This is a genomic window from Pseudomethylobacillus aquaticus, from assembly GCF_003730115.1.
In the GTDB taxonomy this organism is placed as follows: Bacteria; Pseudomonadota; Gammaproteobacteria; order Burkholderiales; family Methylophilaceae; genus Pseudomethylobacillus; species Pseudomethylobacillus aquaticus.
Map to the genome: position 1 here is coordinate 57,672 of NZ_RJVP01000005.1, position 56,467 is coordinate 114,138.

The window sequence follows — 56,467 nt, forward strand, 5'->3', positions numbered from 1 at the left end:
CGCCATGAGATGGCGGGTGAGCGTACCGGAGTGCGTTACCGTCTCGGCGACCGTCTGCGCGTGAAAGTCAGCCGGGTTGATCTGGAAACCAGTAAAATAGACTTCGTTCTGGTCGATAAAGCCACGGCGGTTGAACCATCTGGCGCTGAATCGCCGTCACCAGCCCAGCGTACCCTGTCCGTGAAGTCAGCGTCAGTGAAGTCAGCGCATGAGGCGACGGCCCGGGCTGATCGCGCTGGAGCAGCCAAGCCGCCTGCTGGCCGCGCGCCAGCCCCACGCAGAAGTCGCGGGCCAGGAAAATCCGTGGTCAAGCCAGGCAGCAAGCAAGCCGCTGGTCAGCCCCGGGTTGCCAGTAAACCTAAAAAATCCAGCACTGCCAAGGTCAAGAAAAGCAAATGAGTGAATCCCGTATCCTGTTCGGCTTCCATGCCGTTTTAAGCCGTCTCAGGCAACACGCCGCCAGCATCCAGGAGATCCTGATCGATCGGGATCGCGTCGATGCCCGCATGAAAGACCTGCTCAACATGGCCGAGAGTGCCGGTGTGCGTCTGATGCAGGTGGAACGTAGCCGCCTCGACGGCATGGCCGGTCCCAATGGCCGCCATCAGGGCGTGATCGCCCGCGTGGTGGATACCCCCATCCCCTATATGGACATCCATGACATCCTGGAATCCGGTCTCGATGAGCCGCCGTTCTTCCTGGTGCTGGATGGCGTGGAAGATCCGCACAACCTGGGCGCCTGCCTGCGCGTGGCCGATGCCATGGGCGTGCATGCCGTGATCGCCCCCAAGGATAGAGCAGTGGGTCTGAATGCCACCGTGCGCAAAGTGGCCTGTGGCGCTGCCGAGACCGTGCCCTTCATTGCGGTGACCAATCTGGCGCGTACCTTGCGCGAGCTGCAAGAGGCGGGCGTGTTCGTGATCGGCACGGCCGCCGATGCGCCGTCCGACCTGTTCAGCACCAAGCTGACGGGTCCGCTGGCGCTGGTGCTAGGGGCGGAAGGCACTGGCTTGCGCCGGCTGACCGCCGAGAATTGTGATGCGCTGGTGGGCATTCCCATGTTCGGCTCGGTCGAGAGTCTGAATGTCTCGGTGGCCAGTGGTATTTGTCTCTACGAGGCACGTCGCCAGCGTAATCTGGGCTGATCCCGCAGCGTCTGACGCTGTATTGAGGTTTATTTCGGGCCGCTTAAATGTTATTTTATCGGTCTTTTCAATGTGTTAACTTTTGGAGTCATCATGGCTGTAGAACGTACCCTTTCCATCATCAAACCTGACGCAGTTGCCAAGAACGTGATTGGCCAGATTTATACCCGCTTCGAGTCCAACGGCCTGAAGATCGTGGCTGCAAAAATGGCCCAACTGAGCCAGGCTGAAGCAGAAGGCTTCTACGCCGTGCACAAAGAGCGTCCTTTCTTCAAGGCGCTGGTTGAGTTCATGATCTCCGGCCCGGTGATGATCCAGGCGCTGGAAGGCGAGAACGCAGTGCTGAAGAACCGTGAACTGATGGGCGCGACCAATCCCAAGGATGCAGCACCAGGCACCATCCGTGCTGACTTCGCAGAAAGCATCGACGCCAATGCGGTACACGGTTCCGATTCTGCTGAAAACGCAGCCATCGAAATCGCTTACTTCTTCGGCAAGTAATACAAGGCTGTCGCGTTTTGATCAATCTGCTCGATTTCAGTCAGCCGCAGCTCGCCGCCTTCTTTCAGGAGCGCGGTGAGAAGCCGTTTCGCGCCAAGCAACTGATGCGCTGGATGCATCATTTTGGCGTGCAGGATTTCGAGCAGATGACGGATATCGCCAAGGCCCTGCGCCAGAAGCTGGCACTGGAGGCGGACATCACCCCGCCCGAGGTGCAGTTGGAGCAGGTGTCTGATGACGGCACCCGCAAATGGCTGATCGCCACGGGTACCGGCAATGCGGTCGAGACCGTGTTTATCCCGGAATCGGACCGTGGCACGCTGTGCGTGTCCTCGCAAGTAGGCTGTGCCCTGGAGTGTACCTTCTGCTCCACTGGCCGCCAGGGATTCAACCGTAATCTGCGTGTCTCCGAGATCATCGGCCAGTTGTGGGTGGCCAATGCCTCGCTGCGTCAGGACTATGGTTACGACATGCTGCCGCCTGGCGAACGCATCATCAGCAATGTGGTGATGATGGGCATGGGCGAGCCGCTCGCCAATTACGACAACGTGGTCACCGCCATGCAGATCATGCTGGACGACTCGGCGTATGGCTTGAGTCGCCGCCGTGTGACCTTGTCCACCAGCGGCATGGTGCCCGCCATGGACAGGCTCAAGGAAGACTGTCCGGTGGCGCTGGCTGTTTCGCTGCATGCGCCTAACGATGCGCTGCGCGATGTGATCGTGCCCATCAACAAGAAATACCCGCTCAAGGCACTGATGGCGGCCTGCCAGCGTTATCTGGTCAAAGCGCCACGCGATTTTGTGACCTTTGAATATGTGATGCTGGACGGTGTCAATGACAGTGCCGAGCATGCGCGCGAACTGATCGCGCTGGTGCGCGATGTGCCCTGCAAATTCAACCTGATTCCATTCAACCCCTTCCCGGATAGCGGCTACAATACGTCCAGACCGGACAATATTCGCCGCTTCCGCGATCTGCTGATGCAAGCTGGCCATATCGTCACCACGCGCAAGACGCGCGGCGATGACATCGATGCCGCCTGTGGCCAGTTGGCGGGCATGGTGCAGGACAAGACCAAGCGCACGGCATTGCGCGCTGCGCAGTCCATGGATGCGTTGCCTGCCGGGACGATACCGATCGCGCAGCTTGACTGATCTCAAGTAAGGTTCGGCTCGATATACTCGATATACAAGGCTAGATACAGAGTGTGCAGGCCGATTGTCCCGGCCTGTAAAACAGCCAGGAACAGACAGAACTCTTAAAGCACCCAGGATTAAGATGCAGACAGACCAATCCGTGATTCCCCCAGAAGGCGCTGTGTCCGGCGCATCCAGCACCCCGCGACTTGGCGAGACCTTGATTGCAGCGCGTGAGGCCATGCAGCTCAAGGTTGAAGACGTGTCGGCCCGCTTGCGACTGAGCGTGCAGCAGGTGCGTGCTCTGGAATCTGAGGAGTTCTCGGCCTTGCCTGACCCCATGATCACGCGTGGTTTCATCCGTAACTATGCACGCTTGTTGCAGATCGATGCCGAGCCGCTGATCGAGATCCACCGTCAACTTGCCCCGGCCGCGACGCTGCGACCCCTGACGCTGCTGTCCGAGAACATCCCCATGCAAAGCCCGCGCCGTCGCTCCTGGCTGGTGTACGCCGTGGTGATCGTGGTGTTGCTGGCTATCGCCGGTGTCTGGCATAGCTTGAACAGGCCGCTGGCTGTGGATTTGACGCCAGAGGCACCCGCTCCAGAGTCCGTGCCATTACCACCCGCTCCTGCATCGGAATTGCCACCTGGTGGCGAGCTATCCGCTGTGGTTCCAGAAGTAACGAATGCCGCCCCCGCAGCGGAGCCATCTAGTGTCGAGGCCGCTCCAGCGACTGAGCCGTCCACCGTGACTGAAGCCACGCCAGCCGAGCCTGCAGTCGTCACCCCGGCACCTGCCACCACCACGTCCACGTCCACCACGGCGACCGGCGCAACTGCCAGAGTCGAATTCAGCTTTTCCGAAAATAGCTGGGTCGGCGTGCGTGATGCCGACGGCAAGGAAATATTCAACAAAAGCAAGGCGGCAGGTAAAACCGATTTTGTGGAAGGCAAGCCACCGTTCAGCATTGTTATCGGTAATGCTTCCGGTACCAGCCTGACGTTCAATGGCAAGCCGGTGGATCTGGCGCCCCATACCAGCTTGAATGTTGCCCGATTGACGCTGGGGGCGCCGTGAGTCAAGTATCCCGTCTCGCGCGCCGCCCTTGTCGGCGCGTCATGATCGGCCATGTGGCAGTGGGGGGCGATGCCTCGGTGGTGGTGCAATCCATGACCAATACCGATACCGCCGATGCCGACGCCACCGTGCGACAGGTGTTCGAGTTGTGGCAGGCGGGCTCGGAAGTAGTGCGCATCACCGTCAACTCGCCCGAGGCTGCTGCTCAGGTCGGCAACATCCGCCGTCAGCTCGATGCACTGGGTTGCAACGTGCCGCTGGTCGGCGATTTTCATTACAACGGCCACAAGCTGCTGAATCAGTACCCAGACTGTGCCCAGGCGCTCGCCAAATACCGCATCAATCCAGGCAATGTAGGCAAGGGCAGCAAGCGCGATGAACAGTTCGCCGCCATGATAGAGACCGCCGTGCGCTACGATAAGCCGGTGCGCATCGGCGTCAACTGGGGCAGTCTGGACCAGGCCAAGATGGCGCGCATGATGGACGAGAACGCGCAGCTGGCGGAGCCGCTATCTGCCGACGCGCTGATGCGTGAAGCGCTGATCCAGTCTGCGCTGGAAAGCGCACAACAGGCCGAGCAGCTGGGCTTGTCGGCTGACAAGATCATCATCTCCTGCAAGGTCAGCGATGTGCAGGACTTGATCAAGGTCTACCGTGAGCTTGGTCAGCGCTGCGATTACGCGCTGCACCTTGGCCTCACCGAGGCCGGCATGGGTTCCAAGGGCATCGTCGCCTCCACAGCGGCGCTGTCGGTACTGCTGCAGGAAGGCATAGGCGACACCATCCGCGTGTCGCTGACGCCGGAACCGAACGAATCGCGCACCAAGGAAGTCATCGTGGCGCAGGAGATCCTGCAGACCATGGGCATACGCTCGTTCACGCCACTGGTGACGGCTTGCCCCGGTTGCGGGCGCACCACCTCCACTTATTTCCAGGAATTGGCGCAACAGATCCAGCGTTATCTGCGTGAGCAGATGCCAGTGTGGCGCAAGCAATATCCAGGCGTGGAGTCCATGAGCGTGGCGGTGATGGGTTGCGTGGTGAATGGGCCGGGCGAATCCAAGCTGGCCAATATCGGCATCAGTTTGCCTGGCACCGGTGAAGTGCCGGTCGCGCCCGTGTTCGTGGACGGTGAAAAGACTGTCACTCTCAAGGGCGACAATATCGCCGCCGAATTCCAGCACATCGTCGAAGACTATGTGCAGCAACACTATGCCGAAGGCGGTAAGTTGCGTGCCTTGTTGCCAGTCGATCTGATGGCGGCAGGCCAGACTTCAGCACCCCCGCGTGTGATCCCGCTCAAGGCGATCTAACTCTTTTTCCAGAATCTATGGCTGAAAACAATAAAAACACGCAGTTCCAGAGCATCAAAGGGTTTTACGACATCCTGCCCGAGCACACCCCGCTCTGGCTCAAGCTGGAAGATACAGCCCGTCAGGTGCTGGGCCAATATGGCTATCGCAATATCCGCATGCCGGCGGTGGAATCCACCGATCTGTTCGTGCGCAGCGTGGGTGAGCATACCGACATCGTCGAAAAAGAGATGTATTCCTGGGTGGACGAGCTGAATGGCGATCGTCTCACGCTGCGCCCGGAAGGCACGGCTGGTTGCGTACGCGCCGTGGTCGAGCACAGCCTCACCTACAATGGCCCGCAGCGTCTGTGGTACATGGGCCCCATGTTCCGTCACGAGAATGTACAAAAAGGCAGGCAGCGCCAGTTCCACCAGATCGGTGCCGAAGCGTTCGGCTATACCGGCCCCGATGTCGAAGCCGAGCAGATCATCATGCTGGCACGCTTGTGGCGTGCGCTGGGCTTGACCGATGTGGAGCTGCAGATCAACACCATAGGCGATGCCAGCGAGCGCGCCGAATACCGCAAGACCCTGATCGCCTATTTTGAGCAGCATGCCGGGTTGCTGGACGAGGATGCCAGGCGGCGCCTGCACAGCAACCCCTTGCGCATCCTGGACAGCAAGAATCCGCGCATGCAGGCCATGATAGAAGCGGCACCCAAACTCATGGATCAACTGGGTGCGGAAACCCGCGTGCATTACGACGGTCTATGCCGCATGTTGCAGGAGGCAGGCGTTGCCTTCGTGCACAATCCACGTCTGGTGCGTGGTCTGGATTATTACAACCGCACCGTGTTCGAGTGGGTGACCACGCGCCTGGGGAGTCAGGGCACCATCGCAGGTGGTGGGCGTTATGACACGCTGGTCGAACGCCTTGGCGGCCAGCCGACACCGGCATGTGGTTTTGCCATGGGCATGGAACGTATTTTTCTGCTGATGCAGGAATATGGCGTGACAGCCTCCGACGCGCCGGATGTGTACCTGATCAACGTGGGTGCGGAAGCCGAGCGGCTGGCATTGAACGTGGCCGAGCAATTGCGTGAAGCTGGCTTGTCAGTGGCCATGCATGCCGGTGGCGGCAGTTTTAAATCGCAAATGAAAAAAGCGGATCGTAGCGGCGCACGTTATGCGGTAATCATCGCTGAAGATGAGGTCAGGGTCGGGCAAGTCAGTCTCAAGCCCTTGCGTGAAGCCGGGCAACAACGTAGCTGTAGTGTTAACGAATGCATAGCGCAATTAAACATAGCGCAATTAAACATGGCGCAATTAAACAAGGAGCAACTCAAGACATGACCCCGCTGCTACAAGTGGATGGATTGACGGTGGTGCCGCGTGCGGCGCCCGGGCGCTGTTTGGTCAGCGATGTTTCCTTCACTTTGCAGCCAGGCAAGACCACCTGCGTGGTGGGCGAATCCGGCAGTGGCAAAAGCCTGACTGCCCTGGCGGTGATGGGCTTGCTCTCCAGGCAATTGCAGCGCACGCGGGGCAGTATCCGTTTTCAGGGTCAGGGACTGACCACGCTGGATGCAGAAGCCATGCGCCGCATCCGTGGCCGCAGCATAGGCATGATCTTTCAGGAGCCGATGACCTCACTGAACCCGGTGTTGACCATAGGCCATCAGATCGGCGAGCCGCTCAGCGTACACCTGGGCCTGCGTGGCCGCGCATTGCAGGCACGCATCGCCGGCCTGCTGCAACAGGTCGGCATTCCGCCTGAACGTGCTAACAGCTACCCGGATGAGTTGTCCGGCGGCCAGCGTCAGCGCGTGATGATCGCCATGAGCATCGCCTGTGAACCGGCCATGTTGATCGCCGACGAACCTACCACAGCCCTTGATGTGACCGTGCAGGCGCAGATCCTGCGGCTGCTGGATGAATTGAAGACCCGCATGAACATGGGCATGCTGTTCATCACCCATGATTTCGGTGTGGTGGCCGATATCGCGGACGATGTGGTGGTCATGTTCCGCGGCGAGGTGGTGGAATACGGCAGCGTGGATCAGGTACTCAACCGGCCGCAGCACCCTTATACCAAAGCCTTGCTGGCCTGCGTGCCGGATGCCGATGGCAAGAAACCCCTGCTACCTATCGATTATGCCTGGCTGGAGCAACAGCCAGCCACCACAGCGGCCAATCTCCAACACAGCATGAGCGAGCCTGCATGATGACCAGCCCCATACTCACGGCACGTAAGCTGGTCAAAACCTACACCCAGCGCAGCGGGAAATTCGGCCTTGGCAGTCACAGCTTCCGTGCCCTTGATGAAGTCAGTATCAGCTTGTCAGCCGGTAGCACACTGGCGGTTGTGGGCGAATCCGGTAGCGGCAAGTCGACGCTGGCACGTTGTCTGTTACAATTGCTGCCCTTGGACAGCGGCGAAGTGCTGTTCGAAGGCCGTAATCTGGCGACATTGTCCTCTGCGGCGCTGCGACAGGAGCGTCGCAATCTGCAGATGGTGTTCCAGGATCCGTTCGCTTCCTTGAATCCACGCATGAAGATCGGCGAGATCGTCGCCGAAGGGCTGTTGATTCACGGCATGGGCAATGCCGATGAGCGCCGCGAGCGTGTGCTGCAGATGTTGAAGCGCGTCGGCCTGCAGGAAGCCGACATGCAGAAATATCCGCACCAGTTCTCGGGTGGGCAACGCCAGCGTATCGGCATCGCCCGCGCGCTGGTGCTGCAACCCAAGGTGGTGGTATGCGACGAGCCGGTGTCGGCACTGGATGTGTCCATACAGGCCCAGATCCTTCTGTTATTGAAGGACCTCCAGCAGGAAATGGCGCTGAGCTATGTGTTCATCAGCCACGATCTGCGCGTGGTTCGGCATATCGCGGATGAAGTGGTGGTGATGCACCAAGGCAAGGTGGTGGAGCAGGGTGCGGTGGAAGCGATTTATGCGGCTCCGCAACAGGCTTACACCCAAAATTTATTGAACTCAATCCCTGGCCGCCGTGCGGTGGCCGCGTAATTCTGGATAACTATGGCCTACGATTTAGAAGAGCAGGAACAGCTGGACGCATTCAAGACCTGGTGGAAAGCGAACGGCAGCAAAGTGATCAGCGCAGTCATCGCAGTCGCGGTGGCCTTCATCGCCTACGAAGGCTGGAACATCTATCAGCGTCAACAAACAGCCAAGGCTTCCGAGCTGTATGCCGCGTTGACCAAGCTGGAGGCCAGCGACACCAAGAACATCCAGGCACAGGCGGCGCAGTTGATCGATGGCTATGCCTCCACGCCATACGCAGGGCGTGCAGCGTTGCTGGCTGCCAAGACCAACTATCTGGCAAAAGACGTGAAGACGGCCAAGTCCCAGTTGCAATGGGCGAGCGAGAATGGCACCGAAGATGCGGTACGTGCCTTGGGCCTGCTGCAGCTGGCTGGCTTGCAACTGGAAGAAAAAGCATACGATGAAGCATTGAAGACGCTGGCTGAAGAGCATGCGGCAGGTTTTGATGGTTTGTTCGCTGACTTGCGCGGTGACGTGCTGGTAGCGCAAGGTAACAAAGAAGAGGCCAAGAAAGCGTATCAGCAGGCGCTGAATGAGCTGGACCCGCAGAACCGTTACCATCGCTTCACTTTGCAGAAGCTGGAAGCACTGGGCAGCTAAGGCAAGCGATGCAAGCCAGTGGCATGTGCTGCTGGTGATGCGGACCTCATGCGCCATCGGTCACCATCGCGGCTTGATCGAAAATGCCGAGTAACTCAAAAGCGTTGCCTCAACATCGCCGAGTGATAGGGGAATCAATTGTTGTTCAACCGTCTGAAATCCAAGCATCTACTGAAGCCATCCACTTGCTTGTTAGCGGGCCTGGTTGTTTTTTCGCTGACGGCCTGCAGTTCACTGTCTGGCCTCAAGGATAATCTGTCTGAAAGCATGTTCGGTCGCAAGCTGGCCGAGCCGCCAGTGCCACTGACCGAGTTCAAACCCAGGATGACTGCCAAGGTGCGCTGGAGTTACAAGCTGGGCGACACCATGGAATACGATTTCTCGCCAGTGGTGACTGGTGACGCCGTGTATGCCGCCAGTGCCGCTGGTGATGTGGTGCGGCTGGAGGCCGCAAGCGGTAAACAAGTATGGCGTGTGAGCGCAGGCGAACCACTAAGCGGCGGCATAGGCATCGCTCCGAATCTGGTGCTGGTCGGTACCGCTGGCGGCTATCTGATGGCCTATGACCAATCGGGCAAGTTATTATGGAAATCCAAGCTTAGCAGTCAGGTGCTCAGTGCGCCACGCGAAGCAGAAGGCATCATTGTGGTACGCACGGGCGACAGCCGCATCTACGGTATCAACGTCGCGGATGGTACGCGCAAATGGGTATACGAGCGCGCCACGCCTACCTTGAGTCTGCGTAGCAGTGCGGGCGTGACCATAGATCAGGGCGCTGTGTTTGCCGGGTTCGCGGGTGGCAAGCTGATCGCATTGCGTCTGGAAGATGGTTCCGTGGTGTGGGAGGTGTCAGTGGCCTTGCCCAAGGGCGCCACCGAGATCGAGCGTATCGCCGACATCACCAGCCTGCCTGTGGTGGAAGCCGGTCTGGTGTATGCCGCTGCCTATCAGGGCAAGATCGCAGGCGTGGACCGTGCGGCGGGCCGTGTGGTGTGGAGTCGTGACATCTCCAGTTATACCGGTATCGATGCCGAAGACAGTCGCGTCTATCTGTCACATGCAACGGGCTCGGTCTATTCGCTGGATTACTTTAGCGGCAAGACCTTCTGGCGCCAGGGCAGTTTGCAGAACCGTCAGCTTAGTGCACCTTTGTTCATGGACAAGGCGATTGCGGTCGGCGATATCGAGGGTTATGTGCATTTCCTCGATTATGAAGATGGTAGTTTCGTGGCCAGAGTACGCGCTGGCGACAAGCCTGTCATGCCGCAAATGTCACGCCTGGGTGATCAGTCCGTGTTGCTGCAAACACGAGGTGGCGGCCTTTACGCTGTCGACCTTCAATAAGCATTCTTTAATAACCTTACTTCATCTATAGGCCGAACTGGCATGTTGCCCACCATCGTACTGGTAGGCCGACCCAATGTCGGCAAGTCTACTTTATTCAATCGCATGACCCGCACCCGCGACGCGCTGGTGGCGGATCTGCCCGGCCTCACGCGTGACCGCCACTATGGTCGCGGCTTGGGCGCAAGCCGGCCTTATCTGGTGGTGGACACCGGCGGTTTCGAACCCACTGCAGAAAGCGGCATCCTCAAGGAAATGGCGCGCCAGACGCTACTTGCCATCGATGAAGCCGATGTAATCATCTTCCTGGTGGATGGCCGTGATGGCATGACGCCACAGGACGGCGTGATCGCTGAGCGTCTGCGCAAGAGCCAGCGCCCGGTGTTGCTGGCGGTCAACAAGACCGAAGGCATGCAGCGCGCCATCGTGTCTGCCGAATTCCATGAGCTGGCGCTGGGTGACCCGCTATCGATCTCGTCTGCGCACGGTGAAGGCGTGCGTGATCTGGTCGAGCTGGCACTGGAATCTGCCCCGCCTGAAGAGGTTGAAGTGGCCGAGGTGCAGGATGACCGGCCACCCAAAGTGGCTATCGTCGGCCGCCCCAATGTGGGTAAATCCACGCTGGTCAATGCCTTGCTGGGCGAAGAGCGCGTGATCGCGTTCGACCAGCCCGGTACCACGCGTGACTCCATCGAGATCGCCCTGGAACGTGGTGGCAAGCATTACACCCTGATCGACACGGCTGGCGTGCGCAAGCGCGGCAAGGTGTTTGAAGCCATCGAGAAATTCTCGGTGGTGAAGACCATGCAGGCGATCGAAGAAGCCAATGTGGCGATCCTGGTGGTGGATGCGCAGGAAGGCATCACCGAGCAGGACGCACACGTCGCGGCGTATATCCTGGATGCCGGCCGTGCGCTGGTGGTGGCCATCAATAAATGGGATGGCCTCAAGGATGACGAGCGCGAATGGATCAAGCGCGAGATCGACCGCAAGCTGCAGTTCCTGGATTTTGCCAAGTTCCACTACATCTCGGCCCTGCGTAACAAGGGTCTGACCGAGCTGTTCCAGTCCGTGGACATGGCCTACAAGGCGGCGATGGCCAAGCTGCCCACTCCGCAGCTGACCCGCGTGCTCATCGATGCGATCGCCCAACATCAGCCTGCCGTCAGTCGCGGCATCCGTCCCAAGCTGCGTTATGCGCATCAGGGCGGTAGTAACCCGCCTATCGTCGTGGTGCATGGCAATCATGTGGACGGCATCAAGGACAGTTATGTACGCTTCCTGGAAGGCGTGTTCCGCAAGGTGTTCAAGCTGACCGGCACGCCTTTGCGTGTGCAGTTCAAGCAGGGTGAAAATCCGTTTGCGGAAGATCCGGATGCCCGCAAGCGCGGGGAAGGTATCGTGAGCATGCGCAGACGCAAGACCGAGCAGCGGGCAGAGCTCAATGCACGTGCACGTGAAGCGCGTGGCGAGGCTGTCAAGCGTCCGGCAGCAGTGCCGCGCAAGCGCGCTAGCAAGAAGTAAAAGCGCAGCACCAGAAAGTAGCCGCTAGCGCGGACCTCATGCAGGGTATCCTGTGGCGCTTGAGATACAGTGCGACACACTCTGCAGCAAGCGCGTGCGGCTCAAGCCATACAAGGTTGATGTTTTGTGCTTAAGCTTTGTGCTTATGAGCTGGCAGTGATGGGGGCGAGTAACATTGAACAGAAGATACAGCGCACAAGAGGGCTAGCGCTGTAAGTGGACGCTGGCCAGAATGCGCTCGGGCCAGCGCTTGTTCGATCGTACAGCTTTCAATCGGGCAGCTTGAGCGCAGCGCTTAATTGTAGATACTTTCCCAGAATTTCCACCACACGCGCTGGTCGGTTGGTGCGGCATTGGTCAGCATACGGCTGTCCGGGTAATTGGTTTTTAGCACACGCAGCGCGTCTTCCTTGAGGTCCTGTATCCCCAGCAGATCGTAGGCGCTGATCATGATGGTCAGCGCTTCTTCGGTCGAGTTGGAATTAGGATAGGTTTCCAGCGTATATTTGGCGCGGTTCAATGCGGCGACATAGGCTTTGCGCTTCATGTAGTAGCGCGCCACGTGCAGCTCGTGCGCTGCCAGCGTGTTGACCAGATAAGCCATGCGCAGGGTGGCATCCTTGGCATAGCGGCTTTCCGGGTAGCGCGTCACGACTTCCTTTAATGCGAAGAACGAATCGCGCAGGGATTTTGGATCGCGATCACTGATGGATTGCTTGGTCAGTCGCTCGACCACGCCACGCTCGTTGAATGTGGCCAGGCCGCGCATGTAGTAGGCATAGTCCACGTTGGGGTGGTTGGGGTGCAGCTTGATGAAGCGGTCTGCCGCTGCGATGGTCGCAGGAGGTTCATTCTTCTTGTGGTAAGCGTAGATCACTTCCAGCTGTGACTGGGTGGCGAAACGACCGTGCGGATAACGCGATTCCAGAATGCGGAAATAGCTGATGGCTTTTTCGTAATCGCTGGCGCTCATCGCCGCTTGTGCTTCGCTGTAGATACGCTGTACGTTCCAGCCCTTGGTGACATCCAGAGGTGCCGGGTCGCCGAAAATGGCGCAGCCGGTCAGCCAGAGCAGCGCGAATAAGGCTACACTATGTTTCATTACAAAGGCTCCACAAACGGACGCTCGACGATTCGAGCCGTCCTCTTGCACAGATTATAACTGATGACTTCTGCCACACCTATCACACTGACCGTTCCACCTGAGTGCGGCGGTTTACGCCTGGATCAGGCGCTGCAGCGCATGTTACCTGAACATTCACGCTCGCGTTTGCAAGCCTGGATCAAGGACGGCCAGATCACCATGGCACAGCAGCCTGTCACCTCCAAACTCAAGGTCTGGGGCGGCGAAAAGCTGGAGATCATGCTGCAGCCTGTGCCCCAGCAGCAGGCCTTTGTCGCGGAGGATATCCCGCTCGATATCGTCCATGAAGATGACCATATCCTGGTGATCAACAAACCGGCGGGTCTGGTAGTGCATCCTGCTGCAGGCAACTGGCAGGGCACCTTGCTGAACGGCTTGCTGCATCATGCGCCAGCGCTCGGTCAGTTGCCGCGTGCCGGCATCGTGCACCGCCTGGATAAAGATACCAGCGGCCTGCTGGTGGTGGCCAAAACGCTGGCGGCACAGACCAGTCTGGTGCGCCAGCTACAGGCGCGCACGGTCAAGCGGGAATACCGTGCCATCGTCTGGGGCCAGGTATGGCGTAACGGCAAGGTGGATCAGCCCATAGGCCGTCATCCACATGCGCGTACCAAGATGGCAGTGAATCGTCAGGGCAAACCAGCCGTCACCCAGTATGAGGTGCTGGAGCGCTTTGCGGTGCATACCTATATGCGCTGCCTGCTGCAGACTGGCCGTACCCATCAGATCCGGGTGCACATGCAGCATTTGCAGGCGCCGCTGGTGGGGGACGGGGTGTACGGCATCCGTGGCATCCTGCCGTTGCGCGCCATGACACCTGAATTGCGCACGGCGGTGAGCGGATTCGAGCGGCAGGCCTTGCATGCCATCCGCCTGGGCTTGATACACCCGCATACAGGTGAAGCCATGGAATGGCAAATCGACCTGGCACAAGACATGAAAGACCTGCTGGAAGCGATGCGCCAGGCACCGGAAGTGGCTGAGGAAGCCTATGTCTATGACCCGGAGCTGGATGGCTGGGGTGAAGACGATGAGGAGCTGGACGACGAGGATATACTCGAGGATGACCTTGAGCTGGCGGACGATACTGAATTGGAAGATGACGATGATGAACCGCCAGCCCCAGTGCATCCTGCCTGACTGGCCTGCGCCAGCCAATGTCAAGGCATTGCAGACCACGCGCCAGGGTGGCGTAAGCCTGGGGCCGTATGCGAGTTTGAATCTGGGTGAGTTCGTGTCAGATGACCCGCTGGCACTCGCCTGCAACCGTCAGCGTCTGGCACAGTGGCTGCCCAGTGAGCCGGTGTGGATCAAGCAGGTGCATGGGGTGGATGTCATCGATGCCGCTGCCGCACCTTGCGCACCGGTGGCGGATGCGGTGGTCAGCACACAGCGGCACGCCGTGTGTGCCATCACCACGGCAGATTGCCTGCCTGTGCTGTTATGCGACCGGGCCGGCACGGTGGTGGCAGCCGTGCATGCGGGCTGGAAAGGGCTGGCCGACGGGGCCGTCGAGGCGGCAGTCGCCCGTATGGCGGTGCCGACCGACACGCTGATGGCCTGGTTAGGTCCCGCCATCGGCCCACAAGCCTTTGAAGTGGGCAGTGAGGTGCGCGACATCTTCATCGCGCATCAAGCAGAAGCCGCCACCGCCTTTGTCGTTGCACCAGGGTCCGCGCCTGACACCGACACGCCAAAGTGGCTGGGTGATCTGTATCAACTGGCGCGATTGCGTCTGGAGCGACTCGGCATCAGCCAGGTCAGTGGTGGCGGTATCACCCAGTCGTTTTGCACCTACAGCGAACCGGAGCGTTTTTTTTCCTATCGCCGTGATGTGGTCACCGGCCGCATGGCCAGCCTGATCTGGCTGGACTGATATGCGGACGGTCGGCTTCTGCATCCCGTATAATCTCGCCCCATGACGACTTTATCTTCCATTATCCTGACCTGCCTCGCAGGTGGACTGCTGAGCGTGGCCTGTGCCGCGTTCTTTGCATTGAATGCCCGCGTTTCCTGGATCCCGACGCTGATCAGCTATGCCATCGGTGCATTGCTGGGTGCGGTGTTCCTGGAGATACTGCCGCACGCCTTTGAGGCGGCCAGCAGCGTGGAGAACATGGCGGCGACCGTGCTGGTGGGCATACTGGTGTTCTTTGTGCTGGAAAAGCTGGTGTTATGGCGCCATTGTCACGGCGATCACTGCGAAGTGCATGCGCCGGATGAGCACCATGGGCACAGCCACGCGCATGCGCACGGCGCTGACCATGCACATGACCATGGCCGCAGCGGCATGATGATCATGATAGGCGACACCTTCCACAATTTTGTCGATGGTATCCTGATCGCGGCCGCGTTCATGCTGGATGTGAAGCTGGGCATGGTGACGGCGCTGGCCATCATCGCGCATGAGATCCCGCAGGAAGTCGGCGATTTCCTCATTCTGCTGCATTCCGGCTACAGCAAGAAGAAAGCCTTGCTGTTCAACCTGCTGTCCAGTCTGGCAACCTTGCTGGGCGGCTTGATCGCCTACTTCGCTTTGCAGACCGTTGAAGCCTGGATCCCCACCATACTGGGTCTGGCCGCCGCCAGCATGATCTACGTGGCGGTCGCGGACCTGATACCCGGACTGCACAAGCGTACGGAACTCAAAGCCACCTTGCAGCAGGTATTACTGATCGGGCTTGGCGTCAGTTCCATTCTGCTGGTCAAGCTGCTGCTGGAGTAAGGCCTGTTTGATCTGCTGGCGCCTGCGATGTGGCGTGCCCACCACCCACAGGAACAGGGCGCAGGGCAGTAGGCCGTAGAACACAAAGGTCAGCACACCGGCCACTACGGAGGCTTCGGTGGCGGCCATGAGCAGGGTGATGTACAGCCAGGCTATCGCAACGATATACATAGAGTTCTCGAGATTATGAGCATAGACACCGTTAAAAAATCAGCCAACGCCAAGATACCCGCTAATCCCAAAGTGGGCTTCGTTTCTCTGGGTTGCCCCAAGGCGGGTTCCGATGCGGAACGCATTCTGACCCAGCTACGCGCGGAAGGCTACGAGATCTCCGCCAGTTATGAAGAATCCGATCTGGTGGTGGTCAACACTTGCGGATTCATAGACAGTGCGGTGGCGGAATCGCTCGATGCCATCGGCGAGGCGCTCAATAAAAATGGCAAGGTCATCGTCACCGGCTGTCTGGGCGCCAAGGAGGGCGTGGTGCAGACCGCACACCCTTCCGTGCTGGCGGTGACCGGCCCGCATGCGCTGGACGAAGTGATGGGCCATGTACATGACCATCTGCCCAAGCCGCACGACCCGTATACCGACCTGGTGCCGCCGCACGGCGTGCGTCTGACGCCCAAGCATTATGCCTATCTCAAGATTTCCGAGGGCTGTAATCACCGCTGCAGCTTCTGCATCATTCCGTCCATGCGCGGCGACCTGGTCAGCCGGCCTATCGGCGATGTCATGAACGAGGCTGAAAGCCTGGTGCGCTCCGGCGTCTCCGAGATCCTGGTGATCTCGCAGGACACCTCGGCTTACGGCGTGGACGTCAAATACCGTACCGGTTTCTGGAATGGTCGCCCGGTGCGCACGCGCATGACCGAGCTGGCGTCCGCGCTGGGTGAGCTGGGCGTGTGGGTGCGCATGCATTATGTCTACCCGTACCCGCATGTAGACGAGATCATCCCCTTGATGGCGGATGGGCTGATCCTGCCGTATCTGGATGTGCCGTTCCAGCATGCCAGCCCGCGCATCCTCAAGGCCATGAAGCGTCCGGCCAGTTCCGAGAACAATCTGGCGCGCATCAAGGGTTGGCGCGATGTGTGTCCGGACATCACCATCCGCAGTACCTTTATTGTCGGTTTCCCCGGCGAGACCGACGACGATTTCGAGCAGCTGCTGGAGTTCATGCAGGAGGCGCAGCTGGATCGCGTCGGTTGCTTTACATATTCGGCGGTGGATGGCGCGGCTGCCAATGCGCTGGCCGACCCGGTGCCGGAATCACTGAAACAGGAACGTCTGGCGCGCTTCATGGCAGTGCAGGAAGCCATCAGTGCCGCCAAGCTGCAGGCCAAGGTGGGCACCATACAGACCGTGCTCATCGACGAGGTGGATGGCGATATGGCGATCGGCCGCACCATGGCGGACGCGCCCGAGATCGACGGTGTGGTGCATCTGGCCGATGGCGCGGAGCTGCAGCCAGGTGACCTGGTCGATGTGCAGATCACCTCTGCTGATGGCCATGACCTGTGGGGCGGCCCACCGGATGATGATTTCTAGGTGGATAGTGGCTGGCGCTGATCAGCGCCTGATTTTTTATAAACAACCCTGGTTATAAAGCACCTGGCCAAGGCTGTTCCCACATGGCAGTGTCAGTCACCGGGTATACAGGCTTGCTGGTCATGCAGCAGGCAATGGCGGGCTAGCCTGTGTCGTCGTTTCAGGCCGGCTGAGTTGCTTGCAGGTCGCCGAACAGATCGGGCACCAAAGGTGCTGGCCGCTCTGCATCGGCTCTGTCTTCAAGAAAATCCAGGGTATAAGGGCAACGGCTGGGTTTGCGCTGCGCCTTGCGGCGTTTCGGTGTGGTCGGCTCGGTGTTGATGTACGGGGTCTGGCTGATCAGCTGATAGCCGGCACGGCTGAGTTTTTCCGAGGTGGTTTCGAACAGGCTGAGCGGGTTATCGATGTTTTGCAGGGTCACAACAGACTTATGGACTTTCAGTACGCTGTACATCACAAAGCGGCTGGCGGTTTGTTTGCCGTAGATTTCGCCCGCGTTTATCTGCATATCGCCTCCTTGCCTGCACGATGTGCGCATCATAGCGGCTTTAGGCATGCACAGGCAAATCTGCCAGCCGGGCTAGGCTTGGGGGCTGGCCTGGGCTGGTCATTTTTCTACTATTTGGTTTTCTATTATTTTCTGCGCAGTGCCATGTGAGACTTGATCAGTTGTCTGGCTTGCTGGCGGATAGGGCTGCCATCGGTTTCTTTCACCCACATATGCAATAGTCCGGTGAAGAACATGTGGGTGTCCATGGAGTATTCCGCCGGCGTGAGCCCGTCACGTAACAAGCCCTTGGCGGCAGCACGCTCATACACCAGGGTGATGTTCTCGACGATGCCCGAACAATTCGATAAAAGCTTCTGTAAAACCTCGGCGAACTCGTCCACGTATTCACACTTGATCATCATGATCTCGTAGGTCTGGCGTGTCGTAATACATTCATCCAGCACCTGTATGGTGCCCGAAAGAAAGTGCTCGATGCGCGTCAGCGGATCGGCTGAGCCTTCCACCAGCAAGGTGTCGTCCATGCGGTCTATAAGCGGCAGGAACACCTGTTCGCGCATGGCCTGGAACAGCTCGGTCTTGTTTTCGAAGTGCCAGTAGACAGCCCCGCGCGTGACACCAGCCTGAGTGGCGATGTGCTCCATGGTGCTGCGACTTACGCCGCGCGCAAGGAATACTTCGCGTGCCGCATCGATGATACGCAGGCGTGTCAGTTCTGCGTCTTCTTTGGTCTTGCGTACCATGCTTTATTTCACTCCTGTCACCAAAAATAACCGTTCGGGCTATTTACATACATTCTTGTTTGTATATAATTTACTCGAATCCGGGCAAGTAATCAACCATTTTGTGCCCAAACCTATTATCAGTTCAGGGAGTTTTACATGGCATCAATCTTATCTGCGCCATTGCGCAACGCCGTTCGTCAGCCCTTGTTGCATTCGGGTCTGCTGGGGCTGCTCATGCTGGCTTTGCTATTGCAGGCTTGTGGCAAAGGAGACGATGCGGCTGCGCAGGCGCATGGTCCCGGTGCCATGCCGGTCACCATGCTGACGGTGGCAGCAAGCAGCATGCCCATCAGCGCTGAAGTGGTGGCACAAACCGAAGGCGCCAAAGAAGTGGAGATCCGCGCACGTGTAGGTGGCATCCTGCTGAAACGCCTGTACGAAGAGGGGGCTACGGTGAAGGCGGGTCAGGCGCTGTTCCAGATCGACCCGGAGCCCTATCGCATCGCATTGGCACAAGCCCGTGCCCAGCTGGCGGCCCAGCAAGCGCGTGTGGACCAAACCACACGTGAAGAGGCACGCTTGAAGGGTTTGCTGGAAACGCAGGCGGTGAGCCAGCGTGAATACGACAATGCCTCTTCTGACCATGCGCTGGCTAAAGCCACGCTGCAACAGATGCAGGCCAGTGTGCGCGAAGCAGAGCTGAATCTTTCTTACACGCTGGTGACGGCACCTGTAGGCGGGGTATCCGGTCGCTTCCAGTTCTCGGAAGGTGCGCTCATCGCGGCCAATACCAGCTTGCTGACCACCGTGGTGCAAATCTCACCGATCTGGGTGCGATTCAGCTTCTCTGACAATGAGTTGGCCAAGCTGGGCGGCCGCCTCAATAACAACAATGTACGCGAAGTCACGCTGACCCTGCCGGACGGCAGCGCCTATGCGCAGACCGGCAAGCTCAACTTCGCGGCAAGCCAGATCGACCCTGTGCTGGGTACGCAGCAGCTGCGTGCCACTTTCGACAATACCGATCAAAAGCTGCTGCCAGGCCAGTTCGTGCGTGCCCGTGTGACCACGGGGCAGCGTGATGGCGTGTTCCTGGTGCCGCAAGTGGCCGTGCAGACTGGCGATCAGGGCAAGTTCGTCTACGTTGTCAACGAGGCGGGTGAAGCGACGCCACGTCCTGTGGTCGTGGGGGATTGGGTAGGCAAGGACTGGGCGATCTTGGATGGCCTCAAGGAAGGCGAGCAGGTGATCGTCGACAATCTGATCAAGATCCGTCCTGGTGCCAAGGTCATGGATGTCAGCAAGATGCCACCGCCTGCCGCTCAGCCAGCAGGCGACCAGCCCGCGGCACAACATTAATACGGGGCCGTTATGACCAGATTCTTTATTACACGACCGATCTTTGCTTCGGTACTGTCCATCATCATCGTGCTGGCCGGTCTCGCGGCGGCACTCAAGCTGCCGATCGCACAGTATCCTGAAATCGCGCCGCCTACCGTACTGGTGACGGCAACCTATCCTGGCGCCAGCGCCGATACCCTGTCCAAGACCGTCGCTGCGCCTATCGAGGAGCAGTTGAGCGGTGTGGAAGGCTTGCTGTACTTCAATTCCAGCGCGGACTCCAGCGGCACACTGACCATCACCGCCACTTTCGAGATCGGCACTGATGTCAATCAGGCCACCTTCAACGTCAGCAACCGCGTCAACATCGCCTTGCCGCGCCTGCCCGATGAGGTGCGCCGTACCGGCCTCATCGTGCAGAAGCGCTCCAACGACATCTTGATGGTGCCCATGCTGACCTCGCCTAGCGGCAAGTTCGATCCGCTGTTTTTGAGCAATTACGGCACCTTGAATGTGCTGGATGAACTCAAGCGCATCAAGGGGGTGGGGGATGCCTCCATCTTCGGTGCGCAGGACTACTCCATGCGTATCTGGCTGAAGCCGGACCGCATGGCGCAACTGGGCGTGACCACTTCGGATATCGCCGCGGCCATCCAGTCGCAGAATGCGCAATACGCTGCCGGCAAGATCGGCCAGGACCCGGCACCTGCCGACCAGCAGATCGTCTACACCGTGACCGCCAAGGGCCGCCTGCTGGACCCGGAAGAGTTCGGTAACATCATCCTGCGTGCCGAAGGGCCGCGTGGCGTACTGCGCCTTGGAGATGTAGCTCGTATCGAACTGGGTTCGCAAAGCTACAACATCCGTACCACCCTGAACGGCAAGCCTGGCGTCGCCATCGGTATCTTCCTGCAAAGTGGCGCCAATGCGCTGGATACCGCGACCGCCATCAAGAAGAAGATGGAAGAGCTCAAACAGGATTTCCCGGAGGGCATGGAATATCAGATCCCCTACGACACCAGCGATTTCGTGAAATCGTCCATCGAAGAGGTGGTCAAGACCTTGGGTGAGGCCATGCTGCTGGTGGTGCTGGTGGTGTTCCTGTTCCTGCAAAGCTGGCGCGCGACGCTGATCCCGATGATCGCGGTGCCGATCTCGCTGATCGGTACCTTTGCCGGTCTGTGGTTGTTCGGCTTCTCCATCAACACGCTGACGCTGTTCGCCATGGTGCTGTCCATCGGTATCGTGGTCGATGATGCCATCGTGGTGCTTGAAAACATCGAGCGCCTGATGAAGGAAGAAAAACTGTCGCCTATGCATGCGGCGATCAAGTCCATGCAGCAAGTGTCGGGCGCTGTGGTGGCCATTGTGCTGGTGCTGTGCGCGGTGTTCGTGCCGGTGGCGTTCATGGGCGGTATCGCCGGTGAGTTGTATCGCCAGTTCGCGGTGACTGTGGCGGTGGCGGTGGTGATCTCCGGCATCGTGGCGCTGACGCTGACGCCTGCACTGTGCGCCATCATTCTGAAGCCGGTGCACAAGGAGACGCGTTTCTTCGCTGCTTTCAACCGTGGTTTCACACGCCTGACCAGGTTCTATACCGATACGGTGAACCTGACCTTGCATCACCGCATCATAGGCGGCGTGGTGTTCGTGGGCATCATCGCGCTGGCAAGCTGGTTGCTGGTGAAAGTGCCAGGCAGCTTCGTGCCTGCGGAAGATCAGGGCTATGTGATCACCGCCTTTGTGCTGCCGGATGGCGCGACCCTGAACCGCACCACCAAAACGACAGAAGCCGTGCGCTCCGAGATCGCCAAGGAATCGTCCGTGGTGATGCAGTTCGTCATCAACGGCCTGGACCTGATCGGTGGTGGCAACAAGACCAGTGCCGCGACCATGTTCGTGCGTATGAAAGACTGGGGTGAGCGCAAGGAAACCGCCGATGACATCGTCAACAAGCTGGTCGGTTTCGGCATGATGCAGCAGGACGGTCTGGCCTTTGCCTTCAACCCGCCAGCGATCCGTGGTCTGGGTCAGGCGGGCGGTGTGGAAGTGTATGTGCAAAGTAAAGGCAGTTCCGACCCGATGCGCTTGTCGTCTGTCGTGAACAATTTTGTGCAGGCCTTGCAGCAGGAGCCCCAGCTCACCGGCATCAATACCTTCTTCCGTCCTACCGTGCCACAGCTGTTCGTGGAAGTGGACGAAGCCAAGGCCTTGTCGCTGGGCGTGCCCATCGCCAGCATCTACGCCACCTTGCAGAGCACCATGGGTTCGCTGTATGTGAACGACTTCAATCGCTCCGGTCGTACCTACCGTGTGCAATTGCAGGCAGAGCCGGAATACCGCATGAAGCCGGAGGACCTGGGCCGCGTGTATGTACGCGCCAATAACGGCAGCATGATCCCGATGTCCGCACTGAGCAAGATCAACAACATCGTCGGCGCCGAGCAGCTGGAACGTTACAACGGCCTGCTGTCTGCCAAGGTGTTGGCCAGCGGTGCACCCGGCGTGAGTTCGGGACAGACCATCCAGATGGTGGAGCGTATCGCCGAGCAGAACCTGCCTGAAGGCTACCAGATCGCCTGGACAGGTCAGGCCTATCAGGAGAAACGTACCGGCTCGGCCGCGGTGTTCGCCTTTGCTTTCGCCATCATCATGGTGTTCCTGATCCTGGCGGCTCAGTTCGAGACCTGGGCGCTGCCACTGGCGGTGATCATGGCGGTGCCGTTCGCACTGGCAGGTGCGCTGCTGGCGTTGTTGTTCCGCGGGATGCCCAACGATATCTACTTCCAGATCGGTCTGATCACGCTGGTCGGCTTGGCGGCAAAGAACGCCATCCTGATCGTGGAATTCGCCAGCCAGAAACTGGAAGAGGGCATGCCCTTGCTGGAAGCGGCCGTTGAGGCGGCACGCTTGCGCTTCCGTCCTATCGTCATGACCTCGATGGCGTTCGTGCTGGGTATCGTGCCGCTGGTGATCGCCACCGGTGCCGGTTCCGCTGCACGTCGTTCCATGGGCACAGGTGTATTCGGTGGCATGTTAATGGCGACTTTCGTCGCGACCATCTTTATTCCGATGTTCTTCACCTGGCTGTCGACGCGCCAGGCAGGACATCCTTCCGCATCCGAGCATAAGGAATCCGCATGAGCCCGGGATTTATCATTAAAAAAAGCACACTTCTGATCAGCCTGGCGCTGCTGGCCAGCTGCGCCATGGTGGGCCCTGATTACCAGCGTCCAGCCAGTGAGCTGCCTGCCAACTACACGGCGCCGCAGCAGGCCTCCGATGGTGCCGTGCTGTCACCTACCTGGTGGACGCTGTATCAGGACCCGCAATTGAACCAGTTGGTGGAACAGGCGCTGGCGCGTAACACCGATATCCGTATCGCCCTGGCGCGCGTTGAAGAGGCCGATGCGGCCATGCGTGAAGTCGGCGCTGCGCTGTTCCCGGCGGTGAATCTGACGGGCGGCGGTACCCGTTCGCGGGTCACCGAGGCGGGTGCGTTCCCGGTGTTCAGCAGTAATCCGCGTGAAAACTACGTGATCAGTGCCGGCACCAGCTTTGAACTGGATTTCTGGGGCAAGCTGCGCCGTGGCAAGGAAGCTGCCAAGGCGCAAGCCCTGTCGACGCGTTATGCACGTGACACCCTGCGCATCTCGCTGGCGAGCATGGTGGCCAGCAACTACCTGCAATTGCGCAGCCTGGATACGCAGATCAAGGTGTCACAAGACAGCTTGCGCAGCCGTGAAGACAGCCTGGGTCTGACGCAGCGCCGTCAGGATGGTGGCGTGGCGTCGGCGCTGGATGTGCATCAGGCGCAGGTGGCGGTTTCCAATCTGCGTGCGCAGATCGCCGAACAATCCCGTCTGCGCAGCACCATTCAGAACCAGTTGGCGGTACTGACCGGCATACTGGATCTGCAGCTGGCGGACGCAGATCTGGACAGCTTGCCCGTGCCGCCCGTGCCACCTGCCGGTTTGCCTTCCAGTTTGCTGGAAGCGCGCCCGGATGTGCGCCAGGCCGAGCAGAATCTGGTGGCCGCCAATGCCAACATCGGCGTTGCCAAGGCGGCGCTGTATCCCAGCGTTTCCCTGACGGCCAGCTTCGGTGGCGAAAGCATTGAGCTGGGCGATGTGCTGAAATCGGCAGCACGTGTCTGGAGCACCGGCTTGAGCTTCAGCTTGCCCATCTTCAATGCCGGCCGTCTGGATGCACGTGTCGATCAGGCCGCAGCACGTCAGAAACAGATGCTGGTCACCTATGAGCAGGCGTTGAACAATGCCTTCCGTGAAGTCAACGATGCACTGGTCACCACCCGTCAGACGGGTGAACGAGAAGCGGCCTTGAAGATGAGTGCCGATGCGGCGGGCAAGGCTTTGCAGATCGCCGAACAGCGTTACAAAGCAGGTTATTCGGCTTATCTGGAAGTGCTGGATGCACAGCGTGTCCATAACGATGCCACCCTCGCGTATACGCAGGCACGTCAGACACGACTGGTAGCCACAGTCGAGTTGTTCAAGGCGCTGGGCGGAGGCTGGCAGCCGCAGCCGTGATAGAATCACGCTCCCTTTTGGTGCCGCCTACATAATGACCGTACGTACTCGTTTCGCCCCTAGTCCCACTGGTTTCCTGCATATCGGTGGGGCTAGAACTGCGCTGTTCTCCTGGGCTTATGCCCGCAAACATGCCGGTCAGTTCATCCTGCGCATCGAGGATACCGATGTCGCGCGCTCCACGCCGGAGGCTGTGCAAGCCATCCTGGATGGCATGAACTGGCTGGGCTTGAGCTGGGATGAAGGCCCGTTCTACCAGATGCAGCGCATGGACCGTTACCGCGAGGTGATAGGCCAGATGCTGACCGAGGGCAAAGCATATCGTTGCTACTGCAGCCGTGAAGAGCTGGATGCCTTGCGTGAGCAGCAGATGGCCAGCGGCCTGAAGCCGCGTTACGATGGGCGCTGGCGCCCGGAACCCGGCAAGTTGTTGCCGGAAGTGCCTGCAGGCGTAGAGCCGGTGATCCGTTTCCGTAATCCGCAAGCCGGGGTGGTGGAATGGAACGACCTGGTCAAAGGCAGCATCAGCATCGCCAACAGCGAGTTGGACGACCTCATCATTGCGCGTGCCGATGGCACGCCTACTTATAATTTCTGTGTGGTGGTGGATGACTGGGACATGGGCATCACCCAGGTGATCCGTGGTGACGATCATGTCAACAACACGCCACGCCAGATCAACCTGCTACAGGCCTTGGGTGCGACCGTGCCGCAGTATGCGCATTTGTCCATGATCCTGGGTGACGATGGGCAGAAGCTGTCCAAGCGCCATGGCGCGGTCAGCGTGACCCAATACCATGACGATGGCTATCTGCCCGAAGCGGTGCTCAATTATCTGGCACGCCTGGGCTGGTCACACGGGGATGACGAGATCTTTGACATGGCGCAGTTCTGCCAGTGGTTCGATCTGGATCACATCACTCCCTCGGCGGCACAGTTCAACACCGAAAAGCTCAACTGGCTGAATGCACATTACATCAAACTGGCCGATCTGGAGCGGCTGTCTGCCGATGTGGCACAGCGCTTGTCTGCACAAGGGGTGAGCGTCGCAGCAGAACCTGCACTGCCTGCGGTGCTGGCCTTGTACCGTGAGCGCGCCAATAAGCTCAATGAACTGGCGGCCAGCGTAGCATATTTTTACCGCATGCCACCGATCGATGAAGCGGCGTATGCCAAGCATGTCACTGCCGATGTATTGCCCTTGCTGCAGTCTTTGAGTGATGCTCTGCAGCAGGCAGAGTGGACGGTGGAAGCCATCCATGCCGCGCTGGATCAGGTGGTGAAGGCCGCCGAAGTCAAATTCCCCAAACTGGCCATGCCGCTGCGCGTGCTGCTGACCGGCAGTGCGCAATCGCCCAGTATCGATGCGGTGATGTGCCTGCTGGGGCGCGAAACCACGCTGCAGCGCATGCACTTGCCACTGGCTGGCTGAGGTTGGCATCACGCTTGCTAGTGGATATACGAAGATATGCAGCGCACAACGCCTAGTCAGCACATGTGAGGCGGGCGATGTGCAGGACGGATTGAATTACAGAACGAATCAGGCCTGCTATAGTCACAAGCGAGTGTCTCAAGCAAGAATCAGCGATAAGTAATGCAATGAAATGTACGCGATGCCTGTAAACGGTTGAGCGAAAACCTTAATAACGATAACTCCAGAAGGAGCCTCCACCATGAACGTCAAGGGGCAGATGTTACAAGACCCATTCCTGAATACCCTGCGCAAGGAACATGTGCCTGTTTCGATCTATCTGGTCAACGGCATCAAGTTGCAAGGCCAGGTCGATTCATTTGACCAGTACGTGATCCTCCTCAAGAACACCGTCACCCAGATGGTGTACAAGCACGCTATCTCGACCATCGTGCCCGCCCGCAGCGTCTCTTTGCCGAATGCGACTGAGCAATAAGCGCGTTCTATCCCGGTTGATGACCGGTTCCACTCATGTTTGATCGGTATCCTGATGTTTGACCGCCCCAGTGGCGGTGAAGCCGCCGCACTGGTGAGTCTGGATTTTGGTGATGCGGACTATCAGGACAGTCTGCAGGAGCTGAAACAACTGGCGATCAGTGCCGGGCTCAGCATCAAGGTCACGCTGGAAGGCAGACGCAGCAAACCGGATGCCAAATACTTCATCGGTAGCGGCAAGGCTGAAGAAGTGGCGGCTGCGATGCTGGACACAGGAGCCAAACTGGCTGTGTTCAACCACGACCTCAGTCCTTCGCAACAGCGTAATCTGGAGCGTTTGCTGCAGTGCCGTGTCATCGACCGTACCGGTCTTATCCTGGATATCTTCGCGCAGCGTGCACAAAGCCATGAAGGCAAGTTGCAGGTAGAGCTGGCGCAACTGGACCATATGTCCACGCGTCTGGTGCGCGGCTGGACCCACCTTGAGCGGCAGAAGGGCGGTATCGGTGTGCGCGGTGGTCCGGGTGAGACGCAGCTGGAGCTGGACAGGCGCATGCTGCGCATCCGCGTCAAGCAGTTGCGCGAGAAGCTCGCCAAGCTGTCCCAGCAGCGCGGCATGCAGCGTCGCGCGCGTCGGCGTTCACAAGTGATGTCAGTATCGCTGGTGGGGTACACCAATGCTGGCAAATCCACACTGTTCAACCGGCTTACCCAGTCTGGCGTGTATGCCGCCGATCAGCTGTTTGCCACGCTGGATACCACCTCGCGCAAGCTCTACATTCCGGACTGCGGGCCGGTGGTGTTGTCCGACACGGTCGGCTTTATCAAACATCTGCCACACGCGCTGGTCGAGGCATTCGCCGCGACGCTGGAAGAGACGGCACAGGCCGATCTGCTGCTACATGTGGTGGATATCGCGGGTGGCAACCGGGATGCCCAGATGCAGCAGGTGAATCTGGTGCTGGAAGAGATCGGTGCCAGTGAAGTGCCCCAGGTGCTGGTCATGAACCAGATAGACCGGGCAGGCATGGCGCCGGAATTAGAGCGTGATGAATATGGTAGAATCTGCAAGATATTGATTTCTGCCAAAACCGGTGCCGGGCTGGAGCTGTTGCAGCAGGTGCTGGTGGAATACCAGCAAAGCATGATGCAGAAACTGTCGAGCGAACACGTGGTCGATCAATGGCAGGACGGGGCAGTGAGCCCGGACGTCGCCTGATTCAATAAACTGAAGTTAATGGAGCTATAGATGGCTAATGATCCCGGCTGGGGTAATCGCAACAACAGCGGCCCACCCGATCTGGACGAAGTCATGCGTCAGTTCAGCCGCAAGCTGAACGGTATGTTCGGCAGATCTGGCGGTGGGCAGGATAACGGTCCGCAAACGAATGCGTTCCCAGTATTGCCTTTGATCGGTTTGATCGCCCTGATCTGGATGGCCACCGGTTTCTATATCGTGGATCAAGGCTCGCGTGGCGTGGTGTTGCGCTTCGGTGAGCATGTCGAAACCACGCAACCCGGTCCGCGCTGGCATCTGCCCTACCCGGTGGAGAGCGTCAATGTGGTCAATATGGAACAGGTGCGCACCGTCGAGGTGGGCTATCGCTCCGAGAGTGGTACCGGGCGTAACCGTGAGCTGCGTGAATCGTTGATGCTGACCGATGACGAGAACATCATCGACTTGCAGTTCGCGGTGCAATACAACCTCAAGAGCGTGGAAGAGCTGTTGTTCAACAACCGCTCAACCGAAGACTCGGTACGTGGCATCGCCGAAACCGCGATCCGCGAGATCGTCGGCAAGAGCAAGATGGACTTCGTGCTGTACGAGGGCCGTGAAGCCGTGGCGACCGACGCGCGTCAACTGATGCAGCAGATCCTGGATCGCTACAAGACCGGCATCAACATCGTCAGCGTCACCATGCAGAATGCACAGCCGCCAGAGCAGGTGCAGGCCGCGTTCGATGACGCGGTGAAGGCCGGACAGGACCTGGAACGTCAGAAGAACGAAGGCCAGGCCTACGCCAATGACATTCTGCCCAAGGCGCGCGGTGCCGCTTCGCGTCTGCTGGAAGAAGCCTCAGGTTACAAGCAGCGCGTCGAGAGCGAAGCGACAGGTAATGCCTCCCGTTTCGATCAGGTGCTGACCCAGTATCTGCGCGCACCGGAAGTCACGCGCCAGCGTCTGTATCTGGACGCACAGGAACAAGTGATGTCCAGCGTCAGTAAAGTGGTCGTGGATCAGAAGGGTGGCAACAGCCTGCTGTATCTGCCACTGGACAAGCTGATCTCCGGTAGCAATAGCAACCCGGCCAGCCCGGCGACCGTCGCTCCAGCGACCGTGACGCCAGAGCAGGCGGCACAACGTTTACGTGATGGGTTCAGCAGCCGCGAGCGCGAATCGCGCTGATGCACGCTACTGTCTATCACTGCTATTGAAAGCGAACATCCTATGAGAAATATTGCGACCCTGTTACTCGGCTTGCTGGCAGCATTGCTGCTGCTCAGCCTGTCCGCCTTCACGGTGGATCAGCGTGAATACGCGCTGGTGTTCCGTCTTGGTGAGATCGTGTCAGTCAAGAAGACGCCAGGCCTGTACTTCAAGATGCCATTGGTAGATAACGTACGCTATTTCGACAAGCGCATCCTGACCCTGAACTCTGCTGACCCGGACCGCTTCATCACCAGCGAGAAAAAGAACGTGTTGGTGGATTCCTTCGTCAAGTGGCGCATCATCGACCCGCTCAAATACTATGTTTCGGTTAAAGGTGACGAGCTGCAGGCAGAACGTCGTCTGGCGCAGACCGTGAACGACGGCTTGCGTGCCGAGTTCGGTAAACGCACCATCAATGATGTGGTGTCTGGCGAGCGTAGCAAGATCATGGAGATCCTGCGCGTGCGTGCCGACCGTGATTCGCGTCAGATCGGTATCGAAGTGCTGGATGTGCGCCTCAAGCGTGTCGACTTGCCACAAGAAGTCAGCGAGTCGGTGTACCAGCGTATGGAAGCCGAGCGCAAGCGCGTGGCCAATGAGCTGCGTTCACAAGGCGCGGGTGCGGCTGAAAAGATCCGTGCTGATGCAGACCGTCAACGTGAGGTGATCCTGGCTGAAGCGTTCCGCGAAGCGCAACGCGTCAAGGGTGAAGGCGATGCCAAGGCGTCCGAGATCTACGCCCGTGCCTACGGCAAGAACCCGGAGTTCTACGCGTTCTACCGGAGCATGGAAGCCTACCGTAACAGCTTCCGTGAAAAGACCGACGTCATGGTGCTGGAACCTAATTCGGAGTTCTTCAAGTACATGCGTGATCCTGGCGGTAGCAAAAAATAACCCGTCATCCGTGCTGACACGATGATGACGACCTTGCTGATGGCGCTGGGCTTGATGCTGGTGCTGGAAGGCCTGATGCCGCTGTTGGCGCCACAAACGTGGCGCCAGACCTTTGAGCGCATGCTGACCATGAACAATGGTCAGCTGCGTTTCGTCGGCATACTGTCCATCGTGTTCGGACTGTTGCTGCTTGCTGTGGCTAATTGAATTACTCCTACTATGATGCGTAACTGGTTACTTCCCGAATACATAGAAGACGTGCTGCCCGCCGAGGCCGCACGCATCGAGCAACTGCGTCGTCGCTTGCTGGATCTGTTCCGTAGTCATGGCTATCAGCTGGTGATCCCGCCTTTGATGGAATATGTGGAATCGCTGATGACCGGCACTGGTCACGATCTCGATCTGGCCACCTTCAAAGTCGTGGATCAGCTGACCGGACGCTTGATGGGCGTACGCGCCGACATCACCCCGCAAACAGCCCGTATTGATGCGCACATGCTGAACGCACAGGGCGTGACCCGCCTCTGCTACGCTGGCAGTGTGGCACGCACCCAGCCGGATGGCTTGGCACAGACGCGCGAACCGCTGCAGGTGGGCGCTGAATTGTATGGGCATGCTGGCGTGGAAAGCGATATCGAGATCCAGCGCCTGTTGGTCAAGGCTTTGCAGGCGGCGGGCGTTCAGGATCTGCACATCGATTTCAGTCACGTTGGCATCTTTGGTAGCCTGATCGGCCAAGGCCGCGTTTCTGATGCGCTTGAGCAGCAGTTGTATGATGTGCTGCAAAGCAAGGATCAATCGGCGTTGCGTGCACTGGCTGTGGATCTGGATGCGGACACGCGCGAGGCTTTGTGCAGCCTGACCGAGCTGAATGGTGACATCAGCGTGCTGGATGCAGCGGCACGCCGTTTGCCTGCTACTGCAGAGATCAGCCAGGCTTTGCAGGACCTGCGTCAGATCGGTGAGCAGATTGCTAGCCTGGGCGTGCAGGTGAGCTTTGATCTGGCAGAGTTGCGTGGTTACCATTACCACAGCGGCACCGTATTTGCCGCCTATGCGCAAGGCTATGCAGGCCCGCTGGCCTTGGGCGGGCGTTATGACGAAGTTGGTCTGGCATTCGGTCGTGCACGCCCAGCCACAGGCTTCAGTCTGGACATGCGTGGTCTGGTGACCGCACTGCCACCCGCTGTGCTGGCACGTGGCATCGTCGCGCCTCAGGGCAGTGATGCTGCTTTGCTGATGAAGATAGACCAGCTGCGCGCGGCCGGTGAGATCGTGATCCAGGAATTGCCTGGTCATGCGGAACACCGGGCTGAGCTAGATTGTGACCGCGAACTGGTGCTGGGCGAGCAAGGCTGGCAGGTGGTACAGATCGCAGCGGCTGGCAACGCAGCTGCGATCCTCTAATCAATACCAATCAATCAATACGAAATCCAGAGTCGATAATGAGTAAAAATGTAGTGGTCATTGGCACCCAATGGGGCGATGAAGGCAAGGGCAAGATCGTGGACTGGCTCACCGATCACGCTCAGGGTGTGGTGCGTTTTCAGGGTGGTCATAACGCGGGGCACACGCTGGTCATCGGCCAGGGCGATGACCAGCGTGAATACAAGCTGAACCTGGTGCCATCCGGCATCGTGCGCGAAGGCATACGCTGTTACATCGGCAATGGCGTGGTGCTGGACGCGGGTCACCTGCTGGAAGAGATCGCTGGCCTGGAAAAAGAAGGCATCGAAGTGCGCAGCCGCCTCAAGGTCAGCCCTGGCTGTCCGCTGATCCTGGATTGCCACGTCAAGCTGGACAAAGCGCGTGAAGCAGCGCGTGGTATAGACAAGAAGATCGGTACCACGGGCAAGGGCATAGGCCCGACCTATGAAGATAAAGTGGCACGCCGTGCACTGCGTGTTTACGACCTGTTCTTTCCGGAGCGGTTTGCCGAGAAGCTCAAGGAAGTGTTCGATTATCACAACTTCGTGCTGGTCAATTATCTGAACGCGGAACCTGCCGATTACGAAGCACAGCTCAAACTGTCCATGCAGCAAGCTGAAGCGATACGCCCTATGGTGGCGGATATCTCCGCTGCCCTGTACGAAGCCAACAAGGCCGGCGACCGCCTGCTGTTCGAGGGGGCTCAGGGGACTTTGCTGGATGTGGATCACGGCACCTATCCTTATGTGACCTCTTCCAACTGCGTATCCGGTCAGGCTTCGGCGGGCTCTGGTGTAGGGCCAGGCATGCTGCATTATGTGCTGGGCATCACCAAAGCCTACACCACACGTGTGGGCGGCGGGCCGTTCCCGAGTGAACTGGATATCGAGACTGAAGATTGCCCGGGTTATCAGATGTCCACCAAAGGCCGCGAGATCGGCACCGTGACCAGGCGCAAGCGTCGTTGCGGCTGGTTCGATGCGGCAGCACTGCGTCGTTCTGCACGCATCAACGGGCTGACCGGCCTGTGCATCACCAAACTGGATGTGCTGGACGGCATCGCCGAGCTGGATATCTGCACTGGCTACGAGCTGGACGGTCAGTTGGTCGACATGCTACCAGTGGGGGCGGATGACGTGGCACGCTGCGTGCCCATCTATGAAACCATGCCTGGCTGGAGCGAAAGCACCTTTGGTATCAGCAAATGGGAAGAACTGCCAGCCAATGCACGTGCCTATCTGAGACGCCTGGAAGTGCTGTGCGAAGTGCCGGTACACATCGTTTCCACGGGGCCGGAGCGCGATGAGACCATCGTGCTGCATCACCCTTTCGCGGATTGAGTCAAATGACGTCGGCCCCGGTGCCACAGCGACTTGCCTGGGCCATCACCGGTTCCGGCCATTATTTGCGTGAGTCGCTCGATCTGATCGCCACACTGCCCGATCTGGACTTGTTCCTGAGTCGGGCAGCAGCGGAGATCCTGCAGCAATATGGTTACCAGCATCAGGCTGGCCGCGTGTTCCAGGACAAGACCGCCAGCAGTGTGCCAGTGGAATTGTTCTACCAGGGCCGCTATCACACCCTGGTGATCGCGCCAGCCACTTCCAATACGGTTGCCAAGATGGTGGCCGGCATCTCCGACAATCTGGTCACCAACCTCTATGCGCAAGCTGGCAAGACACGCGTGCCCAGCATCGTGTTTGCCTGTGACACGGCGCCTGAGCTGGAGTCGGAAGCGCCGCGCAACAACATGGTCAAGGTCTATCCGCGCCGTATCGACCTGGATAACATGCAAAAACTGCACACTTTCGAAGAGACCACCGTGGCGGCCGACATGCAGCAATTGCAGGCGGCCATCCAGGCGCGACTGGCATGTCTGAACAACTCCTGTTCCTGACCGGGAAGCTGGCCGAAAAGAGCCTGCATCGTGTGCTGCAGCAGTTGCAACCCAGTCAGCCCTGGCAATACCGTATCCATCAGATCGGCGTTTCGGTGGCTGCCTTGATGACGCCGCAGTTGATCGCCAGACGCTTGCCCAGCACAGGAGATGCCCAGCGCATGATATTGCCCGGCTTGTGTCAGGGCGATCTCAGTCTGCTGGAGCAGAAGTACGGTATTCCCGTCGAGCGTGGGCCTGTCGATCTGAAAGACCTGCCGCAATACTTTGGCCGTGGTGGCAAGGCACCTGACCTCTCCGGGCAGGATGTGATGATCTTTGCCGAGATCGTCGAAGCTCCTCAGCTCAATATCGAACAGATACTCGCTCGCGCCCGCCATTATCAACAGCAGGGTGCTGACGTGATCGATCTGGGCTGTCTGCCCGGCGTGCCATTCCCGCATCTGGCAGAGGCCATCCAGAGTCTCAAGGCCGCAGGCTACCGGGTCAGCGTCGATTCGCTGGACAGCAGCGATCTGCTGCTGGCAGGCAAGCATGGTGCTGATTTTCTGCTGAGTCTGAATGAAAAGACGCTATGGATCGCAGATGAGGTGCCCTCGGTGCCCGTGCTGATCCCGGCGCGTCCACGCAGCCTGCCATCCTTGTATCGTGCCATCGAGGCCATGCAGAACAAAGGCTTGCCGTTCATCGCAGACCCTATCCTGGACCCGATCCCGTTTGGTTTTGCTGAATCCATCGTGCGTTACCACAAGCTACGCAAACGTTACCCGGACATTACCGTGATGATGGGCGTGGGTAACCTCACCGAACTGACCGATGCCGATACCACAGGCATCAACGCCATGCTGTTCGGCGTCATCACCGAACTTAAACTCAATGCAGTACTTACTACGGCGGTCAGTGCGCATGCCAGTCAGGCCGTTTCTGAAGCGGATCAGGCGCGCCGCATCATGTATGCTGCGCGCGAAGATGGCCGCCTGCCACGTGGCTACAGCGACGCCTTGCTGGCTTTGCATGACCGTCGCCCGTTCCCCTATACCGCGGAGGAGATCGCCGAGCTGGCGACTGCCATCAAGGACCCCAGCTTCCGCATCCAGGTCAGTGGCGATGGCATCCATATCTACAACCGCGATGGCGAACATGTGGCGACCGACCCGTTCGAGCTATATCCGTATCTGGGTGTGGCGGATGACGCCTCCCATGCGTTCTACCTTGGTGTGGAACTGGCACGCGCGCAGATCGCCTGGCAACTCAAAAAGCGCTACAGCCAGGATGAGCCGCTGAGTTGGGGATGCAGTGCGGAAGCGCTGGATGCCGCTGGCAAGGTGGCGCATCGGGATGCTTCCTTGCAAGAGCAGCGAGCCCGCAACAAGGAGAAGGGGTGATCTACGAGACCATCATCACCAGTGTGGACGCTGTTGGCAAGCCGCATATCGCGCCGTTTGGTGTCCGCGAGCAGGATGGACGTGTGCTGATCTCGCCATTCCGGCCGTCCACTAGCCTGGATAATCTGCTGCGTACCGGCCATGCGGTCATGAACCTCACTGATGATGTACGTATCTTTGCCGGTGCGTTGACCGGGCGTCGCGATTGGCCGGTGCGTCCGGCCGAGCAGGTCTCGGGCTATGTATTGCAAGCGGCATTGGCACATCGCGAACTGGTGCTGGAAGATGTGCAGGAAGATGCGACACGGCCTGTGCTGATATTCCGTGTTGTCCATGCCGCCATGCATGCGCCGTTCTGTGGGTTTAATCGTGCGCAAGCGGCGGTGATCGAGCTGGCGGTGCTGGTCAGTCGTTTACATTTGTTGCCGCAAGACAAGATCATCAATGAACTGGCGTATCTGCAGATTGCGATCGACAAGACCGCTGGCGCTAAGGAGCTGGAGGCCTGGGGCTGGTTGATGGCGGCTGTTAACAGCCATCTGCACCAAAATGAACCAGTGGGTACAGCATGACCAGCTTGTTGTTGAGTGTACGCAATGCCGAGGAAACCTTGCTTGCTTTGCAGACGCAAGTTGGCATCATCGATTTCAAGGATCCGGCGCTTGGTGCACTTGGTGCCTTGCCTGCCGCACAAGTACAGGCTTTGCTGCGTCTGGTGGCCGGTCGTAAGCTGACCAGTGCCACCATAGGCGATGTACCGATGACGCCTGATCGGATAGTTCCGTCTGCGCTTGCGATGGCCGGGACCGGGGTGGACATGGTCAAGGTGGGCATCTTTAAGGATGGCAAGCCTCTTGCTTGTATCCAAGCATTGTCTGGATTGGCACAACAAGGTGTGAGTATGGTTGCTGTGCTGATGGCGGACCAGCAACCAGACTTAAATCAGATCGTTGCGATCGCGCAGGCTGGATTCAAAGGCGTGATGCTGGATACGGCGGTTAAGAATCGCTCAGGTTTGTTGCAGCACCTGCAAATGGAAGAGATTCAGCACTTTGTTGCGCTTGGCAGGCAGTATGATCTGATGATCGGCCTGGCAGGAGAGTTAAGGCATCAGCAGGTGCTGGAACTCTTGCCGTTAGCCCCTGATTATATTGGAGTGCGCGGTGCGGCCAGCCGCGGCCAGGACCGTATCTCAAGCCTGGATGTGGAGCGTATTGAGGGTTTGCTGGCGCTGTTGCAGTAAAGCAACATTCGGTCCCGAATCCAGTAACGGCGCTGTATAAGCCGGAACTGAGGTTGCAACTGTCATCTTGATTGCGTATATTCAAGGCTGAAAGTACAGAAGCAATCGCTGTAGAAATTATTAATGACTCAAAGGAGTATTAAAAACATGAAAAACAGACTGATTCAAGTCGCGCTTGCCAGTGCTTTGGCAATCTCCGCTTCCGCAGCTGTTGCTGAAGATGCCTACCAAGGCTCCTGGTACCTGCTGCCAGGTATCGGCGTTATGAACACTGACAAGGATTTGCTGGCACAAGACGGCAAGCCATCCGGTTTCCTGCGTATTGCCAAGGAAATCAGCCCGCACTGGGACATTCAGGTAGGTGGTAGCTACGCTGAAGCTGACGAGAGCAGCCAAGTCATCGCCGGTGGTGATTACAAGCAGACCCTGTTCGGTGTCGACGCACTGTATATGTTCAGCCGCGAAAAATTCCGTCCGTTCCTGCTGGCTGGTGTGGGCCTGGCCCGCAACAAGGTTGATTACACCGGTACTCCAATCGGTAATGTTAATGACAGCAAGACTTCTGCAGCTGGCAGCCTGGGTCTGGGTTTCCAGTACCTGTTCACCGAGAAGCTGGGTATGCAAGCTGAGTACCGTCATGTACGCAGCCGTGCTGAAGCGAATGGCGATACCGAAACCATCGGTAACGATTACTTCAATCTGGGCGTAATCTTCAAGTTCGGCGCACCTCCACCTGCCCCAGCACCTGAGCCTATCCCGGTTGCAGCTGCTCCGGAACCAACTCCAGAGCCAGAACCCGTCATGGCGCCAGAGCCAGAACCAGTTGGCCCTGCTGAGCCAGCGTTCGAAAAAGTGACCTTGGCATCTGAAGTGCTGTTCGCTTTCGACAAGGCTGTGCTGAAGCCAGAAGGCAAAGCCATTCTGGATAATGATGTCGTCGGCAAGATGAAGGCACATCCTGAAGTTGAGCTGCTGCTGATCACTGGTCACACTGACCGTATCGGCGATGCAAACTACAACCAGAAGCTGTCCGAGCGTCGCGCTGCTAGCGTGAAGAGCTACCTGGTCAGCCAAGGTGTAGAGGCAAGCCGCCTGCATGCAGTTGGCAAGGGTGAGTCCGAGCCTGTCGCTGATTGCGTGGGTGTACGTGGCAAGAAAGCCATCGAATGCCTGCAACCTAACCGCCGTGTCGTCGTTGAAATCGAAGTTCAACGTCAGAACTAAGCACTGGCTAATAAAAAAGCCCCGCCATGCGGGGCTTTTTTATGTCTGAATGATGATGAATAAACCCTGTGACCTGATAATCGAGGTACGCTGGCTTGTGCCAGTCGAGCCAAAAAACGTCGTGCTGGAACACCATAGCGTGGTGGTACAGGCGGGACGCATCATTGATCTGCTGCCCACTGCACTGGCACGCCAGCAATATCAGCCCTTGCAACGCACTGTGCTGGACGACAGTGTATTGATCCCCGGCCTGATCAATCTGCATACCCATGCCGCCATGACGCTGATGCGTGGCCTGGCCGATGACTTGCCTTTGATGCCTTGGTTGCAACAACATATCTGGCCTGCCGAGCAGCGCTGGGTAAGTCATGAATTCGTACGCGATGGTACCTTGCTGGCATGTGCGGAGATGCTGCGCGCCGGCGTCACCTGCTTCAATGATATGTATTTCCATCCTGCTGCCGCAGAACAAGCGGTGGCTCAGGCTGGCATGCGTGCCAACCTGGGGCTGGTGGTGATGGATTTCCCCACATCGTATGCGGTGGATGCCGAGGATTATCTACATCAGGGTCTTGCTGCCCGTGATGGCTGGCGCGGTAATCCGCTGGTCACAGCCAGTCTGGCGCCGCACGCGCCTTATACACTCAGTGACGCCAGCTTTGAGCATGTGGTGATGTATGCCGAGCAACTGGGCTTGGGTATCCATACCCATCTGCATGAAACGCAAGACGAGATCACCCAAAGCCTGCAGCTACACGGGCGACGTCCCATGCAGCGTATGGTGGATCTGGGCGTGTTGAGTCCAGGCCTGATCGCTGCACACTGCGTGCACATGACGCAGGACGATATGGATCTGCTGCGGGCTCATGGTGGCCACATTGCGCACTGTCCGGCGTCCAATCTCAAGCTGGCGAGCGGGATGTCACCTGTGGCGGCCATGCAGGCCGCCGGACTGAATATCGGCATCGGCACGGATGGCGCTGCCAGTAACAACCGCCTGGATATGCTCGCCGAGATGCGCCTGGCGGCGCTGTTGGCAAAAGGAGTCGCAGGTGATGCGACCGCCGTCCCTGCCTGCCAAGCACTCAGCATGGCCACCATCAACGCCGCACGCGCATTGGGACTCGACGATAGGATAGGTTCCATCGAAGTGGGCAAGTTTGCCGACCTTACCGCCTTACGCATGGGCGATATAGAAACTTTGCCTTGTTACGATGTTCTATCGCATGTTGTGTACGTGCTGGGACGCGAGCATGTCAGTCACGTCTGGGTATCCGGCGATCTGCGCTATCAAAAATTACCGCAACAAGACGGCTTGTATGCCAATATCGAAGCGATGGAACTCAGGGAAATCAGTAGCAAATGGTACAAAAAACTCAAACAATCCCAGAACTGAACGCTGATCCGGCCGAACTGGAAAAATTCTCGGCCTTGGCACACCGCTGGTGGGACAAAAACAGTGAATTCAAGCCACTGCACGAGATCAATCCGCTGCGCCTCGATTACATAGACCAGCATGCTGGCCTGGCAGGCAAACGCGTGCTGGATGTAGGCTGTGGTGGTGGCATTTTGTCTGAATCCATGAGCTTGCGCGGAGCCGATGTGACGGGCATCGATCTGGGTGAAAAAGCCCTCAAGGTCGCTCAGTTGCATAAACTGGAATCTGGCGTGCAGGTGGAGTACCGCCTGATCTCTGTCGAACAGTTGGCAGAAGAGTTGCCGGGGCAATTCGATGTGGTCACCTGCATGGAGATGCTGGAGCACGTGCCTGATCCGGCTGCCATCATCGCGGCTTGTGCCAAGCTGGTCAAACCAGGTGGCCATGTGTTCTTCTCCACCATCAACCGCAATCCCAAAGCCTACCTTTATGCGGTGCTAGGCGCGGAATACGTCCTGAATTTGCTGCCACGCGGCACGCATGATTACGCCAAGTTTATCAAGCCTTCCGAGTTGTCTGCCTGGGCACGTCAGGGTGGCCTGACCACACGTGCGCTGACTGGCATGCGTTATAACGTGTTGAGCAAGCGCTACTGGCTGGACCAGGATGTCAGCGTCAACTACATCGTTCACACGACCCGTTGATGCGCATCAAGCCTATGGGTGGCGGTACGGTAAAACTGGTGTTGTTTGATCTCGACGGTACCTTGGTCGATACAGCGCCTGACCTCGGGCTGGCGCTCAATATACAGCGTCAGCGGCATGCGCTGCCTGCACTGGAGATGGCCGCCATACGGCCCTTTGCCTCGCATGGTTCGCGTGGCTTGCTGGGGGTTGGCTTCGGCTTGCAGCCTGGCGATGAGCGTTTTGAAGCGATGCGTGAAGAATACCTCGCCTTGTATGACCAGGTGTTCGCCGAGAGCTCAAGCTTGTTCGAAGGTATGGATCAGGTGTTGACGGCCTTGCAGCAGCGCGGTCTTCCCTGGGGTGTGGTGACCAACAAGCCACGCCGTTTTGCGGCACCGCTCATGCAGGCGCTGCAACTTGATCATCGCGCGGCCTGCCTGGTATGTGCCGATGATGCCGTGCGTGCCAAACCTGATCCGGAGACGCTTTATATGGCGTGTCGCCAGGTGGGTGTCGCCGCCAGCGACGCCATCTATGTCGGTGATGCCGAGCGTGATATCCAGGCCGGGAAAGCGGCCGGGATGCGTACCGTGCTGGCTGCTTATGGCTATATCGCTAGCACTGACAGCCCGGAGGCGTGGGCCGCAGACACACAGATCGAAACGCCATTAGACTTGCTATCGCTGCTTCCGGCATCTGCCTCTACTGCTTGATCTGTATGTAAAAACGGCCAGTGTATGCACACTGGCCGCTTGAAATGGCTTGTTCAGAACGGCAGGCTGAAACCAGTTCAGTCAGCCGCTCACGGCGTTCCCTGTCTACAGGCTGCTCAAGTCCTGGATCGCATCGATGACCATGCCAGTCCCGATTGCGATCAGCAGGATATCAGCGGCAACCCGCACATATTTGTAGCCGACCGGTGGTGCACCCAGGTCGATGATCACCCTTGGCGGCAGATCGTAGTACACCAGATCACGCGGTAACGCGTGGCCCACACGCCATTTCTTGGCTTGGCCTGGTGGCATGCAGCCGTTGCGTTTCTTGGCCAGGCCAGGCGGGCAATGACCGCCGCGATAGCTGCTGCTGTAATAGTCCCGTATCACGGAGCGCTGGCTGTCGCCAAAGTAGGCATTCACCCTCACATCCACATTGCCGCCATCCTTGTGGTCACCTCCACCTTGACGTCCGCCCGCCGGTTGACGCCCGTCATCGCGGCCATACTGCTTATCTTGCTGGCTTTGCTTGTTATCTTGCTGGCTTTGCTTGCCACCCTTGTTGGGGTTGCCGGCATGGTCCGGTTTTTCTGCCCAGGCATGCGCCGTGAACAGGCTGACAGCCAACAGGCTGCTGATCAGGGAATAACGCATCCGGTACTTGCTGTTCTGGTATTGAGTATCGTTGGTTTGCATGGTGCTCTCCTCTGCTTGTCGAGACTTGTAAGTGTTGTCATCGTCCATCTTTCAACGTGCCAATCGCGGAAAAGTTACAACAGCAAGCCTGTGTCAGCCCACATTACGGCGTTCCATCATGGCTTGTGCCAGCGTGCCACTGTCGACATGCTCGATCTCCCCACCCATGGGCAGGCCACGGGCGATGCGGCTGACGCGCAGACCCCGTGCGCGTAACAAGCCACTGACGTAGTGGGCGGTGGCTTCGCCTTCTACCGTGTAGTTGGTCGCTAGGATCACTTCTTCCACCAGGCCATCCTGCGCGCGCTTGATCAGCTTGTCGAGATGGATATCACGCGGCCCGATACCATCCAGTGGCGACAGTCGCCCCATCAGCACAAAATAGCGCCCCTTGAAGGCTTGTGTCTGTTCCAGCAACATGAAATCCGTGGGCATCTCCACTACGCACAACTGCGTCTGGTCGCGTTGTGGCGAGGCGCACATCGGGCATACCGGTTGTTCGCTGAAGTTATTGCACAGGCTGCAATGACTGACCACTTGCAAGGCGTTGTCCAGCGCTTGCGCCAGTCTGGCACTGCCCGGCCTGTCGTGTTGCAGCAGATGATAGGCCATGCGTAGCGCTGATTTTGGCCCCACACCGGGCAGGCAGCGCAATGCGTCGACCAGTTGTTCCAGTGCAGGCGGGTTACGCATGTGGCGACATCAGAATGGCAACTTCATGCCGGCTGGCATCAGGCCGCTCATGCGCTGCTGCGTAGTGGCTTCGGCCTTGCGAGCCGCGTCGTTCAGTGCGGTCACGATCAAGTCTTCCAGCATCTCGCGGTCATCCATGACGCTGTCGTCTATGCTGACACGCTTGACCTGGTGTTTGCAGCTCATGCTGACCTTCACCATGCCATTGGCGGCCTGGCCTTCCACGTCGATATTGGCCAGTTCGGCCTCGGCGCGTTTGATATTTTCCTGCATTTGCTGGGCCTGTTTCATCAGGTTGCCCATGCCACCTTTCATCATACGATGCTCCTTGAACGTCTTTGTTGAACTTGATTATTGAATAGGACGAATGCTGGATGGAATGATCTGCGCGCCGAAGTCATTGACCAGCGCCTGCACGAAATCATCCTGACGTATGGCGTGTTCGGCCTCCGACTGCAAACGCGCACGTTCCTGGCCCATTAGCGCAGCAGGGGTGTTGTCGCCACCGCCGGAAGAGAAATGCAGTTTGATCGGTCGATCGAAATGCTGGGAGATGGCCTGGCTGAGCTTCTGCTGATAATTCTGGTTGAGCAAATGACTATGCGCTTGCGGCACGTTCAGGTACATGGCGTTGCCGTCATAGCGCGACAATTCACAATGTTGCGCCAGCGCACGAGCCAGACCGAGTTTGAGCTGATCGACCAGGCCACGCCAGTTGCCATCGAAGGCGATGGCTGCAGTGACCAGGTCCATGGCTTCATCTGGCGCGGCCACGGCGGTAGTCGGGTCCGCGGCAGGGCTGCTGGGCCCATCGGCTTGCGAACTGTCATGCTGTTCATGGCGGGGTGCACTTTCTGCCTGCCTGACCAGGCGGGGGCTGGATTCAACCGCCTTGCTGGGCGCTGGGCTGATTTCAGCAGCTATATCGCTTGCATGAGCCGAGGTCTGACGGCTTAGCGTCTGCGTAACCTCCGTCGATCTGCCTGCAGGTGCGGGGTCACGGCTCGGGGCGGGGCTGCGCTTGTCGCCCGCCTTCTCGCCAGGCATGAATGCCAGCATGCGCAGCATGCACATGCTGAAGCCTGCTGCTTCGTCGGGTGCCAGGCCCAGATCGCGTTTGCCCAGAATGGCGATCTGGTAAAACAGTTGCACCTGTTCCGCATTTATTTGCGCCGCCATGTCCTGCAGCAGCGCGTGGTCAGGTGATGCGGTATCGGCGGCACCCGGCACGGTCTGCGCCAGTGCGATCTGATAAAGCAGGTTGGCCAGATCGGACAGGGCGGTGGAGAAGCTGATGCTGCGCTGTTCCATCTCGCGCACCTGTTGCAGCAGCGAGCTTCCATCACTGCGCAGCAGGGCTTGTAACAGCGCAAACAGATAACGCTGGTCGATAGCCCCCAGCATTTGCCGTACTTCGGCTTCGCTGACTTTGTCGCCGCCATAGGCGATGGCCTGGTCCAGCAGGGAGAGTGCGTCGCGCATGCTGCCAGCCGCAGCACGCGCCAGCAGTTGCAGCGCAGCCAGCTCGGCCGGGATCTGTTCTGCAGCCAGTACGGTCTGCATGTGTTCGGCGATGACACTGGCGGACAGTTGGCGAAGATTGAACTGCAGGCAGCGCGATAATACAGTGACCGGGACTTTTTGCGGGTCTGTGGTGGCCAGGATGAATTTGACGTGCGCCGGTGGTTCTTCCAGCGTCTTCAGCATGGCGTTGAAAGCGTGGCCGGTCAGCTGGTGGACTTCATCCAGCATATAGACCTTGAAGCGCCCTTGCGTAGGCGCATAGATGGCTTTTTCCAGCAACGCGGTCATGTCGTCGATGCCGCGATTGGAAGCGGCATCCATCTCCACATAGTCGATGAAGCTGCCCTGGTCGATGCCTACACAGGCGCTGCATTTGCCGCACGGCGTGGCAGTGATGCCGGTTTCGCAATTGAGGGATTTGGCGAGGATGCGCGACAGCGTGGTCTTGCCCACACCGCGGGTCCCCGTGAATAAATACGCGTGATGCAGGCGTTGCTGTTCGAGGGCGTTGTGCAGCGCGCGAACCACATGTTCCTGGCCCACCAATGCATCAAACGATTTTGGTCGCCACTTTCTGGCGAGAACCTGATAACTCATATGCGATTGGACCCCGGAGATGCAGCCTGTCACTCTAGCGGAAAACCTGAACCCCGTCCAAGCACGGCCATCACGGATAACAACAGGAAAGGGGGCGAGCCTAACCCCCGGCACTTGCTACATAGTTGTGGCTGCTTGCTTCCGCACCTGACCAGGTTGGCTACTTCACAATGCGGGGAGGCCCGCCTTGCGTAATGGTAACCGAAAGCCGGGCGAGTTCAAAATCGGCAGCGCGCCAAATCCTCAGAAATGCGCTTGGCAAAAAACAAGCTCTCGTCATTATTTGGACTAGGCCGATACTTGCGCTATAATGCGCGCCTTGTCGCGGAGAGGTGGATGAGCGGTTTAAGTCACCACCCTGGAAAGGTGGCACAGGGGCAACTCTGTCGCGGGTTCGAATCCCGCCCTCTCCGCCAGTGCTGCTAGCCCTGGTTTTACTGTTATCCCGCCTGTTGCAACTTCGCCAACGACCTACCCACGGCGAAATACGATGCCAGCCAGCCTATGATCACCGCCGTACCGACCAGCACCAGCGATAGATCCGCCCATTGCGTGTGCAGATGAAAATCGCTGCCGTACAGTAGTGCCAGTTCCGCCACTGAGCGATTGAACGATACGATCCCTGCATACAGTAACAGCAAGGCCGCCAGCCCGCCGCCGCCGCCGTAGAGCATGCCGGCATACAGGAACGGCCTGCGGATGAATTGGTCGGTGGCGCCTATCAGCTTGCTGACTTCGATCTCTTCACGCTGCGTCATGATCTGCAGACGTATGGTGTTGGCGATGATCACCGTCAGGGCGAATGCCAGTAAGATCGCCAGCGCCAGCACCGCCTGTTTGCCCAGTTGCAGCAGCGCGTACAGGCGTTTGATCCAGCTGGCATCGGCCTGCGCCAACTCCACACCGTCCCAAGCCTGCATCTCTTGTTGCAACGTGCTGACACTCTCCGGGTCGGTCTGCTTCAACTTGACGAAATAGGCATCCGGCAGCGGGTTCTGTTCCAGGCTGCTGGCCGGATGGTCAGTGGCGAGGCCGCTGCGGAACTCACGCCAGGCGGTGTCGCGGTCTACAAAACGTACTTCGCTCACAGCGGGGTGGCGGCGCAGTTGTTCGCCCAGTGCGGTCACGGCGGATTTTGCGATGTCCTGCTTCAGGAACAGGCTGATCTGCGCGTCGCCCTGCAACAACTCGGTGGCACGGCTGACATTGTCCACCGCCACATACAGCATGGCAGGCAGGCACAAGGCCACGCCGATCACGCTGCAGATCATCAGCGTGGAGGACAGGCTGCGGCGCATGCGCGCCAGCACCAGACGGATCGCTTGTAAGTGCTGATTTAGACGGTGTTTCATCATGCGAACTCCGTGATCTGCACTTCGAGCAGGCCTTGCGACAAATGCAGGGCACGATGCGGTGACTGGCTGATGGTGTTCACGTCATGGGTGGCCACGATGACGGTGACGCCCACCTGCTGGAACGCATTGAACAAGGCCATGATCTCGCCCGCATAGCTTTCGTCCAGATTGCCGGTCGGTTCGTCGGCGATCAGGATGGAAGGGCGGCTCACCACGGCACGGGCGATGGCCAGTCGTTGCTGTTCACCGCCGGATAGCGTGATCGGCATGGCTTTTTCCTTGTTCAGCAAACCCACTTTGTCCAGCGCCGCACGGATGCGTTTTGCTGCATCGCTACCGGTCACGCCGTTGATGTACAGCGGCAGCGCCACATTCTCAAAGCAGTTGCGGTCATAAAGCAGTTTGTGGTCCTGGAACACCAGGCCGAATTTGCGTCGCAGATAGGGGATGACGGCCGGACGCAGTTTGCTGATGTTCTGGTTGCCGATGAGCACCGTGCCCGAGGTGGGCCGCTCGATGGCGGCCATCAGTTTCAGCAGGGTGCTCTTGCCGGCACCGGATTGGCCGGTGAGCAGCACCAGTTCGCCTTCGGCGATCTCAAATGAAACGCCGCGCAGGATCTCGTCACTGCCGGGATAACGTTTACGTACCTGATCAAAGCGGATCATGCGTCGCGGTCCTTCTCGAAAACGCTGACATAAAAAAACGATCACCCAAGCCGGCGCTGGCTGAGCCCAACGCTGCTGCACGACAGTCGCCGCCAGGGTGCGCTCAGGCAAACAAGGCATCGACGAACTCTGCAGCCTTGAACGGGCGCAGGTCATCGATGTTCTCGCCTACACCGATATAACGGATGGGGATAGGCCGTGCCTGGGCGATGGCCGCGATCACGCCACCCTTGGCGCTGCCATCCAGCTTGCTCAATACCAGCCCTGTCACACCCAGCGCATCGTCGAACGCTTTTACCTGAGTGACTGCATTCTGGCCGGTGTTGGCATCCAGCACCAGCAGCACTTCATGCGGCGCCCCCGGCAAGGCCTTGTTGATCACGCGCTGCACCTTGCGGATCTCCTCCATGAGGTTGAGCTGGGTGGGCAATCGTCCGGCCGTGTCGGCCAGTACGATATCGATGCCACGCGCCTGCGCCGCATTCACTGCATCGAACATCACTGCTGCCGCATCACCACTTTGCTGCGAAATGACCTGTACCTGATTGCGCTCGCCCCAGGCTTGCAGTTGCTCACGTGCGGCAGCCCGGAAGGTGTCACCAGCCGCGATCAGGACGGATTTCCCTTCGGCCTGGAATTGCCGCGCCAGCTTGCCTATGGTGGTGGTCTTGCCAGCGCCATTCACGCCAGCCAGCATGATGACAAAAGGTTTGTGTGTGGTGTGCAGCGGCTGTTCCAGCGTGAGCAGCAGCTCCAGCAGGGATTGCTTTAGCGCTTCGCGTAGTTGGTGAGTGTCGCTCAAGCTCTGACGTTTGACGCGCGCGCGCACTTGTTCAAGCAGGCTTTGCGTAGCGGCTACGCCTACATCTGCGGTTAACAAGATGGTCTCCAGTTCTTCATACACCGCTTCGTCGATCTTGCCGCCGTTGAACAGGCTGGCGAACTGGCTGCCCAGCTGGTCACGCGTGCGCGACAAGCCCTGCTTCAATCGCGCGGCCCAGCTCAGGCTGGCAATATGCTCGGCTTCAGCAGGCGGCGTGATCGCCACTGGATCAGGCGTTTGATGTATTTGTGCATGGCCGCTATCGCCTGGCGCTGCAGTCGGTTGTTTGGGGGCCTCTGCAGGCGTGGATTTTTTGAACAGATTAAACATTACTCTCTATCATGGCTGTCTGATGTGGCTATTCAAGTACTGCCCGGTCTTGTACTGCGCGGTCTTATAGTCTGACGACTTGTACTCTGACGTGTTGGCATGGCGCTGAACCCGTGCACCCGCTTAGGCTTGCCAGTCGAGCGTAGGCTCAGCTGGAACAGGGTACTCCGTTGTGCCGACCGTGGGGGCTGACGGATAGTATTATTTTAGTCGTGTTGCCGTGGCGGCGCCACGAAACTTAGCCAGTCGAGCCGGGTCAGATTGGTGCAATAAACACGGGCCGCTATAATCTGCCACCCCGTTCTGCCACCCGTGCAGTAAGCTCACCGCACTTTCGAGGAGAATAAAGCCGTGTCAATTCGCAGTTTAATGCTGTTGTTGCTGTGTGTGCCGACGATTGCGCTGGCCAATGTGCATGAGTTCAAGCTCAGCAACGGCATGCGCATCATCGTCAAGGAAGACCACCGCTCGCCCGTGGTGGTGTCTCAGGTCTGGTACCGTGCGGGTAGTATGGACGAGGTGAACGGCAAGACCGGGGTCGCCCACGTGCTTGAACACATGATGTTCAAAGGCACCAAGACCATCAAGCCCGGCCAGTTCTCGCGCATCATCGCAGCGGCAGGTGGTCGCGAGAATGCGTTCACCGGCACCGATTACACCGGCTACTACCAGCAACTGGAGAAATCCCAGCTGCCTTTGTCCATCAAGATGGAAGCGGATCGCATGGTCAACCTCAAGCTGACCGATGAAGAGTTCGCCAAAGAGGTGAAGGTGGTGATGGAAGAGCGGCGCTGGCGTACGGACGACAAGCCACAAGGGCTGATCAACGAACAATTCAACCGTGCCATGTTCACGGCACACCCGTATGGTCGCCCCATCGTAGGCTGGATGAACGATCTGGAGAACATGACCGCTGAAGATGCGCGCGAGTGGTACCGCACCTGGTATGCCCCCAACAATGCCACGCTGGTGGTGGCAGGTGATGTGAAGGCTGCGGATGTATTGAAACTGGCCCAGCAGCATTTCGGCCCGATCAAGGCACGACCACTGCCAGCCCGCAAGCCACAGACCGAACCGCCCCAGCTTGGCCTCAAGCGTGTGGTGGTGAAAGCACCAGCCAAACTGCCTTATATCCGCATGGGCTACCATGTGCCCGCACTGCAGGACGCGGACAAGGACTGGGAGCCGTATGCGCTGCAGATCCTTTCCGGCGTGCTGGACGGCAATGCCTCGGCACGCTTGAATCAGCAGCTGGTGCGCGAGCGTCAACTGGCCGTGGAAGCGAGCGCCGGTTACAACATGATACGGCGTGGACGTGAGGCGGTGTTCGAACTTGATGGCACGCCAAGTGAAGGCAAGAGTGTGAACGAGCTGGAAGCCGCCTTACTTGAGCAGGTGGAGCAGATCAAGATTTCTGGCATCACGCCGGAAGAATTGCAGCGCGTCAAAGCGCAGGTGATCGCCAGCGACGTGTATCAGCGAGATTCCGTATTCGCCCAAGCCATGACCATAGGCACCCTGGAGACGGCTGGCTTCTCCTGGCGCATCCTGCCTGGTTACCCTGCCAAGCTGTCTGCCGTGACCGCCGAGCAGGTGCAGGCCGTTGCCAAAAAGTACCTGACTCCGGATAACCTCACCATCGCCACGCTGGACCCGCAACCCATAGACCCGAATGCAAAACCCAAGGGGAAGCCAAGTGATCACTAAGTTATACCAAACCCTATGCCGTGCCGTGCCGGTACTGGCCATCCTGAGTTTTAGCCTAGGCTTCAGCCTGAGCACGCAGGCAGCCGTGAATATCCAGCAATGGCAGACCAGCCAGGGCGCACAAGTCTATTTCGTGGAGAACCACGACCTGCCCATGCTGGACATGAGCGTCACGTTCGCCGCTGGTAGTGCCCGTGACAGCCAGGATAAAGCCGGTGTGGCAGGCATCACCCGCTACATGATGACGCTGGGCGCTGGTGGGCTCAGCGATGAACAGATCTCCACGCGTCTCGCCGATATCGGTGCCGAGATGAGTGGCGATCTGGATGCAGACCGTGCCGGCTTCAAGCTGCGCACACTGAGCAGCGAACGTGAGCGTGAGCAGGCGTTGGCGGTCTACAGCGCCATCCTGCACAAGCCGGACTTCCCGGAAGCCGTGTTGACGCGCGAGAAGGCGCGTATCCTGGCAGGCCTCAAGGAAGCGGCCACGCAGCCCGAAAGCATGGCCAACCGTGCCTTCATGCAAGCGCTTTATGGTAAACATCCTTATGCCAATGACGAGAGCGGCGAGCTGACCACCGTGCCACAGATCCAGGCGGCTGATCTGCGTGCCTTCTATCAGCGCTATTACGCTGCCCAGGGCGCAGTGATCGCGCTGATTGGCGATCTTACCCGTGCCCAGGCGGAGCAATTGGCTGAACGCCTGTCGGCAGGGCTGCCAAGCGCTGAACCTGTGCCTGCTTTACCAGCCGTTACTTACCCGCAGCAAGCCGTGGAGCAGCGTATCCCGCATCCGGCCAGTCAGGCGCATATCCTGCTCGGTTACCCTGGCGTTAAGCGCATAGATCCGGACTATTTCCCGCTGTATGTGGGCAATTACATCCTGGGCGGTGGCGGCTTTGTGTCACGCCTGACCGAAGAAGTGCGCGAGAAGCGCGGCCTGGTCTACAGTGTCTACAGCTACTTCCTGCCTCTGTCCGAGCTGGGCCCATTCCAGTTGGGACTGCAGACCAAGCAGGCGCAAGCCAACGAGGCCCTGCAGCTGGTGCGCAGCACGCTGGGCAACTTCATCAGCAAAGGTGTCAGCGAAAAAGAGTTGAAAGCCGCCAAGCAGAACATCATCGGCGGTTTCCCGTTGCGGCTGGACAGCAATGCCAAGATACTGGAATATCTGTCCGTGATCGGTTTCTACAAATTGCCATTGACCTACCTTGATGATTTCAACAAAAAAGTGGCCGCTGTGACGGCGGCGCAGATCCAGGACGCGTTCAAGCGTCGTGTAGACCCAGACCGCATGGTCACGGTGATCGTTGGCGCAGAGCAGTAACACGGTCCGCATCGGCGGCGGGCTGTGGCGTAGTCGGCTGCTGACTTTTCCGGATCTGCCTGGTCTGCGTCCGACCCCGGACCGGGTGAGGCAGACGCTGTTCAACTGGCTGGGGCAGGATCTGCATGGCTTGCGCTGTCTGGATCTGTTCTGCGGCACCGGCGTGATGGGCTTTGAAGCGCTGTCACGCGGTGCGGCCGAGGCGGTGATGGTGGAAAAGATGCCGCTCGCCATGCGCCACCTGCAGGACAACAAACAGCGTTTGCAAGCTACGGGTGCCGAACTGCAACAGCAGGACGCCGCACAGTTCCTGGCACGCGACCAGCGTCAGTTCGACATCATCTTCCTCGACCCGCCGTATCAGCAGAACTGGTTGCCGCGCATGCTGCCGGTGCTGCCAGCGCACCTGTCGGCGGGAGGCTATCTATATGTGGAAGCCGAATATGTGCTCAACTCCTGCGCGGATTGGCAGGTGATCAAACAGGGCAAGGCAGGCAATGTGTGCTATCACCTGTTAAAATCCGCACATGCAGACTGAACAACAAGCCCTCCGAGTCGTTTACCCCGGTACCTTTGACCCGATGACGCGTGGTCATGAAGACCTGGTGCGGCGCGCCTCACGCTTGTTCGCCGAAGTGGTGGTGGCGGTGGCGGCCAACCCGGGCAAGCACCCCTTGTTCAGCATAGCAGAGCGCGTGGAACTGGCCTCCGCCGTGCTAAAGGATTGCCCCAACGTGCGTGTAGTGGGCTTTTCCGGCTTGCTGATGCAGTTCGTGCGTGAGCAGCAGGCGACGCTGGTGGTGCGTGGTCTGCGCGCCGCCTCGGATTTCGAGTATGAGTTCCAGTTGGCCGGCATGAACCGCCAACTGTTCCCGGAAGTGGAAACCGTGTTCCTGACGCCATCCGAACAATACATGTTCATCTCCGCCACGCTGGTGCGCGAGATCGCCCGTCTGGGTGGTGACATCACCAAGTTCGTCTCGCCATTGGTGCAGCAACACATCGTACAAAAGCTCGCAGCAGGGCGTTGAGATGGCGCTGATGATCACCGATGAATGCATCAATTGCGATGTGTGCGAGCCAGAATGCCCGAACGGCGCCATCTATCAGGGTGCCGAAATCTACGAGATCGATCCCAATCTGTGTACCGAATGTGTGGGGCATTTCGATAAACCGCAATGCCAGGAAGTGTGTCCGATCGACTGCATCCCCTTGCACCCGGATATACGCGAGACCCATGATCAGCTATACCAGAAGTACCTGAAGATTTCAATCAAATAAAAGCACTTGAGGAGAGACGCAATGCGCATACTGCATACCATGTTACGCGTGGGTAACCTGCAACGTTCCATCGATTTCTACCAGCGCGTGCTGGGTATGCGTCTGCTGCGGCAGCAAGACTACCCGGATGGCCGTTTTTCGCTCGCCTTTGTGGGCTATGGCAGCGAGAACGAGCACAGCGCACTGGAGCTCACCCACAACTGGGATACCGACAAGTATGAATTGGGCAACGCTTACGGCCATATCGCGCTGGAAGTGGACGACGCTTACGCGGCCTGTGAGCAGGTGAGGCAGGCCGGTGGCAAGGTGGTGCGCGAAGCTGGCCCGATGAAACATGGCACCATCGTCATCGCCTTTGTCGAAGACCCGGATGGTTACAAGATCGAGTTCATCCAGAAGGGCACCATCAGCTACCCGGCATAAGCCTTGCGCTCCCGCCCGCGCTTTGCGCAGTGGCCGATAGCGGCAATAACAAAGCCTGCGCAAGCGGGCTTTGTTATTGCATGTCTTGTTTTGAACGGATGCTTGTCATCGCTGTTTCATTTTTCTGCATCATCGCCGCAATAAGCATTTATTAAGCTGGCAACCGTAGCTGAGGGGCTCGGTCAATGTATTGCTTGATAAAGACTCCCCCAGCGTTGTTGCTAAAGGATGGCGAGGATGCAAGCCTCAAACACGAATTCCATGATCGTCTGGCGTTTGCTGGATGGTAAACCAGGCCACGAGAACCAGTCACTGGGCCTGGTAAAAGCCCTAAAACGCAAACAACACTGTATAGCCATTGATATCGCTATCTGCGGTGGTGTAGAGCCCATGCTGAGCTTGGCCACATCGACCTGGTCCCCAGGCACTGGGCACCCTGCGCCTGATTTGATCGTGGGAGCTGGTCACGGCACACATTGGCATCTGCTTGCTGCCAGGCGTGCCTACGGTGGCAGGGCTGTCGTGCTGATGCAGCCCAGTCTGCCTGTTGCCTGGTTTGATTTGTGCCTGATCCCCCAGCATGACCAGTATCGAGGGCATGGCGATTTTATCGAAACCCGTGGGGTGCTGAATCCGCTGCAGGCCGACGGCATTCACCAGCAGGATCGTGCCCTGATCATGCTGGGCGGCCCGTCACGGCATTGTGACTGGGACACTCCTGGCATGCTGATGCAGATCACTCAGTTGCTGGCACACAATCCAGATATACACTACACGCTGACCACCTCGCGCAGAACGCCAGATCATATGCTGGTTGCCCTGAACGGCTTGGTGATGCCCAACCTGAGCGTGGTGCCGTTTCATCAGACTGCGCCTGGCTGGGTAGCCGAGCAGCTGGCGCTAGCCTCAACGGCCTGGGTGTCCGAGGATTCGGTCTCCATGGTGTACGAAGCACTCACAGCAAGAGTTTCTGTTGGTTTGCTGAACTTGCCTTTGAAGCAGGAAAGTCGCGTGTCGCGTGGTGTGGCCGGTCTGATACGCCATGGCCAGGTCACGCGTTTTGATGTACATCAGCAGTACAAGCGTGTGCTGCACCCGGTGCCAGGCTTCATCGAGGCAGATCGTTGTGCCAGTCATATCCTGCATCACTGGATGGCTCCCCGCGTTACGCTGCAGCCGCAAATCGTGTTGCAGGCCAGCTAGGGATGACATGACGTTTGCCAGGTTGACAGTTGTGCAGGTGCTGCCTGCGCTTGAATCAGGTGGGGTGGAGCGCGGTACGCTGGAGGTGGCGCGCTATCTGGTGGAACAGGGGCACCGTTCCATTGTGATCTCGGCAGGTGGGCGCATGGTGCCTTTGCTGGAGCAGCAGGGAAGCGAACATCTGTGCTGGCCGATAGGCAAAAAATCGGTTCGCACCTTGGTGCTGGTGCAGCGCTTGCGCCACTATCTGATCGAACAGCAGGTCGATATCCTGCATGTGCGCTCACGTTTTCCTGGCTGGATCGCCTATCTGGCATGGAGCGGCATGGACCCGGCGCAACGGCCGCATCTGGTCACCACTGTCCATGGCCCGTATTCAGTCAATGCCTACAGTGCCGTGATGACCAAGGGCGAGCGCGTGATCGTGATCTCCAGCATGATCCGCGACTATGTGTTGCAACACTATCCGGTGCAGCCAGAACGCCTGCGCCTGAATTATCGTGGGGTTGATCCTGACATGCATCGTTATGGTTATCAGCCGGATGCAGTATGGAGGGAGGCCTGGTACGAGGCGTTTCCTCAAACGCGCCAGCAACGTCTGATCACGCTACCTGCCCGTGTGACGCGCTGGAAGGGGCAGCTGGATTTTATCGAGCTGATCGCCAGGCTGCAGCCCGAGGTGCCAGAGATACACGGCCTGATCGTGGGCGAAGCGAAGCAGGATAAATCACGTTTTATGCAAGAGCTGCGCGCCAGAGCCAAAGAGCTGGGTGTGGCAGACCGCATTACCTTTACCGGGCACAGGGCGGACGTACGCGAGATCATGGCGATATCGGATTGTGTGTTCTCGCTGTCTACAGAACCCGAAGCGTTCGGACGTACCACACTGGAAGCGCTCAGCCTGGGGGTTCCTGTGATGGGCTATGCACATGGCGGTGTGGGTGAGCAGTTGGCTGCCATCCTGCCTGAAGGCCTGCTGCCTGTGGGCAATATCGCCACAGCACATGCCTTGCTGCTGGAATGGCTTAAGCAGCCGCCGACTGTGCCACAGCAGCATCCTTACTCCTTGCTGAAGATGCTTGAAAATACGTTAGCCATCTATCTGGAACTGGCCGGCACCAGTGTTGCTGGCTCGGCATCCAGGCCTGGTCCAGTAGTCAGGCGCGGATCAGCACAGAAGGTATCACCTAGCGCTTCCGCATGAGAATCTGCCAGTTGATGGCCAGCCCAGGGGTTGGCGGGATGGAAAAACATGTGCGCGAGCTATCCCTTGCCCTTGCCGCTGCAGGTCATGAAGTGGTGCTGATCGGGCCTGCAGCATTCCTCGCGACAGTGCCAGACCACTTGGATGTGCCTCCCATGCAGCGGATGGCCATTCCTGCGCACCTTAGCCGTTTCAATCCCTGGCTGATGTTCAAGGTGTTATTACTGCTTCGAAAAGCGCGCTGCGATATTGTGCATGCGCATGCCAGCAAGGCAGCAGCATTGCTCGCTAGCGTGCAGCGCTGGATAGGCGCACCGACACTTGCCACCGTGCACAGTGTCAAACGTAACCTTAAACCGTATCGAGGCATGACACACCTGATCGCAGTCAGCAAACAGGTCGCCTCTGCGTTCACTGCGGAGCGTTGCAGCGTGGTGTATAACGGCATCGCGCAGCCTTTGCCAGCCGTGCTGAACCTGCATGAGCAATTCGGTGTGCCCGAGGGTATGCCAGTGATTATATCCGTTGGGCGTCTGGTCGAAGCCAAGGGCTTTGATGTACTGCTGCAAGCGATTGATGGTTTGCCTGTATGTCTGCTTATCGCAGGGGAGGGGGCCTTGCGCCGCTCACTGTTGCAGCGTATCCGGGTTTTACAGTCACCGACATACTGCCAGTTGCTAGGTCAGCGATCCGATGTCACGGCCATTCTTGCGGCGGTCGACGCTGTGGTGATTGCCTCGCGGCGCGAAGGGTTCTCGTATGTGCTAAACGAGGCGTTATTGTGTGGGGCCAGGGTGCTGTCGACGGATGTGCCGGTTGCCAACGAGGTGTTGCCTGCAGCGTTGATCGTCCCGATAAACGATGCTGCAGCACTGCGCGCGCGTTTGCAGCATTGGCTGGCACGGCCCGATGTTTGGCAGCAGCAGATGCAGGGTGCACATGCTTATGCACAGCAGCACATGACGCTGGAGAGCATGACAAAGGCCACTATCGCGGTGTATCAGAGGCTGCTGCAACCTTGATGGACTTATTGTATGCATTCTGACCATCAGCGACTGCTGGTCATCAAGCATGGCGCGCTGGGTGATCTGCTACAGGCTGATGGCGTATTGCGCGATCTGCGTGCGCATTATCCGCAAGCGCACATTACCTTGCTTACCACGCCGGGCTTTGCCGGGCTGATGGCACGCTGCCCGCATGTGGATGCGGTGTTGCTGGATGCACGCGCGCCTTTGTGGCAGTTACCAAGGCAATTTTCTCTACGCAGGCAGTTACGGCAGTGCCAGTTCACCGGCGTTTTTGATTTGCAGAGCTCGCAGCGTACCCGGCTGTATCGTCAATATTTACTGACGGATGTGCCCTGGGTTGCCAGAACGCAAGGTCAGGCACCGAGCAGCGGTCTGCAGGGGTTGGTGGATCTGCTGACACTAGCCAGGGTGCCAGTGCCGCATGCACGCAGTCCGGACTTGAGCTGGATGGTGACGGATGTCGCCCAACGCTTGCATGCTGCCGGGCTGAGTGCGCCTTATATCGCGTTGATTCCGGGTGCATCGGCGCGTCACCCGCAAAAGCGCTGGCCCTATTATGCGCAGCTGGCGTCCCTGCTGATACAGCAAGGCTGCAGCGTAGTGACAGTGCTGGGCCCGGACGAGCTTGATCTGGCTGACGCGATGCCGGGTGTGGTGATGCATGGCCTGAACTGGTTTGAGCTGGCCGGCGTGCTGCATCAGGCCAGTTATGTGATCGGCAATGACACCGGCCCCAGTCATCTGGCTTCCGGATTGAGGCGTCCCGGGCTCGCCCTGTTTGGCCCGGCTACTTCTGCGCAACGTGCTGAGCTGGCGCGTGGCCAGTTTCAGGTGCTGCAGCTGACGGACTTGCATGCCTATACGGCGCAGCAGCTTTATCAACATATCGCGCCATCGCTAATACCCATCCCACTCCCAGCCATACCAGCACCGCTACCCTATGGTTCAGCAGGTTAGTAGCTGTGCCGCCTTCTGCATAACCGCATGCCAGTCTCATGTGTGATGTTGGGTCTCGGGCAGATAAGCGTGCCTGTCGTCGCAGCGGGCATGCGCTACGCTCTCATTGTCAACTTGAAGCCTGAATGCCCATGTCTTATCAGCTATTTTTAAGCCCGCCAGCACTGCCCGCAACGGTGCAGCGCATTCTGCTGATCACGCTGTCCAATATCGGCGATGTGGTGCTGACGACACCGGTTTTGCAGGCTTTGCACATCAGGTACCCAGATGCCCTCATCGACATCGTGGGTGATGCGCGCTCGCATCAGGTTTATCAGCATTGCCCTTTTTTGGGCAGGGTGTTGCTGAAGAACAAACAAACTGGTTGGCGTGGATTGCTGACGTTGCTGCGGCAATTGAGGCGGGTACCTTATGATCTGGCCGTGGATCTGCGCACCGATGGATTGCTTTACGCGATTCGCGCCAAGGTCAGGCTGGGCAAACTATCCAATCAGGCTAGCCTGGGCATGCACAGTGTGGAGAAGCATTTTGCGGCACTACAGCCTTTGGGCATTAACGACATCCCGCATCCGCAAGTCTGGCTGACCATGCGACATCGTCAACACGCGCGCTTGTTGACAGCCCCTTTTCAGGGGCAGCGACTGCTGGCTATCGGGCTGGGTGCCAATTCCTCACACAAGATCTGGCCGGTGAGCGCTTACCTCGCGTTGGTATACAAGCTGGAAATGCATGTTGATGCCGTGATGTTGTTGGGTAGCCAACAGGAGCGTTGTCATGCCGATCAGTTCAGGCAGCAATGCCGCTTGCCTGTGCTGGATGTATGCGGCCAACTGGATATTCTGCAATCGACAGCGATGCTGGAACATGCGCTGCTGTTCGTAGGTAACGATTCCGGCCTGGGGCATCTGGCCAGTGCGGTCGGCACCCCTACATTTACCATTTTCGGTCTTGGGCAACCTGCACGTTACCGGCCATGGGGTGAGCTGGCTGGCTGGCATCAGTCTCCGCATGGGAGCATGGAGGCAATCACGCCTGAAATCATCGCCGACGCTATGTTCCGGCACTGGATGAGGTGTGAAACAGGCAGCGTTAAACATCAAGGCCTGCGTCAGCAGGCCTTGGTATAAGAGATTGACTGTTGCTGGCAGTTAACGCCAACCGCGGCCCTGACCGCGACCATGGTGGTGATGACCGCCCCCGCGATGGTGGCGATCCCAGCCACGACTA

General features: G+C 58.6%; 58 protein-coding genes, 1 tRNA gene and 1 other RNA gene (2 of these 60 only partly in view). 47 read left to right on the forward strand and 13 right to left on the reverse strand.

The genetic code is table 11. From position 1 onward, the window contains the following. The 12 genes from rnr to der all read left to right on the forward strand — a co-directional run. Positions 1–399, forward strand: the 3' portion of a protein-coding gene (gene rnr, locus ED236_RS09575; RefSeq protein ID WP_123237755.1) for a ribonuclease R. Its footprint begins 2,040 nt before the window's first position; the window shows 399 of its 2,439 coding nt (coding positions 2,041–2,439); its start codon lies beyond the left edge, outside the window; the stop codon is at positions 397–399. Continuing rightward, positions 396–1,145, forward strand: a complete 750-nt coding sequence (gene rlmB, locus ED236_RS09580) for a 23S rRNA (guanosine(2251)-2'-O)-methyltransferase RlmB (protein WP_123237756.1) — start codon at positions 396–398, stop codon at positions 1,143–1,145. The genes rnr and rlmB overlap by 4 nt, the downstream gene beginning before the upstream one ends. 93 nt (positions 1,146–1,238) lie before the next feature. Beyond that, positions 1,239–1,646, forward strand: a complete 408-nt coding sequence (ndk, locus tag ED236_RS09585) for a nucleoside-diphosphate kinase (RefSeq protein ID WP_123237757.1) — start codon at positions 1,239–1,241, stop codon at positions 1,644–1,646. Positions 1,647–1,663: 17 nt separating this feature from the next. Next, on the forward strand, positions 1,664–2,803 hold the full coding sequence (gene rlmN / locus ED236_RS09590) for a dual-specificity RNA methyltransferase RlmN (protein ID WP_123237758.1): 1,140 nt from the start codon (positions 1,664–1,666) through the stop codon (positions 2,801–2,803). A 124-nt stretch (positions 2,804–2,927) separates the two neighbouring features. Then, positions 2,928–3,866: a RodZ domain-containing protein gene (locus ED236_RS09595; protein WP_123237759.1), complete on the forward strand. Its 939-nt coding sequence runs from the start codon at positions 2,928–2,930 to the stop codon at positions 3,864–3,866. Beyond that, positions 3,863–5,179 carry a flavodoxin-dependent (E)-4-hydroxy-3-methylbut-2-enyl-diphosphate synthase gene (ispG, locus tag ED236_RS09600; RefSeq protein WP_123237760.1) on the forward strand — a complete coding sequence of 439 codons (1,317 nt, stop codon included), beginning with the start codon at positions 3,863–3,865 and terminating at the stop codon, positions 5,177–5,179. Before ED236_RS09595 ends, ispG begins: the two co-directional genes overlap by 4 nt. Positions 5,180–5,196: 17 nt before the next feature. After that, positions 5,197–6,513 carry a histidine--tRNA ligase gene (gene hisS, locus ED236_RS09605; protein WP_123237761.1) on the forward strand — a complete coding sequence of 439 codons (1,317 nt, stop codon included), beginning with the start codon at positions 5,197–5,199 and terminating at the stop codon, positions 6,511–6,513. Beyond that, on the forward strand, positions 6,510–7,385 hold the full coding sequence (locus ED236_RS09610; protein ID WP_123237762.1) for an ATP-binding cassette domain-containing protein: 876 nt from the start codon (positions 6,510–6,512) through the stop codon (positions 7,383–7,385). The genes hisS and ED236_RS09610 overlap by 4 nt, the downstream gene beginning before the upstream one ends. Continuing rightward, a complete protein-coding gene (locus tag ED236_RS09615; RefSeq protein WP_123237887.1) occupies positions 7,385–8,188 on the forward strand; it encodes an ATP-binding cassette domain-containing protein in 804 nt (267 codons plus the stop codon). Before ED236_RS09610 ends, ED236_RS09615 begins: the two co-directional genes overlap by 1 nt. Before the next feature lie 12 nt (positions 8,189–8,200). Further along, positions 8,201–8,827, forward strand: a complete 627-nt coding sequence (locus tag ED236_RS09620; protein WP_123237763.1) for a YfgM family protein — start codon at positions 8,201–8,203, stop codon at positions 8,825–8,827. A 138-nt stretch (positions 8,828–8,965) separates the two neighbouring features. After that, entirely contained in the window at positions 8,966–10,171 is a 1,206-nt protein-coding gene (gene bamB / locus ED236_RS09625; protein ID WP_240032110.1) for an outer membrane protein assembly factor BamB, read from the forward strand. A gap of 42 nt (positions 10,172–10,213) precedes the next feature. Continuing rightward, positions 10,214–11,695: a ribosome biogenesis GTPase Der gene (der, locus tag ED236_RS09630; protein WP_123237764.1), complete on the forward strand. Its 1,482-nt coding sequence runs from the start codon at positions 10,214–10,216 to the stop codon at positions 11,693–11,695. Between the two features lie 295 nt (positions 11,696–11,990). Here the strand turns inward: der and ED236_RS09635 are convergent, their stop codons facing one another. Next, positions 11,991–12,797, reverse strand: a complete 807-nt coding sequence (locus tag ED236_RS09635) for an outer membrane protein assembly factor BamD (RefSeq protein WP_123237765.1) — start codon at positions 12,795–12,797, stop codon at positions 11,991–11,993. 63 nt (positions 12,798–12,860) lie between these two features. Here ED236_RS09635 and rluD point away from each other — a divergent pair, with 63 nt between their 5' ends. From rluD to ED236_RS09650, 3 genes are read left to right on the forward strand one after another with little or no spacing between them, the layout of a single operon-like run. After that, entirely contained in the window at positions 12,861–13,979 is a 1,119-nt protein-coding gene (gene rluD, locus ED236_RS09640) for a 23S rRNA pseudouridine(1911/1915/1917) synthase RluD (protein ID WP_123237766.1), read from the forward strand. After that, positions 13,948–14,715 carry a peptidoglycan editing factor PgeF gene (pgeF, locus tag ED236_RS09645; RefSeq protein ID WP_123237767.1) on the forward strand — a complete coding sequence of 256 codons (768 nt, stop codon included), beginning with the start codon at positions 13,948–13,950 and terminating at the stop codon, positions 14,713–14,715. Before rluD ends, pgeF begins: the two co-directional genes overlap by 32 nt. Positions 14,716–14,757: 42 nt before the next feature. After that, positions 14,758–15,564 carry a ZIP family metal transporter gene (locus ED236_RS09650; RefSeq protein WP_123237768.1) on the forward strand — a complete coding sequence of 269 codons (807 nt, stop codon included), beginning with the start codon at positions 14,758–14,760 and terminating at the stop codon, positions 15,562–15,564. Here the strand turns inward: ED236_RS09650 and ED236_RS09655 are convergent. After that, on the reverse strand, positions 15,508–15,735 hold the full coding sequence (locus ED236_RS09655; protein WP_123237769.1) for a hypothetical protein: 228 nt from the start codon (positions 15,733–15,735) through the stop codon (positions 15,508–15,510). The two genes, ED236_RS09650 and ED236_RS09655, sit on opposite strands and share 57 nt — an antisense overlap. Before the next feature lie 15 nt (positions 15,736–15,750). Here ED236_RS09655 and rimO point away from each other — a divergent pair, with 15 nt between their 5' ends. After that, a complete protein-coding gene (gene rimO / locus ED236_RS09660; protein ID WP_123237770.1) occupies positions 15,751–17,115 on the forward strand; it encodes a 30S ribosomal protein S12 methylthiotransferase RimO in 1,365 nt (454 codons plus the stop codon). Between the two features lie 160 nt (positions 17,116–17,275). Here the strand turns inward: rimO and ED236_RS09665 are convergent, their stop codons facing one another. Then, positions 17,276–17,623: a hypothetical protein gene (locus ED236_RS09665; protein ID WP_123237771.1), complete on the reverse strand. Its 348-nt coding sequence runs from the start codon at positions 17,621–17,623 to the stop codon at positions 17,276–17,278. Between the two features lie 125 nt (positions 17,624–17,748). Then, positions 17,749–18,366, reverse strand: coding sequence for a TetR family transcriptional regulator (locus tag ED236_RS09670; RefSeq protein ID WP_123237772.1), 618 nt, complete (start codon positions 18,364–18,366; stop codon positions 17,749–17,751). A 138-nt stretch (positions 18,367–18,504) separates the two neighbouring features. Here ED236_RS09670 and ED236_RS09675 point away from each other — a divergent pair, with 138 nt between their 5' ends. From ED236_RS09675 to ED236_RS09765, 19 genes are all read left to right on the forward strand, one after another. Continuing rightward, positions 18,505–19,707, forward strand: a complete 1,203-nt coding sequence (locus ED236_RS09675; protein ID WP_123237773.1) for an efflux RND transporter periplasmic adaptor subunit — start codon at positions 18,505–18,507, stop codon at positions 19,705–19,707. A 12-nt stretch (positions 19,708–19,719) separates the two neighbouring features. Then, on the forward strand, positions 19,720–22,833 hold the full coding sequence (locus tag ED236_RS09680) for an efflux RND transporter permease subunit (RefSeq protein WP_123237774.1): 3,114 nt from the start codon (positions 19,720–19,722) through the stop codon (positions 22,831–22,833). Beyond that, a complete protein-coding gene (locus ED236_RS09685) occupies positions 22,830–24,239 on the forward strand; it encodes an efflux transporter outer membrane subunit (RefSeq protein ID WP_123237775.1) in 1,410 nt (469 codons plus the stop codon). The genes ED236_RS09680 and ED236_RS09685 overlap by 4 nt, the downstream gene beginning before the upstream one ends. Positions 24,240–24,273: 34 nt before the next feature. Then, positions 24,274–25,671 (forward strand): glutamate--tRNA ligase, encoded by a 1,398-nt coding sequence (gene gltX / locus ED236_RS09690; protein WP_123237776.1) that lies wholly within the window; start codon positions 24,274–24,276, stop codon positions 25,669–25,671. A gap of 241 nt (positions 25,672–25,912) precedes the next feature. Next, positions 25,913–26,146 (forward strand): RNA chaperone Hfq, encoded by a 234-nt coding sequence (hfq, locus tag ED236_RS09695; protein ID WP_123237777.1) that lies wholly within the window; start codon positions 25,913–25,915, stop codon positions 26,144–26,146. A gap of 54 nt (positions 26,147–26,200) precedes the next feature. Further along, positions 26,201–27,364 carry a ribosome rescue GTPase HflX gene (gene hflX / locus ED236_RS09700; protein WP_123237889.1) on the forward strand — a complete coding sequence of 388 codons (1,164 nt, stop codon included), beginning with the start codon at positions 26,201–26,203 and terminating at the stop codon, positions 27,362–27,364. Between the two features lie 30 nt (positions 27,365–27,394). Continuing rightward, positions 27,395–28,552, forward strand: a complete 1,158-nt coding sequence (hflK, locus tag ED236_RS09705; protein WP_123237778.1) for an FtsH protease activity modulator HflK — start codon at positions 27,395–27,397, stop codon at positions 28,550–28,552. 42 nt (positions 28,553–28,594) lie between these two features. After that, the gene (gene hflC / locus ED236_RS09710; protein WP_123237779.1) at positions 28,595–29,470 is read left to right on the forward strand and encodes a protease modulator HflC; all 876 of its coding nucleotides are present in this window, start codon (positions 28,595–28,597) and stop codon (positions 29,468–29,470) included. A gap of 21 nt (positions 29,471–29,491) precedes the next feature. After that, positions 29,492–29,677 (forward strand): DUF2065 domain-containing protein, encoded by a 186-nt coding sequence (locus ED236_RS09715; RefSeq protein WP_123237780.1) that lies wholly within the window; start codon positions 29,492–29,494, stop codon positions 29,675–29,677. A 15-nt stretch (positions 29,678–29,692) separates the two neighbouring features. Further along, on the forward strand, positions 29,693–30,877 hold the full coding sequence (locus ED236_RS09720) for an ATP phosphoribosyltransferase regulatory subunit (protein WP_123237890.1): 1,185 nt from the start codon (positions 29,693–29,695) through the stop codon (positions 30,875–30,877). A 38-nt stretch (positions 30,878–30,915) separates the two neighbouring features. Further along, positions 30,916–32,238 (forward strand): adenylosuccinate synthase, encoded by a 1,323-nt coding sequence (locus ED236_RS09725; protein WP_123237781.1) that lies wholly within the window; start codon positions 30,916–30,918, stop codon positions 32,236–32,238. Between the two features lie 5 nt (positions 32,239–32,243). Then, complete coding sequence (locus ED236_RS09730) at positions 32,244–32,795, forward strand: flavoprotein (RefSeq protein ID WP_123237891.1); 552 nt, start codon at positions 32,244–32,246, stop codon at positions 32,793–32,795. Continuing rightward, the gene (locus ED236_RS09735; RefSeq protein WP_123237782.1) at positions 32,771–34,180 is read left to right on the forward strand and encodes a DUF6513 domain-containing protein; all 1,410 of its coding nucleotides are present in this window, start codon (positions 32,771–32,773) and stop codon (positions 34,178–34,180) included. Before ED236_RS09730 ends, ED236_RS09735 begins: the two co-directional genes overlap by 25 nt. Beyond that, on the forward strand, positions 34,177–34,752 hold the full coding sequence (locus tag ED236_RS09740; RefSeq protein ID WP_123237783.1) for a DUF447 domain-containing protein: 576 nt from the start codon (positions 34,177–34,179) through the stop codon (positions 34,750–34,752). Before ED236_RS09735 ends, ED236_RS09740 begins: the two co-directional genes overlap by 4 nt. After that, positions 34,749–35,423 carry a (5-formylfuran-3-yl)methyl phosphate synthase gene (locus ED236_RS09745; protein ID WP_123237784.1) on the forward strand — a complete coding sequence of 225 codons (675 nt, stop codon included), beginning with the start codon at positions 34,749–34,751 and terminating at the stop codon, positions 35,421–35,423. The genes ED236_RS09740 and ED236_RS09745 overlap by 4 nt, the downstream gene beginning before the upstream one ends. Positions 35,424–35,570: 147 nt before the next feature. Then, positions 35,571–36,647 (forward strand): OmpA family protein, encoded by a 1,077-nt coding sequence (locus tag ED236_RS09750; protein WP_123237785.1) that lies wholly within the window; start codon positions 35,571–35,573, stop codon positions 36,645–36,647. 55 nt (positions 36,648–36,702) lie between these two features. Beyond that, a complete protein-coding gene (locus ED236_RS09755) occupies positions 36,703–38,043 on the forward strand; it encodes a TRZ/ATZ family hydrolase (protein ID WP_123237892.1) in 1,341 nt (446 codons plus the stop codon). Then, complete coding sequence (gene ubiG / locus ED236_RS09760; protein ID WP_123237786.1) at positions 38,010–38,729, forward strand: bifunctional 2-polyprenyl-6-hydroxyphenol methylase/3-demethylubiquinol 3-O-methyltransferase UbiG; 720 nt, start codon at positions 38,010–38,012, stop codon at positions 38,727–38,729. The genes ED236_RS09755 and ubiG overlap by 34 nt, the downstream gene beginning before the upstream one ends. Continuing rightward, positions 38,729–39,424, forward strand: coding sequence for an HAD family hydrolase (locus ED236_RS09765; RefSeq protein WP_240032111.1), 696 nt, complete (start codon positions 38,729–38,731; stop codon positions 39,422–39,424). Before ubiG ends, ED236_RS09765 begins: the two co-directional genes overlap by 1 nt. Positions 39,425–39,529: 105 nt before the next feature. Here the strand turns inward: ED236_RS09765 and ED236_RS09770 are convergent, their stop codons facing one another. From ED236_RS09770 to ffs, 5 genes are all read right to left on the reverse strand, one after another. Further along, the gene (locus tag ED236_RS09770; protein ID WP_240032112.1) at positions 39,530–40,120 is read right to left on the reverse strand and encodes an RcnB family protein; all 591 of its coding nucleotides are present in this window, start codon (positions 40,118–40,120) and stop codon (positions 39,530–39,532) included. A gap of 93 nt (positions 40,121–40,213) precedes the next feature. Then, complete coding sequence (gene recR / locus ED236_RS09775) at positions 40,214–40,813, reverse strand: recombination mediator RecR (RefSeq protein ID WP_123237787.1); 600 nt, start codon at positions 40,811–40,813, stop codon at positions 40,214–40,216. Between the two features lie 9 nt (positions 40,814–40,822). Beyond that, positions 40,823–41,131, reverse strand: coding sequence for a YbaB/EbfC family nucleoid-associated protein (locus ED236_RS09780; protein WP_123237788.1), 309 nt, complete (start codon positions 41,129–41,131; stop codon positions 40,823–40,825). 33 nt (positions 41,132–41,164) lie between these two features. After that, positions 41,165–42,934, reverse strand: coding sequence for a DNA polymerase III subunit gamma/tau (gene dnaX, locus ED236_RS09785; protein ID WP_123237789.1), 1,770 nt, complete (start codon positions 42,932–42,934; stop codon positions 41,165–41,167). 90 nt (positions 42,935–43,024) lie between these two features. Further along, positions 43,025–43,121, reverse strand: an RNA gene (ffs, locus tag ED236_RS09790) — signal recognition particle sRNA small type. A gap of 139 nt (positions 43,122–43,260) precedes the next feature. On the opposite strand from ffs, the gene ED236_RS09795 reads away from it, so the two are divergent. Then, positions 43,261–43,350 (forward strand) — tRNA-Ser (locus ED236_RS09795). Positions 43,351–43,374: 24 nt separating this feature from the next. Here the strand turns inward: ED236_RS09795 and ftsX are convergent. The 3 genes from ftsX to ftsY all read right to left on the reverse strand — a co-directional run bounded on the left by ftsX (position 43,375) and on the right by ftsY (position 46,110). Further along, complete coding sequence (ftsX, locus tag ED236_RS09800; RefSeq protein ID WP_240032113.1) at positions 43,375–44,289, reverse strand: permease-like cell division protein FtsX; 915 nt, start codon at positions 44,287–44,289, stop codon at positions 43,375–43,377. Beyond that, positions 44,286–44,957, reverse strand: coding sequence for a cell division ATP-binding protein FtsE (ftsE, locus tag ED236_RS09805; protein WP_123237790.1), 672 nt, complete (start codon positions 44,955–44,957; stop codon positions 44,286–44,288). Before ftsE ends, ftsX begins: the two co-directional genes overlap by 4 nt. Before the next feature lie 103 nt (positions 44,958–45,060). Continuing rightward, positions 45,061–46,110, reverse strand: coding sequence for a signal recognition particle-docking protein FtsY (gene ftsY, locus ED236_RS09810; protein ID WP_123237791.1), 1,050 nt, complete (start codon positions 46,108–46,110; stop codon positions 45,061–45,063). A gap of 369 nt (positions 46,111–46,479) precedes the next feature. Between ftsY and ED236_RS09815 the strand changes: the two genes are divergently transcribed. The 11 genes from ED236_RS09815 (at position 46,480) to ED236_RS09865 (ending at position 56,367) form a co-directional block, all read left to right on the forward strand. Then, entirely contained in the window at positions 46,480–47,817 is a 1,338-nt protein-coding gene (locus ED236_RS09815) for a M16 family metallopeptidase (protein ID WP_123237792.1), read from the forward strand. 25 nt (positions 47,818–47,842) lie between these two features. Further along, positions 47,843–49,144, forward strand: coding sequence for a M16 family metallopeptidase (locus tag ED236_RS09820; protein ID WP_420820421.1), 1,302 nt, complete (start codon positions 47,843–47,845; stop codon positions 49,142–49,144). Continuing rightward, entirely contained in the window at positions 49,128–49,682 is a 555-nt protein-coding gene (gene rsmD / locus ED236_RS09825; protein ID WP_123237794.1) for a 16S rRNA (guanine(966)-N(2))-methyltransferase RsmD, read from the forward strand. The genes ED236_RS09820 and rsmD overlap by 17 nt, the downstream gene beginning before the upstream one ends. After that, a complete protein-coding gene (gene coaD, locus ED236_RS09830) occupies positions 49,672–50,175 on the forward strand; it encodes a pantetheine-phosphate adenylyltransferase (RefSeq protein ID WP_123237795.1) in 504 nt (167 codons plus the stop codon). Before rsmD ends, coaD begins: the two co-directional genes overlap by 11 nt. A gap of 1 nt (position 50,176) precedes the next feature. Beyond that, complete coding sequence (locus ED236_RS09835) at positions 50,177–50,425, forward strand: YfhL family 4Fe-4S dicluster ferredoxin (RefSeq protein ID WP_123237796.1); 249 nt, start codon at positions 50,177–50,179, stop codon at positions 50,423–50,425. Between the two features lie 21 nt (positions 50,426–50,446). Beyond that, complete coding sequence (gloA, locus tag ED236_RS09840; protein WP_123237797.1) at positions 50,447–50,848, forward strand: lactoylglutathione lyase; 402 nt, start codon at positions 50,447–50,449, stop codon at positions 50,846–50,848. 237 nt (positions 50,849–51,085) lie between these two features. After that, positions 51,086–52,051, forward strand: a complete 966-nt coding sequence (locus ED236_RS09845) for a mitochondrial fission ELM1 family protein (protein WP_123237798.1) — start codon at positions 51,086–51,088, stop codon at positions 52,049–52,051. Between the two features lie 7 nt (positions 52,052–52,058). Continuing rightward, positions 52,059–53,255, forward strand: coding sequence for a glycosyltransferase family 4 protein (locus tag ED236_RS09850; protein WP_123237799.1), 1,197 nt, complete (start codon positions 52,059–52,061; stop codon positions 53,253–53,255). 38 nt (positions 53,256–53,293) lie between these two features. Further along, positions 53,294–54,277, forward strand: coding sequence for a glycosyltransferase (locus ED236_RS09855; RefSeq protein ID WP_275669245.1), 984 nt, complete (start codon positions 53,294–53,296; stop codon positions 54,275–54,277). 12 nt (positions 54,278–54,289) lie between these two features. Further along, entirely contained in the window at positions 54,290–55,240 is a 951-nt protein-coding gene (locus ED236_RS09860; RefSeq protein WP_123237801.1) for a glycosyltransferase family 9 protein, read from the forward strand. Between the two features lie 131 nt (positions 55,241–55,371). Continuing rightward, entirely contained in the window at positions 55,372–56,367 is a 996-nt protein-coding gene (locus ED236_RS09865) for a glycosyltransferase family 9 protein (protein ID WP_162299607.1), read from the forward strand. Between the two features lie 21 nt (positions 56,368–56,388). On the opposite strand, the gene ED236_RS09870 is transcribed toward ED236_RS09865, so the two are convergent. Next, on the reverse strand, positions 56,389–56,467 hold the 3' end of the coding sequence (locus ED236_RS09870; RefSeq protein ID WP_123237803.1) for a hypothetical protein. The gene runs 248 nt beyond the window's last position; only the last 79 of its 327 coding nucleotides appear in the window; the start codon falls outside the window, past its right edge — the gene reads right to left on this strand; it ends in the stop codon at positions 56,389–56,391.

Excerpts from the sequence above, each read along its gene's own strand:
- ED236_RS09725 (WP_123237781.1), top strand. The coding sequence starts at position 30,916 with ATGAGTAAAAATGTAGTGGTCATTGGCACCCAATGGGGCGATGAAGGC.
- hflC (WP_123237779.1), top strand. The coding sequence starts at position 28,595 with ATGAGAAATATTGCGACCCTGTTACTCGGCTTGCTGGCAGCATTGCTG.
- ED236_RS09780 (WP_123237788.1), bottom strand. The coding sequence starts at position 41,131 with ATGATGAAAGGTGGCATGGGCAACCTGATGAAACAGGCCCAGCAAATG.
- ED236_RS09745 (WP_123237784.1), top strand. The coding sequence starts at position 34,749 with ATGACCAGCTTGTTGTTGAGTGTACGCAATGCCGAGGAAACCTTGCTT.
- hflX (WP_123237889.1), top strand. The coding sequence starts at position 26,201 with ATGTTTGACCGCCCCAGTGGCGGTGAAGCCGCCGCACTGGTGAGTCTG.
- ED236_RS09655 (WP_123237769.1), bottom strand. The coding sequence starts at position 15,735 with ATGTATATCGTTGCGATAGCCTGGCTGTACATCACCCTGCTCATGGCC.
- ED236_RS09670 (WP_123237772.1), bottom strand. The coding sequence starts at position 18,366 with ATGGTACGCAAGACCAAAGAAGACGCAGAACTGACACGCCTGCGTATC.
- gloA (WP_123237797.1), top strand. The coding sequence starts at position 50,447 with ATGCGCATACTGCATACCATGTTACGCGTGGGTAACCTGCAACGTTCC.
- hfq (WP_123237777.1), top strand. The coding sequence starts at position 25,913 with ATGAACGTCAAGGGGCAGATGTTACAAGACCCATTCCTGAATACCCTG.
- ED236_RS09650 (WP_123237768.1), top strand. The coding sequence starts at position 14,758 with ATGACGACTTTATCTTCCATTATCCTGACCTGCCTCGCAGGTGGACTG.
- ED236_RS09730 (WP_123237891.1), top strand. The coding sequence starts at position 32,244 with ATGACGTCGGCCCCGGTGCCACAGCGACTTGCCTGGGCCATCACCGGT.
- gltX (WP_123237776.1), top strand. The coding sequence starts at position 24,274 with ATGACCGTACGTACTCGTTTCGCCCCTAGTCCCACTGGTTTCCTGCAT.
- ED236_RS09755 (WP_123237892.1), top strand. The coding sequence starts at position 36,703 with ATGAATAAACCCTGTGACCTGATAATCGAGGTACGCTGGCTTGTGCCA.
- ED236_RS09850 (WP_123237799.1), top strand. The coding sequence starts at position 52,059 with ATGACGTTTGCCAGGTTGACAGTTGTGCAGGTGCTGCCTGCGCTTGAA.
- ED236_RS09770 (WP_240032112.1), bottom strand. The coding sequence starts at position 40,120 with ATGCAAACCAACGATACTCAATACCAGAACAGCAAGTACCGGATGCGT.
- ED236_RS09845 (WP_123237798.1), top strand. The coding sequence starts at position 51,086 with ATGCAAGCCTCAAACACGAATTCCATGATCGTCTGGCGTTTGCTGGAT.
- ftsY (WP_123237791.1), bottom strand. The coding sequence starts at position 46,110 with ATGTTTAATCTGTTCAAAAAATCCACGCCTGCAGAGGCCCCCAAACAA.
- ftsE (WP_123237790.1), bottom strand. The coding sequence starts at position 44,957 with ATGATCCGCTTTGATCAGGTACGTAAACGTTATCCCGGCAGTGACGAG.
- rimO (WP_123237770.1), top strand. The coding sequence starts at position 15,751 with ATGAGCATAGACACCGTTAAAAAATCAGCCAACGCCAAGATACCCGCT.
- ED236_RS09815 (WP_123237792.1), top strand. The coding sequence starts at position 46,480 with ATGCTGTTGTTGCTGTGTGTGCCGACGATTGCGCTGGCCAATGTGCAT.
- ED236_RS09855 (WP_275669245.1), top strand. The coding sequence starts at position 53,294 with ATGGAAAAACATGTGCGCGAGCTATCCCTTGCCCTTGCCGCTGCAGGT.
- ED236_RS09715 (WP_123237780.1), top strand. The coding sequence starts at position 29,492 with ATGATGACGACCTTGCTGATGGCGCTGGGCTTGATGCTGGTGCTGGAA.
- ED236_RS09865 (WP_162299607.1), top strand. The coding sequence starts at position 55,372 with ATGTCTTATCAGCTATTTTTAAGCCCGCCAGCACTGCCCGCAACGGTG.
- hflK (WP_123237778.1), top strand. The coding sequence starts at position 27,395 with ATGGCTAATGATCCCGGCTGGGGTAATCGCAACAACAGCGGCCCACCC.
- ED236_RS09685 (WP_123237775.1), top strand. The coding sequence starts at position 22,830 with ATGAGCCCGGGATTTATCATTAAAAAAAGCACACTTCTGATCAGCCTG.
- ED236_RS09635 (WP_123237765.1), bottom strand. The coding sequence starts at position 12,797 with ATGAAACATAGTGTAGCCTTATTCGCGCTGCTCTGGCTGACCGGCTGC.
- ED236_RS09620 (WP_123237763.1), top strand. The coding sequence starts at position 8,201 with ATGGCCTACGATTTAGAAGAGCAGGAACAGCTGGACGCATTCAAGACC.
- ED236_RS09595 (WP_123237759.1), top strand. The coding sequence starts at position 2,928 with ATGCAGACAGACCAATCCGTGATTCCCCCAGAAGGCGCTGTGTCCGGC.
- ED236_RS09720 (WP_123237890.1), top strand. The coding sequence starts at position 29,693 with ATGCGTAACTGGTTACTTCCCGAATACATAGAAGACGTGCTGCCCGCC.
- ED236_RS09750 (WP_123237785.1), top strand. The coding sequence starts at position 35,571 with ATGAAAAACAGACTGATTCAAGTCGCGCTTGCCAGTGCTTTGGCAATC.
- pgeF (WP_123237767.1), top strand. The coding sequence starts at position 13,948 with ATGAACCGCCAGCCCCAGTGCATCCTGCCTGACTGGCCTGCGCCAGCC.
- ftsX (WP_240032113.1), bottom strand. The coding sequence starts at position 44,289 with ATGATGAAACACCGTCTAAATCAGCACTTACAAGCGATCCGTCTGGTG.
- coaD (WP_123237795.1), top strand. The coding sequence starts at position 49,672 with ATGCAGACTGAACAACAAGCCCTCCGAGTCGTTTACCCCGGTACCTTT.
- ubiG (WP_123237786.1), top strand. The coding sequence starts at position 38,010 with ATGGTACAAAAAACTCAAACAATCCCAGAACTGAACGCTGATCCGGCC.
- ED236_RS09680 (WP_123237774.1), top strand. The coding sequence starts at position 19,720 with ATGACCAGATTCTTTATTACACGACCGATCTTTGCTTCGGTACTGTCC.
- ED236_RS09615 (WP_123237887.1), top strand. The coding sequence starts at position 7,385 with ATGACCAGCCCCATACTCACGGCACGTAAGCTGGTCAAAACCTACACC.
- recR (WP_123237787.1), bottom strand. The coding sequence starts at position 40,813 with ATGCGTAACCCGCCTGCACTGGAACAACTGGTCGACGCATTGCGCTGC.
- der (WP_123237764.1), top strand. The coding sequence starts at position 10,214 with ATGTTGCCCACCATCGTACTGGTAGGCCGACCCAATGTCGGCAAGTCT.
- ED236_RS09675 (WP_123237773.1), top strand. The coding sequence starts at position 18,505 with ATGGCATCAATCTTATCTGCGCCATTGCGCAACGCCGTTCGTCAGCCC.
- ED236_RS09835 (WP_123237796.1), top strand. The coding sequence starts at position 50,177 with ATGGCGCTGATGATCACCGATGAATGCATCAATTGCGATGTGTGCGAG.
- rluD (WP_123237766.1), top strand. The coding sequence starts at position 12,861 with ATGACTTCTGCCACACCTATCACACTGACCGTTCCACCTGAGTGCGGC.
- ED236_RS09735 (WP_123237782.1), top strand. The coding sequence starts at position 32,771 with ATGTCTGAACAACTCCTGTTCCTGACCGGGAAGCTGGCCGAAAAGAGC.
- rlmB (WP_123237756.1), top strand. The coding sequence starts at position 396 with ATGAGTGAATCCCGTATCCTGTTCGGCTTCCATGCCGTTTTAAGCCGT.
- ED236_RS09765 (WP_240032111.1), top strand. The coding sequence starts at position 38,729 with ATGCGCATCAAGCCTATGGGTGGCGGTACGGTAAAACTGGTGTTGTTT.
- ED236_RS09665 (WP_123237771.1), bottom strand. The coding sequence starts at position 17,623 with ATGCAGATAAACGCGGGCGAAATCTACGGCAAACAAACCGCCAGCCGC.
- ED236_RS09860 (WP_123237801.1), top strand. The coding sequence starts at position 54,290 with ATGCATTCTGACCATCAGCGACTGCTGGTCATCAAGCATGGCGCGCTG.
- dnaX (WP_123237789.1), bottom strand. The coding sequence starts at position 42,934 with ATGAGTTATCAGGTTCTCGCCAGAAAGTGGCGACCAAAATCGTTTGAT.
- ndk (WP_123237757.1), top strand. The coding sequence starts at position 1,239 with ATGGCTGTAGAACGTACCCTTTCCATCATCAAACCTGACGCAGTTGCC.
- hisS (WP_123237761.1), top strand. The coding sequence starts at position 5,197 with ATGGCTGAAAACAATAAAAACACGCAGTTCCAGAGCATCAAAGGGTTT.
- ED236_RS09610 (WP_123237762.1), top strand. The coding sequence starts at position 6,510 with ATGACCCCGCTGCTACAAGTGGATGGATTGACGGTGGTGCCGCGTGCG.